The 57,671-nt window shown below is 61.8% G+C and carries 46 protein-coding genes (2 of these 46 cut by a window edge); 17 read left to right on the top strand and 29 right to left on the bottom strand.

Annotated elements, in window-relative coordinates; all coding sequences use genetic code 11:
* Together J2X24_RS13200 and J2X24_RS13195 are read left to right on the top strand one after the other, a co-directional pair.
* On the top strand, positions 1–1,069 hold the 3' portion of the coding sequence (locus tag J2X24_RS13200; protein ID WP_209722296.1) for a polyhydroxyalkanoate depolymerase. 182 nt of this gene lie to the left of the window's left edge; 1,069 of the gene's 1,251 nt are visible here — the last part of the coding sequence; its start codon lies off the left edge, out of view; it ends in the stop codon at positions 1,067–1,069.
* Positions 1,053–1,790, top strand: a complete 738-nt coding sequence (locus J2X24_RS13195; protein ID WP_209722294.1) for a M48 family metallopeptidase — start codon at positions 1,053–1,055, stop codon at positions 1,788–1,790. The genes J2X24_RS13200 and J2X24_RS13195 overlap by 17 nt, the downstream gene beginning before the upstream one ends.
* Before the next feature lie 28 nt (positions 1,791–1,818).
* On the opposite strand, the gene J2X24_RS13190 is transcribed toward J2X24_RS13195, so the two are convergent.
* Positions 1,819–3,873 (bottom strand): transglycosylase domain-containing protein, encoded by a 2,055-nt coding sequence (locus J2X24_RS13190; RefSeq protein WP_209722291.1) that lies wholly within the window; start codon positions 3,871–3,873, stop codon positions 1,819–1,821.
* A gap of 303 nt (positions 3,874–4,176) precedes the next feature.
* Here J2X24_RS13190 and J2X24_RS13185 point away from each other — a divergent pair, with 303 nt between their 5' ends.
* Entirely contained in the window at positions 4,177–5,745 is a 1,569-nt protein-coding gene (locus J2X24_RS13185) for a RecQ family ATP-dependent DNA helicase (protein ID WP_209722288.1), read from the top strand.
* Here the strand turns inward: J2X24_RS13185 and J2X24_RS13180 are convergent.
* Positions 5,717–6,547 carry a hypothetical protein gene (locus tag J2X24_RS13180; RefSeq protein ID WP_209722284.1) on the bottom strand — a complete coding sequence of 277 codons (831 nt, stop codon included), beginning with the start codon at positions 6,545–6,547 and terminating at the stop codon, positions 5,717–5,719. The genes J2X24_RS13185 and J2X24_RS13180 overlap by 29 nt on opposite strands.
* On the bottom strand, positions 6,544–7,077 hold the full coding sequence (locus tag J2X24_RS13175; protein WP_209722282.1) for a PadR family transcriptional regulator: 534 nt from the start codon (positions 7,075–7,077) through the stop codon (positions 6,544–6,546). The genes J2X24_RS13180 and J2X24_RS13175 overlap by 4 nt, the downstream gene beginning before the upstream one ends.
* A 204-nt stretch (positions 7,078–7,281) precedes the next feature.
* Here J2X24_RS13175 and J2X24_RS13170 point away from each other — a divergent pair, with 204 nt between their 5' ends.
* The 6 genes from J2X24_RS13170 to J2X24_RS13145 all read left to right on the top strand — a co-directional run bounded on the left by J2X24_RS13170 (position 7,282) and on the right by J2X24_RS13145 (position 19,555).
* The gene (locus J2X24_RS13170; protein ID WP_209722279.1) at positions 7,282–9,819 is read left to right on the top strand and encodes a family 20 glycosylhydrolase; all 2,538 of its coding nucleotides are present in this window, start codon (positions 7,282–7,284) and stop codon (positions 9,817–9,819) included.
* 535 nt (positions 9,820–10,354) lie between these two features.
* On the top strand, positions 10,355–13,309 hold the full coding sequence (locus tag J2X24_RS13165; RefSeq protein ID WP_209722275.1) for a TonB-dependent receptor: 2,955 nt from the start codon (positions 10,355–10,357) through the stop codon (positions 13,307–13,309).
* Positions 13,310–13,660: 351 nt separating this feature from the next.
* Complete coding sequence (locus tag J2X24_RS13160; protein WP_209722273.1) at positions 13,661–15,178, top strand: tryptophan halogenase family protein; 1,518 nt, start codon at positions 13,661–13,663, stop codon at positions 15,176–15,178.
* A complete protein-coding gene (locus J2X24_RS13155) occupies positions 15,175–16,692 on the top strand; it encodes a tryptophan halogenase family protein (protein WP_209722271.1) in 1,518 nt (505 codons plus the stop codon). The genes J2X24_RS13160 and J2X24_RS13155 overlap by 4 nt, the downstream gene beginning before the upstream one ends.
* Before the next feature lie 590 nt (positions 16,693–17,282).
* Positions 17,283–18,023 carry a VWA domain-containing protein gene (locus J2X24_RS13150; RefSeq protein WP_209722268.1) on the top strand — a complete coding sequence of 247 codons (741 nt, stop codon included), beginning with the start codon at positions 17,283–17,285 and terminating at the stop codon, positions 18,021–18,023.
* A gap of 200 nt (positions 18,024–18,223) precedes the next feature.
* The gene (locus tag J2X24_RS13145) at positions 18,224–19,555 is read left to right on the top strand and encodes an OmpA family protein (RefSeq protein ID WP_209722266.1); all 1,332 of its coding nucleotides are present in this window, start codon (positions 18,224–18,226) and stop codon (positions 19,553–19,555) included.
* On the opposite strand, the gene J2X24_RS13140 is transcribed toward J2X24_RS13145, so the two are convergent.
* The 12 genes from J2X24_RS13140 to J2X24_RS13085 all read right to left on the bottom strand — a co-directional run bounded on the left by J2X24_RS13140 (position 19,552) and on the right by J2X24_RS13085 (position 33,487).
* Positions 19,552–20,592, bottom strand: a complete 1,041-nt coding sequence (locus J2X24_RS13140; RefSeq protein WP_209722264.1) for an endonuclease/exonuclease/phosphatase family protein — start codon at positions 20,590–20,592, stop codon at positions 19,552–19,554. The genes J2X24_RS13145 and J2X24_RS13140 overlap by 4 nt on opposite strands.
* A 48-nt stretch (positions 20,593–20,640) precedes the next feature.
* Positions 20,641–21,189: an NUDIX hydrolase gene (locus J2X24_RS13135; protein ID WP_209722262.1), complete on the bottom strand. Its 549-nt coding sequence runs from the start codon at positions 21,187–21,189 to the stop codon at positions 20,641–20,643.
* Between the two features lie 102 nt (positions 21,190–21,291).
* The gene (gyrB, locus tag J2X24_RS13130; RefSeq protein WP_404977827.1) at positions 21,292–23,751 is read right to left on the bottom strand and encodes a DNA topoisomerase (ATP-hydrolyzing) subunit B; all 2,460 of its coding nucleotides are present in this window, start codon (positions 23,749–23,751) and stop codon (positions 21,292–21,294) included.
* 12 nt (positions 23,752–23,763) lie between these two features.
* Positions 23,764–24,876 (bottom strand): DNA replication/repair protein RecF, encoded by a 1,113-nt coding sequence (gene recF, locus J2X24_RS13125; RefSeq protein WP_209722255.1) that lies wholly within the window; start codon positions 24,874–24,876, stop codon positions 23,764–23,766.
* Positions 24,877–25,119: 243 nt separating this feature from the next.
* Positions 25,120–26,241, bottom strand: a complete 1,122-nt coding sequence (dnaN, locus tag J2X24_RS13120; protein ID WP_209722252.1) for a DNA polymerase III subunit beta — start codon at positions 26,239–26,241, stop codon at positions 25,120–25,122.
* Positions 26,242–26,459: 218 nt separating this feature from the next.
* Positions 26,460–27,908 (bottom strand): chromosomal replication initiator protein DnaA, encoded by a 1,449-nt coding sequence (gene dnaA / locus J2X24_RS13115; RefSeq protein WP_245344680.1) that lies wholly within the window; start codon positions 27,906–27,908, stop codon positions 26,460–26,462.
* A gap of 812 nt (positions 27,909–28,720) precedes the next feature.
* Positions 28,721–28,990 (bottom strand): 30S ribosomal protein S20, encoded by a 270-nt coding sequence (gene rpsT / locus J2X24_RS13110; protein ID WP_192620667.1) that lies wholly within the window; start codon positions 28,988–28,990, stop codon positions 28,721–28,723.
* A 171-nt stretch (positions 28,991–29,161) separates the two neighbouring features.
* Positions 29,162–30,175, bottom strand: coding sequence for an NAD-dependent epimerase/dehydratase family protein (locus J2X24_RS13105; protein WP_209722249.1), 1,014 nt, complete (start codon positions 30,173–30,175; stop codon positions 29,162–29,164).
* A gap of 111 nt (positions 30,176–30,286) precedes the next feature.
* Positions 30,287–31,153: a bifunctional DNA-formamidopyrimidine glycosylase/DNA-(apurinic or apyrimidinic site) lyase gene (gene mutM / locus J2X24_RS13100; RefSeq protein ID WP_209722246.1), complete on the bottom strand. Its 867-nt coding sequence runs from the start codon at positions 31,151–31,153 to the stop codon at positions 30,287–30,289.
* Between the two features lie 193 nt (positions 31,154–31,346).
* Positions 31,347–32,252 carry an aldo/keto reductase gene (locus J2X24_RS13095; protein ID WP_209722244.1) on the bottom strand — a complete coding sequence of 302 codons (906 nt, stop codon included), beginning with the start codon at positions 32,250–32,252 and terminating at the stop codon, positions 31,347–31,349.
* 274 nt (positions 32,253–32,526) lie between these two features.
* Positions 32,527–33,147, bottom strand: coding sequence for a carbonic anhydrase (locus J2X24_RS13090; protein ID WP_209722241.1), 621 nt, complete (start codon positions 33,145–33,147; stop codon positions 32,527–32,529).
* Positions 33,148–33,220: 73 nt separating this feature from the next.
* Positions 33,221–33,487, bottom strand: coding sequence for a hypothetical protein (locus tag J2X24_RS13085; protein WP_209722238.1), 267 nt, complete (start codon positions 33,485–33,487; stop codon positions 33,221–33,223).
* Positions 33,488–33,860: 373 nt separating this feature from the next.
* On the opposite strand from J2X24_RS13085, the gene J2X24_RS13080 reads away from it, so the two are divergent.
* Both J2X24_RS13080 and J2X24_RS13075 read left to right on the top strand, forming a co-directional pair.
* The gene (locus tag J2X24_RS13080) at positions 33,861–35,516 is read left to right on the top strand and encodes an MFS transporter (RefSeq protein WP_209722236.1); all 1,656 of its coding nucleotides are present in this window, start codon (positions 33,861–33,863) and stop codon (positions 35,514–35,516) included.
* A 2-nt stretch (positions 35,517–35,518) separates the two neighbouring features.
* Positions 35,519–36,289: a polysaccharide deacetylase family protein gene (locus J2X24_RS13075; RefSeq protein WP_209722233.1), complete on the top strand. Its 771-nt coding sequence runs from the start codon at positions 35,519–35,521 to the stop codon at positions 36,287–36,289.
* On the opposite strand, the gene pbpC is transcribed toward J2X24_RS13075, so the two are convergent.
* The gene (gene pbpC, locus J2X24_RS13070) at positions 36,290–38,314 is read right to left on the bottom strand and encodes a penicillin-binding protein 1C (RefSeq protein ID WP_310003716.1); all 2,025 of its coding nucleotides are present in this window, start codon (positions 38,312–38,314) and stop codon (positions 36,290–36,292) included. It lies immediately after the preceding gene.
* 305 nt (positions 38,315–38,619) lie between these two features.
* Here pbpC and J2X24_RS13065 point away from each other — a divergent pair, with 305 nt between their 5' ends.
* Positions 38,620–38,901, top strand: a complete 282-nt coding sequence (locus tag J2X24_RS13065) for a hypothetical protein (RefSeq protein ID WP_245344679.1) — start codon at positions 38,620–38,622, stop codon at positions 38,899–38,901.
* On the opposite strand, the gene J2X24_RS13060 is transcribed toward J2X24_RS13065, so the two are convergent.
* The 6 genes from J2X24_RS13060 to J2X24_RS13035 form a co-directional block, all read right to left on the bottom strand.
* Positions 38,902–39,567 (bottom strand): MarR family winged helix-turn-helix transcriptional regulator, encoded by a 666-nt coding sequence (locus J2X24_RS13060; protein WP_209722230.1) that lies wholly within the window; start codon positions 39,565–39,567, stop codon positions 38,902–38,904. It abuts the gene before it with no gap.
* A gap of 149 nt (positions 39,568–39,716) precedes the next feature.
* Positions 39,717–40,418, bottom strand: a complete 702-nt coding sequence (locus J2X24_RS13055) for an inner membrane-spanning protein YciB (RefSeq protein WP_209722227.1) — start codon at positions 40,416–40,418, stop codon at positions 39,717–39,719.
* Positions 40,415–41,368, bottom strand: coding sequence for a signal recognition particle-docking protein FtsY (ftsY, locus tag J2X24_RS13050; protein WP_209722224.1), 954 nt, complete (start codon positions 41,366–41,368; stop codon positions 40,415–40,417). Before ftsY ends, J2X24_RS13055 begins: the two co-directional genes overlap by 4 nt.
* A gap of 9 nt (positions 41,369–41,377) precedes the next feature.
* Entirely contained in the window at positions 41,378–42,655 is a 1,278-nt protein-coding gene (mtaB, locus tag J2X24_RS13045) for a tRNA (N(6)-L-threonylcarbamoyladenosine(37)-C(2))-methylthiotransferase MtaB (protein WP_209722221.1), read from the bottom strand.
* Positions 42,652–43,485 (bottom strand): diaminopimelate epimerase, encoded by an 834-nt coding sequence (dapF, locus tag J2X24_RS13040; protein ID WP_209722218.1) that lies wholly within the window; start codon positions 43,483–43,485, stop codon positions 42,652–42,654. Before dapF ends, mtaB begins: the two co-directional genes overlap by 4 nt.
* Positions 43,486–43,639: 154 nt before the next feature.
* Entirely contained in the window at positions 43,640–45,751 is a 2,112-nt protein-coding gene (locus tag J2X24_RS13035) for a M3 family metallopeptidase (protein ID WP_209722214.1), read from the bottom strand.
* A gap of 132 nt (positions 45,752–45,883) precedes the next feature.
* On the opposite strand from J2X24_RS13035, the gene J2X24_RS13030 reads away from it, so the two are divergent.
* The 3 genes from J2X24_RS13030 to J2X24_RS13020 are packed head-to-tail and all read left to right on the top strand — an operon-like array spanning position 45,884 to position 48,169.
* Complete coding sequence (locus tag J2X24_RS13030; RefSeq protein WP_209722210.1) at positions 45,884–46,753, top strand: glutamate racemase; 870 nt, start codon at positions 45,884–45,886, stop codon at positions 46,751–46,753.
* Complete coding sequence (locus tag J2X24_RS13025) at positions 46,753–47,217, top strand: GNAT family N-acetyltransferase (RefSeq protein ID WP_209722207.1); 465 nt, start codon at positions 46,753–46,755, stop codon at positions 47,215–47,217. Before J2X24_RS13030 ends, J2X24_RS13025 begins: the two co-directional genes overlap by 1 nt.
* Positions 47,218–47,251: 34 nt before the next feature.
* Positions 47,252–48,169: a TraB/GumN family protein gene (locus J2X24_RS13020; RefSeq protein ID WP_209722204.1), complete on the top strand. Its 918-nt coding sequence runs from the start codon at positions 47,252–47,254 to the stop codon at positions 48,167–48,169.
* Positions 48,170–48,352: 183 nt separating this feature from the next.
* Here the strand turns inward: J2X24_RS13020 and ahpF are convergent, their stop codons facing one another.
* The 3 genes from ahpF to ahpD form a co-directional block, all read right to left on the bottom strand.
* Positions 48,353–49,939 (bottom strand): alkyl hydroperoxide reductase subunit F, encoded by a 1,587-nt coding sequence (gene ahpF / locus J2X24_RS13015; protein ID WP_209722201.1) that lies wholly within the window; start codon positions 49,937–49,939, stop codon positions 48,353–48,355.
* 243 nt (positions 49,940–50,182) lie between these two features.
* Positions 50,183–50,746 (bottom strand): alkyl hydroperoxide reductase subunit C, encoded by a 564-nt coding sequence (gene ahpC / locus J2X24_RS13010; RefSeq protein ID WP_209722198.1) that lies wholly within the window; start codon positions 50,744–50,746, stop codon positions 50,183–50,185.
* Positions 50,747–50,850: 104 nt separating this feature from the next.
* Positions 50,851–51,387, bottom strand: a complete 537-nt coding sequence (ahpD, locus tag J2X24_RS13005) for an alkylhydroperoxidase, AhpD family (protein WP_209722196.1) — start codon at positions 51,385–51,387, stop codon at positions 50,851–50,853.
* A gap of 99 nt (positions 51,388–51,486) precedes the next feature.
* Here ahpD and J2X24_RS13000 point away from each other — a divergent pair, with 99 nt between their 5' ends.
* Positions 51,487–52,419, top strand: coding sequence for a hydrogen peroxide-inducible genes activator (locus tag J2X24_RS13000; protein ID WP_209722194.1), 933 nt, complete (start codon positions 51,487–51,489; stop codon positions 52,417–52,419).
* The gene (locus J2X24_RS12995) at positions 52,416–52,826 is read left to right on the top strand and encodes a hypothetical protein (RefSeq protein ID WP_209722192.1); all 411 of its coding nucleotides are present in this window, start codon (positions 52,416–52,418) and stop codon (positions 52,824–52,826) included. The genes J2X24_RS13000 and J2X24_RS12995 overlap by 4 nt, the downstream gene beginning before the upstream one ends.
* A 52-nt stretch (positions 52,827–52,878) precedes the next feature.
* On the opposite strand, the gene J2X24_RS12990 is transcribed toward J2X24_RS12995, so the two are convergent.
* From J2X24_RS12990 to J2X24_RS12975, 4 genes are all read right to left on the bottom strand, one after another.
* The gene (locus J2X24_RS12990) at positions 52,879–54,606 is read right to left on the bottom strand and encodes a methyl-accepting chemotaxis protein (RefSeq protein WP_209722190.1); all 1,728 of its coding nucleotides are present in this window, start codon (positions 54,604–54,606) and stop codon (positions 52,879–52,881) included.
* 76 nt (positions 54,607–54,682) lie between these two features.
* Positions 54,683–56,686 carry a TonB-dependent receptor plug domain-containing protein gene (locus J2X24_RS12985; protein WP_209722188.1) on the bottom strand — a complete coding sequence of 668 codons (2,004 nt, stop codon included), beginning with the start codon at positions 56,684–56,686 and terminating at the stop codon, positions 54,683–54,685.
* Between the two features lie 27 nt (positions 56,687–56,713).
* Positions 56,714–57,358: a hypothetical protein gene (locus tag J2X24_RS12980; protein WP_245344678.1), complete on the bottom strand. Its 645-nt coding sequence runs from the start codon at positions 57,356–57,358 to the stop codon at positions 56,714–56,716.
* Positions 57,359–57,629: 271 nt separating this feature from the next.
* A protein-coding gene (locus J2X24_RS12975; RefSeq protein ID WP_209722185.1) for an NAD(+) synthase crosses the window boundary here: on the bottom strand, positions 57,630–57,671 show its end. 2,001 nt of this gene lie beyond the right edge of the window; the window shows 42 of its 2,043 coding nt (coding positions 2,002–2,043); its start codon lies beyond the right edge, outside the window — the gene reads right to left on this strand; the stop codon is at positions 57,630–57,632.

Below are 57,671 nucleotides of genomic sequence, written 5' to 3'. Positions count from 1 at the left end.
ATGGGGCTTCGACAAGGTCGTCATCAACGACAAGGATGTCCGCGTCTCGATCATCCAGGACTGGGACAGCCCCTGGTGCCGCCTGCTGCGTTTCCAGCGCGACAATTCCGACCTGCGCCGCGCCGGCAAGCGCACCGCCGCGCCCGCCGTTCTGATCGTCGCGCCCCTGTCCGGCCACTATGCAACGCTTTTGCGCGGCACGGTCCAGCAGTTCCTGCTCGACCACGACGTCTACATCACCGACTGGGTCAATGCCCGCCAGGTGCCCGTGTTGGAAGGCCGTTTCGACTTTCACTCCTTCATCGACCACATCCGCGACATGCTGACCGTCATCGGCAGCCGCGTCCACGTCGTCGCCGTCTGCCAGCCGGGACCGCCGGTGCTGGCCGCCGCCTGTCTGATGGCTGAGGACAATGATCCCTGCCGGCCGGCCTCGATGACCTTCATGGGCTCGCCGATCGACGCGCGCTTCAACCCGACCGTGACCAACAACCTGGCCCAGGAAAAGCCGTTCACCTGGTTCCGGTCGAACATGATCCATACCGTGCCGCCCCCCTATCCGGGCGTCGGCCGCCGCGTCTATCCGGGCTTCGTCCAGCTCTATTCGTTCATGAGCATGAACGAGGAGCGCCACACCGACGCCCACTGGGAATATTTCAATTCTCTGGTCGAAAACGACGGTGACGGCACGCAGAAGCACCTGGAATTCTACGACGAATACCTGTCGGTGCTGGACCTGACCGAGGAATTCTATCTTCAGACCATCGACCTGGTGTTCCAGAAGTTCGCCTTGCCCAAGGGCGAGCTGATCCACGATGGCCGCGTCGTCGATCTCAAGGCCGTGACCGACGTCGCGCTGATGACGGTCGAAGGCGAGAAGGACGACATTTCCGGCGTCGGCCAGACCCAGGCGGCGCACGCCATGTGTCCGAACATTCCGGACGCCAAGAAGGAACTGTACGTCCAGAAGGGCGCCGGCCACTACGGTGTCTTCAACGGCCGCCGGTTCCGCGACGAGATCTATCCGCGTATCCGCGACTTCATCGCCAAGAATGATGTTCTCGCTTAAACCTAGCGAGACATATGAGCCTGGCCAAAGCCTCGATTTCGGCGACTATACGCTGCGTTTGCGGGTCAATGCCCGCGCGCGCCGCATCTCCCTGCGTATTGACAACAAGACCGGCGACGCCATCGTCACCGCGCCGCGTCCCAAGCATCTGAAGGATGCGGTCGAGTTCGCCCGCACGCGCCACGACTGGATCCTGCAGACTCGGCGCGGACAGGAGCGGCCTCAGCCGTTTGCACCGGGCACCGTGATTTCGATCAAAGGTCATGCCGTGACGCTGGCCGAGCGCAAGGGCGTTATCGCTCCCAAGGCCGAGCAGGCCGAGGACGGGTCGTGGTTGCTCGTCACCAGCGGCGAAGGCGCGACATACGCCAAACGGATCGAACGCTATCTGCGCCAGTTGGCGGCCAAGACGCTTCAGGCGGAAACCGACACGTATGCGGCGCGCTTGGGCGTGACAGGCGTGAAGGTGTCGCTGAATGACCCGAAAGGCCGCTGGGGATCCTGCACGCCCAGCCGCAAGACCATCCGCTACAGCTGGCGGATCGTCATGGCACCGCCGCAGGTGCGACAGTACCTGGTGGCGCATGAGGTGTCGCATCTTCGGCATCCTGACCACAGCCCGGCCTTCTGGAACTGCGTGACGGAAGTCTTTGGCGGGGCGTACAAGCCGCATCGCGACTGGCTGAAGAAGCGCGGACACGAGCTATTCAGGTTTCAGTGAAGTCTGCGGGGCCGCAGGCCCCACGACCTTACTGATTCCCCTGCTGCGCCCGTGAGAACACGTCATCCAGCGACGGGTCCTTCTTCTCGTCCTTGTCTTCCGGGTTCGGGATCGGCTTCATGGTGACGATCGGCGGCAGGCCATTGTCGTTCGCCGCCTGTGACGACTGGACCTGGCCGGCCTGCGTCCCCAAAAGCGCATCGAGCGCGTCCTGGGCGACAGTACCAAGCTGCGAATCCGCCGGACCGACCGGAATCGGGCTGACCTGGATACGGCGCAGCGCCGAACTCATATAGGTCTTCCAGATCGCCGCAGGCGTGCCTGCGCCCGTCACCTTACCCTTCATCACCGTGTTGTCGTCACGGCCGACCCAAACCACCGTGACGAAGCCGCCGGTATAGCCGGCGAACCAGGCGTCGCGATAGTCGCTGGTCGTACCCGTCTTACCGGCAATATCGTAGCCGGAAACATTGGCGCCCGACCCCGTGCCGTGCTGGACGACACCACGCAGCATCTGGTTCATGTAGACCAGCGGCGGGTTGTTGACGACCTGGACACGGCCGCCGTCCTGGTTGGCTTCACGGTACTGGTACAGCAGCTTGCCCTGGGCGGTGCGGATACGGATGATGCCGTGCGCCGTCGCCTTGAAGCCACCATTCGAGAACGGTACGTAAGCCTGAGCCAGCTCAATCGGCGAGACTTCCGACGTCCCCAGCGCCATGGCCGGATCGGTATTGATCTTCGAGGTGATGCCCATGCGGCGGGCGGCGGCGGCCACACGGTCACGGCCGACGTCATTGGCCAGGCGGGCGGCGACCGTATTGGTCGATTGCGCCAGCGCGGTCTGAAGATCGATCAGGCCCATATATTTCTTGGTGTAGTTTTCCGGCGCCCAGTCCCCGATGCTGTAGGGCTCATCGACCACCGGCGTCGTCGGCTGATAGCCGGCTTCCATGGCCGCCAGATAGACGAACGGCTTCCACGAAGACCCCGCCTGACGGAAGGCGTTGGTGGCGCGGTTGAACTGCGAGTCCGCATAGGACACGCCGCCGATCAGGGCGCGGATACGGCCTTCGCCGTCGACCGAGACGACCGCGGCCTGTTCGACACCCTTCTTGGCGTCACGGGCCATGATCTGCTGGACGGCGCGCTCGGCATCGGTCTGGATCGGCAGGTCGAGCGTGGTTTCGACGATCAGGTCTTCCTTGGGCTCGCCGACCAGGCCACGGATGTTCGAGTCAAGCCAGTCGATGAAATATTGGGCGTGCGAGGTCGCCAGCGTCTTTGAGACATTGATCGGCTTGGACAGGGCCGTTTCGTATTCCTCCTGCGTAATGACCTTGTCATCCAGCATTTCCTTGAGGACGATGGTGGCGCGCTTGCCGGCGCGCTCCTTGTCCGACAGCGGCGAATAGGAATTCGGCGCCTTCATCAGGCCGGCCAGCATGGCCGCTTCGCCGACGCTGAGGTCCTTGGCTTCCTTGTTGAAGTAGCGCTGGGCGGCCGCTTCGATGCCATAGGCGCCGCCGCCGAAATAGACGCGGTTGAGGTAGAGGCCGAGGATTTCCTTCTTGGTGAACTTGTGCTCCAGCCAAACGGCGAGCATCAGTTCCTGAACCTTGCGCTTGACGTTCTGGTTGGCGCTGAGGAACAGGTTGCGGGCCAGCTGCTGGGTGATGGTCGAGCCACCGGCCAGGTTGGCGCCCTTTTTCTTCCCCATGTTGCGCACGACGGCGCGGCCCATGCCCATTGGATCGAAGCCGATATGGTGGAAAAAGCGCTTGTCCTCGATGACCACGAAGGCCATGGGCACATAGTGCGGCAGTTCGGTGACGTCGACCGGCGGCGCATACTGGCTGCCGCGCACGGCGATCAGGGCGCCGGACCGGTCAAGATAAGTGATCGAGGGCTGGCGCTCGGTCTTGTAGAGCGACGACGTGTCAGGGAGATCAAGGGCCATGACCCCCAGGAAGACGACGCCGAACATGACCATCCAGATCAGTCCCACGGTTCCCCAGTACAACACGGCCTGCAGCGGTGAACGGCCGCCTTTTCCCGCACCCGGGAACTTGCCCATAGCCATAATTATGTATTCCTCACTGAAATGGCCGTCATCCGCTAGGCCAAACCATCGCCCCGATAACCAAAGCTTATAGCCAATGTCCACCCACCTGTCGCGTTAAACCTTTGCAACAGGACATAAGACAGCCATTAAGCTAAGCCGCAGGTTTTTGGCGAAATTAAGGGTTAATGTGGCCCTTGCGCTTTGCATCGACCGCGCTATTTTCAAGAGCGTCGGATTTACAACCATCAATATCCAACTTTTGGCGCCTACCCGCAAAACGCGGGAGTACACACTCTCCCAGTTCTTGCGTTTAAGGCTTTTATGTCCGCCGATCTGTTCACGATTGCCGATGCCCCTTCGCTCAGTGACGCGGAAGCGACGCTGAAATCCGTCTTCGGCTACGACGCCTTTCGCGGCCAGCAATCCAGTGTCATCACCGCCGTGCTCCAGGGCCACGATGTCCTGGCCGTGCTGCCGACCGGCGGCGGCAAAAGTCTGTGCTACCAGATCCCCGCCATCCTGCGCCCCGGCCTTGGCATCGTCATCTCGCCGCTGATCGCCCTGATGAGCGACCAGGTCCAGGCACTGGAAGCGCGCGGCGTGCGCGCCGCCAAGCTGGATTCGACCCAGAATCTCGGTGAGCGCAACGACATCTGGGACGCGGCGCGCGGCGGCCAGCTTGACCTGCTCTACCTATCGCCCGAAGCCTTCAACCAGCCCTTCGTGCTCGACCGCCTTCGCCGCATGAAGGTCAATCTGGTCGCCATCGACGAAGCGCACTGTATCAGCCAGTGGGGCCACGATTTCCGCCCGGAATATCGCACCCTGGGCCAGGTCAAGGCCCTGTTTCCCAGCGTGCCGACCCTGGCTTTGACGGCCACCGCCGACGCCCATACCCGCGCCGATATCAAGGCGGCGCTGCACATCGATGACGCTGTCGAAATCGTCTCGACCTTCGACCGGCCAAACCTGTCCTTACGCTTCGTACGCCGCAAGGGTACCGTCGCCAAGTCGATTATCGAGCTGATCGCCAAGCAGAAAGGCGCGTCCGGCATCATCTATTGCGGATCGCGCGACGGTACTGAGAAACTGGCCGAAACCCTGAGGAAGGAAGGCTTTTCCGCTGCCGCCTACCATGCCGGCCTGCCGGCAAAAATGCGCGAGGAACGGCTGACGGCATTCCTTGGCGGCAAGTCAAAGATCATGGTCGCGACCATCGCGTTCGGGATGGGCATCAACAAAGCCGATGTCCGCTTCGTCATCCACGCCGATCCGCCCTCCTCGATGGAGGCTTACTGGCAGGAAGTCGGCCGCGCCGGCCGTGACGGCAATCCGGCCTCGGGCGTCTGCTTCTACAATTCCGGCGATCTCGGCTGGGCGCTGCGCCGGATGACCTTACGCGAAAACGAAGGGACGCCTGACCAGTCGATCCAGAAGCAGAAGGCGCGTGACTTCTTCCAGATGGTGCTGGGTCAGGACTGCCGCAAACAGGCGGTGCGCAGCTATTTCGGCGAAGAGGGCATCAACCCGTGCGGCACCTGTGACAACTGCCTGACGCGCGGCAAGTCGAGCGACGTTACCGAACCCGCCCAGATGCTGATGTCCGCGCTCTATCGCCTCAACGGCCCGCGCGGCCGCAAGAAGCTGATCGACCACGTGCTGGGCAAGGCCAATGGCCCGGACTTTACGACGCGGGTGCAGACCTTCGGCATCGCTAAGGCCTATACGCCCAATGTCCTGACCCACGCGCTCGACCTGTGCGAAGCCTACGGCGTCATCGAGGAAACCCTGTGGCAGGAGAAGATGCCAATCGTCGGTCTGCGCGATCCAGCGCTTCTAAAATCGCTGTTTCGTGGCGACCTCAGGCTGATCGCGCCCGCCCTCCGTTGAGCAATATTGCTGCGGCAAGCAGGCCGAAGACGAAGTTGGACACGCCGACTTCGATCAGGTGCGGAAAGCGCACTGGCCACGGCATGACGGGGTTGGGATAGAGCAGTTGCAGGTCCATCAGCAGACTCAGCGCCAGACCTGACAACAAGGCCTTAGACCATGTGCCGCCACGTAAGGCCTGAACCAGCATCAATATGATACCGGCCCACATCAGGCCACGCACCCACTGCACGGCAATCAGATAGGGTCGCGATATCTCGCCGACTGTCGCATAGAAGGCGCGGACATCGGGGCTTTGCCAGGCGATGAACTGGCCTGCCGCGAAGTAGCAGATGACATAAAGGACGCCGATCACCGGGAACTTCCATGCCAGAGCTTTGGGAGCCGGCTGGCCATTTGCAGAACGGCCGCGCCACATCAGGGCGACGACAACACCTGCCAAGGCAGCTCGCAGCAGGCCTGCAAAGCAAACGTTCAATATCGTTGCAGGCGACATCTGGATGTCATTATTGAATACCAGGGTCTCAACCTGGGCCATGAAGGTTTCGATGCCGAACAGCGCCCCGCCGAGCACCAGCCCCAACATCCAGCCGCGCAGGCGCATCCGCGCGGCCAACAGCGCCAGAACCGCTGCGACGCCGGCGTTTACGACGAGCAAGGCCTGACCGGCATCGAGCGGACCGGTATCCGGCACTGCCGTCACATCGCGCAGAAACAACATGCCGCCGGCCACTGAGCCAAGCAACAGCACGATCCACAGCCCTATGGCCTTTGCGCCCCATATCATCGCCGACTTCATCATAGCTCCCCTTCCGCTTCCAGTGTCCGCCGCGCCCAGGCCGCCCAGGCGGCCGAGGCTTCAACCTGTCTGCGCCCGTGTTCGACCGCGACCCGTGCCTGCACCGGCAGGACTTGGCCGGCCTCCCCGGCGATAAACGCCGCCAATGCCGCCGCCTGGCCCGCCGCCGCCGCCTCGAACGAGTCGAGAAAGGCGTGCGTCAGCGACCGGTCGGAATGGCTGTGCAGGAAGGCGAAGCGCAGCATGGCCTGCGACAGGTCGCTTGCCTCCACCGGCGCCCGCAGCCAGGCCTGAAACGCCTCGACGCCTTGCGCCGTCAGATGAAACAGGCCCTTTCCGCGTCCTTCCCCTGAAGCCACCACCAACCCCGCCTTCCTGAGCGATTCCAGCGCCGGATAGATGCTGCCTGGACTGCTGGAATAGCTTCCCATCGGCGTCGTTTCGAACACCTTGCGCAGGGCATAACCCGAGCGAGGCTCATCATTGATCAGGCCGAGAAGGGCAAAACCGAGAGGGGTAACAGACTTGGTCATTTAGTACGTTTCGTATTAATGCCACGATAGTACGAATCGTATTATTGTAAAGCGGAATTATTTTGATACCTAAAGCGATATTTTGGCCAATTGGATATATATTGGTATCTCAATGATATCATACTGGCCTGCTCGGGTGGATTGACAAGCTGCTGGGCCTGGGTCACCTTGGCGAAAAAGCTTATTACAAGATCGAGGGACGAAATGTCGAAATTGCTGCGTGGCCTTCTGCTTGGTGCAACCCTGCTGGCCGCTCCTTCCGTCCTCCATGCCAGGCCTGCGGCGACGCAAAGCCAGATCGACGCATTTGCCGGCAAGCTCGGCTATCATCTGACCCTGGCCGAGACACGCAGCTCGGCGGGTTGTCCGACGCCGAAAGGCTGTCTCCGGCTCGATCTCGACCTGACCATGCCGAAGTCCCTGCCGCCGGCGATCGCGTCGGGCGACTTCGCCATATATGCAAGCTTTGTCACCTCGCTGCTGCCGCTGAAAAGCGATGTCTTCGACATGGAAATCCTCAACGGTGACCTGGTGCGGTTTACGCCCAAGCCCGGCGTGAAGCTCACCGCCGGCACAAAGTACACCCTGCGCCTGATTTCGCCGGGTAATGTAAACTCGCCCTACTTCCTGCTGCCCAACGCCTATGTTGTCGCCGATGGCATAAAGCCGCGCGTCATCGCCTCGGCGCGTACCGGCGTTGATGCGGTGACCGGAGAAGAAACCCTTCCGTTCGTCACCTCTTATAGCGACGAAGCGCGTCAGAACGGCCATCCCGAGACGCCGTGGCTGACGCCTGAGCGCCTATTCGAACAGACCGCCTCACGTCAGGCTGCGACGGCTTCCGCCGCGGACATCATTATCCTGCCAACGCCTGTGAAAGCCGAACGCCTCGGCGGCCCGACGCTCGATCTCACCAAGGGCGTCGCCGTCAAGCTGAGCGGTGTCGCCGCTGCCGATCTCGCGCCCGCCCTCGCGGGGCTCAGGCAGGCAGATGGCGGCGTGCCGCTGACCGTGACCATCGTTGCGGGCACGCCGGAATCCTACAGGCTGACGGCTGAGAATGACGCCATTACCATTACCGCCGCCGATGCGGCCGGAGCGTCCTACGCCCTGCGCTCGCTGACCCAACAGGCCGCCCATGACAAATATCTGCTCAAGCCGCTGCGCATCGAGGATGCTCCGCGCTTCGGCTTCCGCGGCCTGCACCTGGACGTGGCGCGCAACTTCCACCCCAAGGCACAGATCTTCAAGGTTGTCGAGCAGATGGCCGCCTATAAGCTCAACAAGTTGCACCTGCACCTGGGTGAAGACGAAGCCTGGCGCCTTGAAATCGCCAGCCTGCCCGAGCTGACGGACATCGGCTCCAAGCGCTGCCACGACCTTGCCGAAGACACCTGTCTGCTGCCGCAGCTGGGCGCCGGTCCGGACGCCGATGCCGCCGTCAACGGCTATCTGACGCGCGCCGACTATATCGAGCTCCTCAAGTTCGCCAAGGCCCGTCAGATCGAGGTTATTCCCTCTTTCGACATGCCAGGTCACAGCCGTTCGTCCGTCCGTTCGATGGAGGCCCGCGCCCGTCGCCTGATTGCCGAGGGTAAGCCAGAGGAGGCCGCGCGCTTCCGTCTGGTCGATCCAAACGACAAGACGGTCTACGACTCGATCCAGAGCTATAATGACAATACGCTCGATGTCTGCCTGGACTCGACCTACGCCTTTATCGACACCGTGCTGACCGACATCCAGGGCATGCATGCCGAAGCCGGCGCGCCTCTGCACATCTATCATTTGGGCCTCGATGAAACCGCCGGCGCGTGGAAGGAGTCGCCGGCCTGCAAGAAGCTGATGGCCGAGCAGGGCCTGAAGTATGAGCAGCTGGGCCCGCAGTTCGTTACCCGCGTCACGAAACTGCTCACCGACAAGGGCATCGCGCCGGCCGGCTGGAGCGATGGCATGGGCCATGTCGATCCGGCCAAGATGCCAAAAAACACCCAGTCGAACACCTGGGGCGGCCTGTTCAGCGGCGGTGTCGCCGAGATCCACAAACAAGCCAACCAGGGCTGGAACATCGTCCTGTCCAATCCCGATGTCCTGTATCTCGACATGCCGAATGCCGCGGACGGCCATGAACGCGGCTATGACTGGGCGTCGCGCGCCACCGATCTCTACAAGATCTTCGCCTTCATGCCGGAAAACCTGCCGGCCAACGGCGCCATCATGACCACGCCGGCCAACCAGCCCGGCAAGATCAGCGATACCGTACCCCTTACGCCTGGCCACACCATTACCGGCATGCAGGGTCAGCTGTGGAGCGAGGTCGTGCGCACGCCGCAGATCGCCGATTACATGCTGTTCCCGCGCACTCTGGCGGTCGCGGAGCGCGCCTGGCACAAGGCGTCGTGGGAGCCCGCTTACGTTCCTGGCAAGGCCTATGCCTATGACGACGGCAGCATCGACAAGGCGGCGGTCCAAGCCGACTGGCAGGACTTCCAAGCGCGTGTCTCGGCGCAGCTGCCGGCGCTCGACCAGGCCGGGGTCAGGTATCGCCTGCCCATTCCAGGCGCACGTGTTCAGAATGGCAAGCTAGAAGCCAATGCCGTCCCGGCCAGCCTGAAGATCCAGTACCGCGCCCAGGGGGGCAACTGGACACCCTATTCTGGTCCCGCCGCCGTCAAGGGCGAAGTCCGCGTTCGCACTGTTTCGCCCGATGGCAAGCGCTTCAGTCGCGAAGCTGTGGTGAAGTAAAGCGCGACCTCGACGCCGAGGCTACGTGCTGGTAATGGCCTATGGTTACCTCGAGGCAGTCCTGACCCACGATATGCCTCAAGAGGGATGAGACCGGTAAGGTTGTACTTTAAGCCTGAGTCGGGCATCCGCCGGGCCTCGTTCGCCATGTCCGGTAAGCCTTACATTTATTATTTTATATATACTAATCTTTTCATAGCCGAAATTTTTGTGCTGCGAAATTCTTATATCTAAAAATTATATCTTAAAAAACAGATACTTGTGTGGCTTTTTAGCTATAATCATACAAATAGTACCACATGACAAAAATAACATTGGTTCCTTCGTTCGTTTTCTGACAGCGTTGGTCATCGCTGATTGCCGTCCACTCAAAAGCGGCAACACGCAGGGGAAGTAAAAACCGTAGACAACCTCCACTGGCGCATTGTCACGTCCGTGGATTTTCATATTTGAACACTTTTTTACACACGCTTTCAGGCGTGGTGTTCGCAAACATCGCCATTCCTTGGTGATGCCGGGTTCACAGGGAGACACTATGAAACACCCAAGTTCCAGATTTAAAGTCCTCATGGGCGGCGCTTCGATGGCCGTTCTCGGCCTTATGGCCTATGCCTTGCCGGTCGCGGCTCAGGATGCGGCCGCCGGAACCGATGGCGATGTCGTCGTCGTCACCGGCCAGCGCGGCCAGATCAAGTCGGCGCAGAAACTGAAGCGCGACTCCGACGTCGTCCAGGATTCGATCACCGCCGTCGACATCGGCGCCCTGCCCGACCGTTCGGTCGCAGAAGCCCTGCAGCGCATCTCCGGCCTGCAAATCCAGCGCGCCAACGAAGCCCGCGACCCGATCCGCATGACGGCGGAAGGCGGCGGCGTCAACATCCGCGGCCTGAGCTGGGTCCGTTCCGAAACCAATGGCCGCGACATCTTCTCGGCCAAGAACGGCCGCTCCTTGAGCTGGGATGACATATCCGCCGACCTGCTGGCCGGCGTCGACGTCTTCAAGAACCCGTCGGCCGACATGATCGAAGGCGGCATCGGCGGCACGGTCAACCTGCGCACCCGCCTGCCGTTCGACACGAAGAACCGCCTCCTGGCCTTCACGCTCGACAACACGACGGGCGACCTGCAGGAAAAGGGCCACTGGTCCGGCTCGGCCATCTGGGCTGACCGCTTCGACACCAGCATCGGCGAACTCGGCCTGATGCTGAACTATTCGCAGGCCAATGTCGGCAACGAGACCCACGTCGTCGGCACCGACCGCTACGTGACCTCCGGCACCGGCGCCAATACGCGCTACATCCCGAACGTCATGGGCTGGCGGACCATCGACTGGAACCAGAAGCGCGAAGCCCTGGCCGGCGCCGTGCAATGGCGCCCGACGGATCGCCTGGAATTCACCCTGCAGGCCTTCAACTCGGTCGCGACGCCCAAGAACACCGAATACAATGTCGGCTTCTATGACGGCGCCATCACCACGCCGAATTCCAGCTATGTCTATGACGACAACGGCGTCTTCCTGGCCGGCACGGTTCCGAACTCGGGCATCGACGCCAACACGCGTTACGGCGAGGACCGCAAGGAAACGACCGATATCTCGCTCGGCTTCAAGTGGAATGCGTCCGACAAGCTGACGCTGACCGGCGACCTGCAATTCGTCAAGTCCACGGCCGACATCCTGTCCAATACCGTCTTCGTGCAATACTGCGACACAAAGGTCCGCACGACCGGCTGCGACGGCGCGGACAAGGTCACGGCCCAGGTCGACCTGCGCGGCGATCTGCCCAGCATCGTCATCCAGTCGCCGAACGCGACTGGCAGCAAGAGCAGCTACTACTGGTCGGCCGCCATGGACCACGTCGAAAAGAACGAGGGCAAGCAGCTTGCCGGCCGTCTCGACGCCCAGTACGACTTTGACGACGGCAGCTGGCTGAAGAGCTTCCGCTTCGGTGTCCGCTCGACAGACCGCGATTACATCACGCGCGCGACCAACTGGAACTGGAACTATCTCAGCCACCAGTACTGGGGTTCGGGCGGCGGCGCGGGCGCTGTCTATCTGGACGAAACCGGCGGTGTCGGCGCCACCCTGACCAATTCGAACCTGCCGAATCAGTCCGAAATACGGACCTTCGACGGCTTCATGCACGGCGATATCCCTGTGCCGGGCAATATCTGGTTCCCGGCCGCCGGCCTGGTCAACCAGGGCACCCAGTATACCTACGATCAGCTGAAGGCGACCGAAACCGCCGGCTGGGGCTGGGCGCCGGCTGACGAAAACTACTACTTCAACGATGCCACCTCGGGCGGCCTGAATATCCAGAACGAAAAAACGCAGGCCATCTATGGTTTGCTGAAGTTCGGCAAGGACGGGGTGTTTGGTGGCGAAGGCACGCTCGACGGCAATGTCGGCGTCCGCGTTGTCAAGACGACGGTCGATACCACCGGTTATGTCGTTTCTGCTTCGGACGCCAATTTCGGCACCGCGGCTTGCGCCCCGTCAACCTCGGCGCAGTGTGTCGCCTGGGAAAACGCCAAGGCATTCAAGGCGACGACCATGACGCCGAAGGCCCTGGGTGGCGAGACCGAGTACACCAATACCATCCCCAGCCTGAACCTGCGCTATCGCCTCAACAACGAACTGCAGTTCCGCTTCGCCGCGTCCAAGGGCATCGTCCGTCCGGAAATGGCCTGGCTCAGCGCCTACACGACGCTCAGCGCCGGCCAGAACACGGGTGACTTTACCCTCAACCCGACCGGCCAGGGCGGCACGCCCGACCTGAAGCCGATCGAAGCCAATCAGTACGACCTGACGGCGGAATGGTATTTCGCTCCGACCTCGAGCCTGACCCTGGCCGTGTTCAAGAAGGACCTGGAAAACTACATCTACGCCCAGTCGATCCCGGAAACCTATACCAACAACGGCGCGACCATGACGTTCAACGTCAACCGCTACGTCAACGGTACGGAAACGGGCAAGGTCACGGGCTTCGAACTCGCCTATTCGCAGTTCTATGACTTCCTGCCTGCGCCGTTCGACGGTTTCGGCGTCCAGGCCAACTATACGAAGATCGACTCTTCTGGCGGCCGCAATCCGGTGGCGTCGATCAGCGACGGCAACCAGATCACCAATGCCAACCTGAACGTCCTGCCGCTGGAAGGCATGTCGCCGGAAAGCTATAACTTCGCGCTGATGTACGAAAAGTACGGTGTCTCCGCCCGCCTGGCCTACAACTGGCGTTCGGACTACCTGCTGACGACCTCGGCCGCCAACGTCAACCGTCCCATGTGGGCGGAAGCCTACGGCCAGTGGGACGGCTCGGCCTTCTACACCATCAACAAGACCTACAAGGTCGGTGTCCAGGTTACCAATATGGGTCGCGACATCAACTATGTCCGCGTCTCCAGCGACATCACCAAGCCGCTGGAAACCCACTACTACTCGGCGACCAAGACCGATCGCCGCATCTCGCTTGTCCTGCGCGCCAGCTACTAAGGCGCCGCAAAAGCCTGGCCGCCCGGACCATATCCGGGCGGTCATTCCTGCTTGTCGCGACATTCGCCGAACTTCGTTTCGACATATCGCGATGTGCCGCCGTCCTGGTCCAGCGGCCGGCACTGTCTCCACCCGGACTTTGTTCTCTGAAACTTCCAGCCCCTTCCGGTTTCGTCCGGAAGGGGCTTTTTTATGAAGGGGACGCCATTTAGACTTTGGCGTGCCCCCTGGAGCATGACGCGTTTAAGTCAAACCGCCATCGTGCTTTAGGTTGTTAGTTTATCGCGATATTTAGCCAAAAACCGCTGCACACTTTTTGGCATATCGCTCTGGAAAAATGTTAGGCAGGATATGGCTGAACCCATCCGGAAAATCATCATTGCCGGCGGCGGCACGGCGGGATGGATGTCGGCGGCGGCGCTGGCCGCGGGCCTGCCGAAGTCGGTCGAAATCCTGCTGATCGAATCCGAGGACATCGGCATCATCGGCGTTGGCGAAGCGACTATCCCCAGCATGCGCGCCTTCAACGAGCACGTCGGCATCAATGAAGCCGACTTCATTCGCGCCACTGAAGCGACCTTCAAGCTGGGCATCGAGTTCGTCGATTGGGGCTGGACCGGCAACCGCTACTTCCACGGCTTCGGCGATTTCGGCGCCCTGTTCGAAGGCCTGGCGCCACACCAGATCTGGCGGCGGCTGCATGCGGAAGGCGACGCATCCGTCCTGGAGGACTATTCGCTGCCGACGCAGCTGGCCTACGCCAACAAGTTCTTTCCGCCCAACCCTGATCCGCGCTCACCCATGCGCGACTACACCTATGCCTACCATTTCGACGCATCGCTCTATGCCCGTTTCCTGCGCACCCACTGCGAGGCGAAAGGCGTCAAGCGGCGTAACGCCAAAATCACCAGGGTCAATCTGCGCGGCGAGGACGGCTTTATCGACAGCCTGACTTTGGACGACGGCAGCGTCGAGACGGCCGACTTCTTCATCGATTGCACGGGCTTCCGTGGTCTCCTGATCGAGGGCGCGCTGAAGGCCGGCTATACCGACTGGAGCGACTACCTGCCCGTCGATGGCGCCTGGGCCGTGCCATGCGCGCGCACCGAACCGCTGACGCCCTACACCCGGTCCATCGCCCATGAGGCCGGCTGGCAGTGGCGCATCGCGCTCCAGCACCGGACGGGCAACGGCCATGTCTTCTCGTCACGCTTCATGGACGCCGAGCGGGCGCGGGATATCCTGCTCGACAATCTCGATGGCGAGGTTCTTAAGGACCCGATGCTGATCCGCTTCCAGACCGGCCACCGCAACCGCTTCTGGGATAAGAACTGCATCTGCGCCGGCCTGGCGTCGGGCTTCATCGAGCCGCTGGAATCGACCTCGATCAACTTTATCCAGATCGCCGTCATCCGCCTGCTGGAGCTGTTCCCGTCGCGCGCCTGCGAGCCGGCGCTCGTCCGCGAATACAATTTCAGGATGCTCGAGTCGTTCCAGCAAGTACGCGACTTCATCATCCTGCACTATCGGCTGAACCGGCGCGAGGAACCTTTGTGGCGTTATTGCGCCGACATGCCGATCCCCGACGACCTGGCGCGCAAGATCGAGCTCTATGCCCTGCGCGGCGAGGCGGTCATCCGCCAGTACGACCACTTCGCCGAGCCTTCCTGGATCTCGATCTATAACGGCCAGGGCATGCTGCCCGAGACCTATGACCCGCTGGCCGACCGGGTGCCGCTGGAGCGGCTGCGCGCCCTGATGCACGAGCGGCGCGATATTATCCAAAAGGTCGTCGCCCGGCTGCCCGACCACAGCGATTTCATCGCCCAGCACTGCGCCTCGCCGAACTTCCTGAAGGCATCGGCATGACCTCGCCGAGCCGGCGTCCAATCCGAAACATCGTCATCGCCGGCGGCGGCACGGCCGGCTGGATGACCGCGGCGGGCTTAAGCCGCTTCCTGCGCGAACAGCCCACGACCGTCACCCTGGTCGAATCCGACGAGATCGGCACCATCGGCGTCGGCGAGGCCAGCCTGACCCTTCTGGCCCACTTCAACCACATGCTGGGGATCGACGAGGCCGATTTCATCCGCAAGACCCAGGCGACCTTTAAGCTCGGCATCCAGTTCAACGACTGGCGGCACAAAGGCCACAGCTGCTTTCACCCCTTCGGCCGCTACGGCCAGAACATCGACCTGTGCGAATTCCATCACCATTGGCTGCGCTTGCGCGCCGCCGGCCAGGGCGGTAGTCTCGACGATTATAATCTCAACACGGTCCTGGCGCTCGGCAACCGCTTCAGCCCGCCGGTCAAGGACTTAGGCTCGCCCCTGTCAGGCCTGGCCCACGCCTATCATTTCGACGCTTCGCTCTATGCCCGATACCTGCGTGACTATGCCGAGGCGCGCGGCATCACCCGCGTCGAAGGCCGCATCGTCGAGGTCCACCAGCAGCCAGAAAGCGGCTTCGTCACCGGCCTGTCGCTCAAGGACGGCCAGAGGATTGACGGCGACCTGTTTATCGACTGTTCAGGCTTTCGCGGCCTGCTGATCGAGGAGACGTTGAAGACCGGCTATGTCGACTGGACGGGGCTTCTGCCATGCGACCGCGCCGTCGCCGTGCCCTCCCGCCGCGGCGATAGCCCACTGACGCCCTATACGCGGGCGACGGCGCGCGAGGCCGGCTGGCAGTGGCGCATCCCTTTGCAGCACCGCACCGGCAATGGCTACATCTATGCCAGCGGCCATATCTCCGACGATCAGGCGGCACAGGCCCTGCTCGACACGCTCGATGGTGAGGCTCTGGCCGATCCGAGGGTCATCCGCTTTTTCACCGGCCGGCGCGCGAAAGCGTGGAATCGCAATGTCGTCGCCATCGGCCTCGCGGCGGGTTTTCTGGAACCGCTGGAATCGACCTCGATTCACCTGATTCAGAAGGGGGTGGTCAAGCTGCTGCAATGCCTGCCGGACATGGATTTCGCGCCATCGCTGGCGGACGAATTCAATCGCCAGACGGCCTTCGACTATGAGGATGTGCGCGACTTTCTGGTCCTGCATTACAAGCTGACGCAGCGCGAGGACACGGAATTCTGGCGCTACAACCGGCACGACACGGTGTCGGACTCTTTGCGCGACCGGATGGAGCTGTTCGCCGCCACCGGCCGCCTGTTCATCAACGAGCATGAGCTGTTCAAGACGGCGAGCTGGCTGGCGATCCTGACCGGCTTCGGAATAGAACCGCGCGGCTACGATCCGATGGCGGATGCCCTGCCCTTCGCCGACGTCAGCCACGCCCTGATCCGCATGCGCACCATGATCGCCCAGGCCGCCGTCCAGCAGCCGGATCACGCGGCCTTTATCGCCCGGCACTGTGCGGCGCACTAGATCGGAATGATTTTAGATGGAAGCAATCATCCCGATCTAAGTTTTTGCTTTGTCGCGATATTTATGGCGAAAACCGCTTCACACTTTTCGTCATATCGCTCTAAGCGGCTTTCGGGAAAAAGCGCGACAAAATAGGTACCCTGAATGACGAAGACCCTCCGAATAAATCGGAGGGTCTTTCATAGTGGCGCTTTAGCCTGACGTTTTCTCCATACCCTTTGATGATATGGCCGTCTGCTCTGACGCCGTGTCGCCCTTTGACAAGAGTCCAGGGAGTTAATACGGGCCATTTCCCGTGCATTTACTATAGCAAATTCTTCATTCACACGAAATTCACAAACGCGCACGAAGCCGTGCACGCATGCTTGGAACCAAAGTAAGTCATACTTCGCCCTCACCGTGAAGCAGGGAGGGCGAGGTACAATCTCCTTAATCCTTCTGCGCCCTAACCATCCATCTCAACACAATTCCGCCCGCAAAATGTATTCGGAACGCCGTTATTTCGACATGCGCCGGACGAAAACGACGTGCTCTTCTGTAGACGGCGGGGCAGGGAACACAGATGGACCTCGCCACAACAGGAGGTCGTCATGCCCAAATTCCTTTGGCTGTCCTTAGCCCTGGCGGCAATGCCGCTCGCGGTCAGCCCGGTGCTCGCCCACGCCGAAGCCACCACGCGCATTGCCCCGAACGCCAGCGTCAACACCTATATCCTGCTCGACCGCACCGGCTCGATGCAGGACATCTGGGACGAGGCCCTGACCTCAGTCAATGCCTATGCCGAAGCCCTGGGCGAGGGTGACGGCGCCTTGCGCACCAATGTCACGCTGGCTGTCTTTGACGCCCAGAACGGCCTGCAGTTCGACGTGCTGCGCAAAAAAGTGCCCGCGACCGGCTGGCGCAATGTCACGACGGCCGAGGCCAGCCCGCGCGGTATGACGCCGCTTTACGACGCCATCGGCCGCATAGTTTCGATCGCCGAGCAGGACAACCCGAAGAAGACCATCCTGGTTATCATGACCGACGGCGAGGAGAATTCCAGCCGCGAGGTCACTCAAGGAGGAGCACGCGCCGCGCTCGACCGCGCCCGCGCCAGGGGCTGGGAGGTCGTCTTCCTGGGCGCCGAATTCGCCAGGTTCACCGATGCCGGCGCCATGGGTGTTTCGACCGAAAAAACCATGGCGGTCGGCAAGGACGGCATGACATCGACCATGCGGCGCCTGGCGAAAAAGAGCCGCGACTATGGTTCCAGTGCCGCGTCCGCGCCCGTGACCTTTAATGCCGAAGACCGCGCCGTCGCCAAGGAAGACGACGTCAAGAAGAAGCAATAACTTCAAAGTGAGACGGATTCGGCTGGACGGTGAAAACCGGCCAGCCACTTTACCCGCCTGTGGCGTCGAGCGACGTATATTTGCCGCGCCTGGCCGGAATCTTCGGCTGTTGCGTGTCCAGCCGTGTCTATTGACAGGACTGTGATATCTTGCCCGCTCATTTTCTGAATGAGTAGACGGACTTAGGCGGCATGGTGGGGATGAAACTGAAACTTCTGGCAGGCACGGCCATGACCTTGGCCGGGGCCGCACTGGCGCACACCGCCTCCGCCGACACCCATATCGGCTGGTATGCCGCCGTCGAAGCCGGCCAGACACCCGGCGCGACACAGACGCTCGACATCACTGACGTCACCTTGCAAGGCACCGCCTCGTCGTCTTCCGTCACGCCGCTCGGCGACGAAGCGTCGCTGAAGATCGACCGCGGCGCCGCCGGCTTCGCCCGCCTCGGCTACCAGTTCACGCCCAATCTCCGCGCCGAAGCCGAGTTCGGCACGCGCCCGGGCGCCATTACCGATGGCCTGTCGGGCGAAAGCAATCCCGGCATCGGCAAGGTCGACAAGGCCTCGGCCATGGTCAACCTCATCTACGATATCCGGCCCGACTTGCCGCTGCATCCCTTCGTCGGCATCGGCGCCGGCGTCGTGCAGGCCAAGACGACCTATTCGGGGCCATCGAGCACCAACGGCCACGCCCGCACCTACAGCGTGTCGTCCGAGCAGACCGTGCCCGCCGCCCAGGTCCTTGCCGGCGCCAGTTGGCGCCTGACCAAGCGCCTGAACTTCGATATGATCTACCGCTTCATGCGGACCGGCAACACATCCTACGATGTCGCCGTGACGGACACACATACACCGCCGAACGCCTCGGGCCCGGTGATCGACACCTACACCGCCAAGGCCGCCGGCCATTTCAGCGACCACAGCTTAAGCGTCGGCCTGCGCTGGAGCTTCGGCGCGCCAGTCAAGTCACGCCCGTCGTCCGTGGCCTCGGCGCCAGCTGCGCCCCTCAGCCAAGCCAATGCCGGCGTGCCCAATGCCTTGTCGGTCAACCCTGCCCCGGTGGCGCAGGCCTCCAGCCCGGCGCCGGTTCCGTCCGCGCCCGTCGCAGTCGCCGCCCTGCCTGCGCCGGCCGGACCCGCCGCACCGACAAACTCCGCCGCGTCCGACGCGCAACCGCCGGTGATGGCGATTCCGGCGCCCAGTCAGTACACGGTCTATTTCCCGCTCAACAGCCTGCGCCTCAACGCCGCCGCGCAGTCGGTCATCACCACCGCCGCGCAGTACGCAAAGTCGGCGCCGGCGCCCAAGCTGACGGTTACCGGACATGCCGATACCTCAGGCTCGGCCGCCTACAACATGGCCCTGTCGCGCAAACGCGCCAATGTCGTGGCCGGGGGCCTCAAGGCGGAAGGCATACCCTCGTCCGCCATCACCGTCCGCTGGAAGGGCGAGAAGGACCTGGCCGTAAAGACCCGCGACGGCGTCGCCAACGCCAAGAACCGCCGCACCACGATCGACGTCAGCTTCTAGATCAGCGTATCGATATAGGCGTCGCTGTCGTCGATGCCGAATTCGATCCACATTGGCAGGTGGTCGCTCATGCGGTAGGTGCGCCAATCCTTGAAGCTGCGGCCGGGCTTGGTCTTGCGCGCTTCGGCATAATCGGTCTCGTCCTCGAGCCGGTAGACGTGCTCATAAAAGTCGAACACGCCGGCGCGGCCGGTCGGCTTCAGGCGCTTGAGCTTGTCGAGATAGGCGATCTGGTCGTAGTGCTTCGACTTGTCGACATTGCTCCCCGGGATGGCCTGCAAGGCTTCCGGCACTTCGAATCCGGCCTTGGTGATCGCCTCCATGGTCACGTCCTTGCGATTGAAGATATTGAAATCGCCAAGGATGATCAGGTCGCTGCCAACGGGGTCTTCGCCGGGCCGATATTGCGGGGCGCCGGAAAAGCGCGGGGCGTATTTGGCGAGCGTCGCCGCGAGATCAGTGATTTCCTGGACGCGGCGTGGATCGTCCTTGACGCTGTCACCGTAATAGATGTGGACGGTGACGAGCGTAAAATACGCCCAGCCGGCGTGGAAACCGGCAATATAGGGCGAGCGCGCCAGTTGCACCGGCGGAACATCGACGCCCTTCTGGTTCGGCAGGACGAATTCGGCCGCCAGCCCGGTGCAGTTCACCTTGCGCTTGTCGAACAGATAGGCCATGCGCTCGGAATTGCCGGATGTGCCCAGCGTCACGTCCGTGACGATGTAGTCCCACCAGCTGCCCAACAGCGTCTTCAGGTGTTGCAGCGGATAGAGGCCCTCGCGCAGTTCCTGGACGGCGATGATGTCGAACCGGCTGAGGATCTCAGCGATATAGTAGTAGCATTCCTCTTCGCGGAAGCCGTATTTGCCGGAGTCGAATTCGCGGATGTTCCACGTCGCCATCAGCAGAGAGTCGCTCATGCTGCGCGCCGGAATCTCGGCGTTCAGCGCTTTGCGTAAGCTCTTGATGCCCTTGATGGTCCGAGCCCGTTCGGCCGGATCGTTGATTGTCTTGATGCCGGAATAGTAGATCATGTCAGCCTCCCGCGACACCCGGAAGGTAACACGCGGGCAATGACAGGCCTATGAATTTATCGCGTCAAAGGCGAGTGACCGATTCACCTTCAGGTGCTTTTCCATCTTGATGGCCAACCGCGCCAGGGACGGCGACATATCGCCAAGATGGCGGAATGGAATACAGGCGGTCGGCAGTTCCGGCTCGCCGACTTCAGCCACCGGCCGCATCAGGTAGCGGAAATCGATATGCCAGTGCTCGGGCTCACCCTTCTTGGCATTGGCCGGCACCAGCAGGCAGTCGATATCGAAAGGCTCGTCTTCGATCAGCTCGCAGTCGAGACCGGTTTCTTCGCGCGCCTCACGCAGGGCGGCCTCGACAACCGTTTCGCCGGGATCGACGTGGCCGCCGGGCTGTATCCATGCCTTCAGAAACGGATGCCAGATGGTCAGCAATGCATCGCCCTGGACGATCAGCACCGACGCCGTCACATGGGCCGGAAAGCTCGATCGCGCCAGCATATCCGGCACGTTTCCAAGTACCTCCCGACTGCGCAGGACGGTATCGCGCTCATCGGCAAAGCGCGACGCATAACGGGCAAGAAGGTCGATTGTCATAGCGTCACACCATCATGAGTCGCGCCCACAAAGCAAACACCCCGCCAGATGCCTGACGGGGTGAAAGAACAAAACTTATGGGTCCAGGGTCCGAGACCCTGGCTAGGCATCGACCTCGGCGTCGAGCGCATTGTCCTGGATGAATTCGCGGCGCGGTTCGACCAGGTCGCCCATCAGCTTCGAGAACATGTCGTCGGCTTCGTCGGCGTGGTTGACCTTGACCTGCAGGAGCGTGCGCACGTCCTTATCGAGCGTGGTTTCCCACAGCTGCTCGGCGTTCATTTCGCCCAGGCCTTTGTAGCGCTGGATGGTCAGGCCCTTGCGGCCGGCGTCGAGCACCGCCGCGACCAGGTCGAGCGGTCCACGGATGTCGGTCGACTTGTCCTTGCGCGTGAAGAAGGCCACCTGGGCATAGACGTCACCCAGGGCATCGGCGCGTTCCGACAGGCGGCGCGCGTCGAGCGAATGCATCATGGCTTCGTCGAGGACGATCTTTTCGGTCACGCCGCGACGGATGCGCTCAAAGACATAGCCACCGCCGACGCCGGCTTCGACGCTCCACGGGCCATCGCCTTCCTGGTTGAGGCGGGTGAGCGATGCCGCGACCTTTTCCAGGTCCGGATGTGTGCCGAACAGGCCGCCCAACGCCGCCTGTTCGATGGCGAAGGCCGGCGCGCGGGTCGACAGGCGGTCGACGCTCGACTTAAAGGACTTGGCGGCGCGGACCTGGGCGTCGAGGTCGTTGCCGACAATGCGCTCACCGGTGCGCAGTTCCAGCACCGCGTCGCTGATGCCTTCCTCGATGAGGTAGGCGTCGAGTTCGCTGTCGTCCTTGAGATAGCGCGACGACTTGCCCTTGGCGACCTTGTAGAGCGGCGGCTGGGCGATGTAGAGGTAGCCCTTGTCGATGATCTCCGGCATCTGACGGTAGAAGAAGGTCAGGAGCAGGGTGCGAATATGCGCGCCGTCGACGTCGGCGTCGGTCATGATGATGATCTTGTGGTAGCGCAGCTTCTCGATGTTGAAGTCGTCGCGGCCGATACCGGCGCCCAGCGCCGTGATCAGCGTGCCAATCTGTTCCGACGACAGCATCTTGTCGAAGCGGGCGCGTTCGACGTTCAGCACCTTGCCGCGCAGCGGCAGGATGGCCTGGTTTTCGCGGTTACGCGCCTGCTTGGCCGAGCCGCCGGCCGAGTCACCCTCGACGATGAAGATTTCGGACTTGGCCGGGTCGCGTTCCTGGCAGTCTGCCAGCTTGCCCGGCAGCGAGGAGATATCGAGCGCCGACTTGCGCCGCGTCAGTTCGCGCGCCTTGCGGGCGGCTTCGCGGGCGGCGGCGGCTTCGACAATCTTGGAGACGATCGTCTTGGCTTCGGCCGGATTTTCCTCAAACCACTGGGCCAGCTTGTCGTAGACCAGGCCTTCGACGGCCGGGCGGACTTCGGAGGAGACCAGCTTGTCCTTGGTCTGCGACGAGAACTTCGGGTCGGGCACCTTAACCGACAGGACGCAGGTCAAGCCTTCGCGCGCGTCTTCGCCCGAGACCGAAACCTTCTCGCGCTTGGCGGCGCCCGAGGACTCCATGTACTGCGACATCACCCGCGTCAGCGCACCGCGGAAGGCCGCCAGGTGCGTGCCGCCGTCGCGTTGCGGGATGTTGTTGGTGAAGCACAACATGGTCTCGTGGTAGCTGTCGTTCCACTGCAGGGCCAGGTCGACCTCGATCTTGTCGCGCACGCCGCGCACCGACACAGGCGCCTTCATGACCGAAGTCTTGGCCTTGTCGAGGTGCTTGACGAATTCGACCACGCCGCCGTCGTAGTGCAGGATGATTTCGTAGGGCTCGGCCTCGCGGAAGTCAGCAAAGCGGATATGGACGCCGGAATTGAGGAAGGCCAGCTCACGCAGGCGGTGTTCCAGTGTCTTGCGGTCGAAGTCGATGAAGCTGAATGTACCCTGGTCGGGGCCGGTCTTCAGCGACGGCATGAAAGTCACGGTCGTGCCGGTCAGCACCTCGCCGGCTTTGGGACCTTCGTCACGGATGGGCGCATCGCCGGTGATGTGTACTGGCGTGACCGTCTCACCCAGCTCGAAGCGAGCCTCGTGGCACTTGCCGTTGCGATAGATCTTCAGTTCGACATAGTCGGACAGGGCGTTAACGACCGAAACGCCGACGCCGTGCAGGCCGCCTGAGACCTTGTAGCTGTTCTGGTCGAACTTACCGCCGGCGTGGAGCTGGGTCATGATGACTTCCGCGGCCGACACGCCTTCACCAGCGTGGATGTCGACCGGCATGCCGCGGCCATCATCCGACACTGAGCACGAACCGTCGGCATTCAGGATGACGCCGACGCGCGTGGCGTGGCCGGCTAGGGCTTCATCGATAGCGTTATCGACGACTTCGTAGACCATGTGGTGCAGGCCCGAGCCGTCATCAGTGTCGCCGATATACATGCCAGGGCGCTTGCGAACGGCGTCCAGACCTTTCAGAACCTTGATCGAATCAGCACCATACGCGTTGGTTACGATCTCGGGGTGGTCTTCGGAATTTTCATCGCTCATTCGCGGGTCCATTTACTCAGTAAAATCAACAAATTGACCGCCTTCTACGCGCACACCCAGCGCGCGGTTCGAAAGGCCGTCGAACAGGCCCAAATCGGTCCCTGTAAAGAAGGTTTGTAGGCCCAAAGCATGGGTCTCGTCAAACAGAGCGTGCCGGCGCGCAGGGTCGAGATGCGCCGCCACTTCGTCCAGCAGCAATATCGGTCTTGCCGAGGTTTTGTCCTTCGCCAGACGCGCGCCCTGCGCCAGGATGATATTGAGCAGGAGCGCCTTTTGCTCTCCCGTGGACCCTTCGGCGGCGGGACGGTTCTTGTCCCGGTGGATGACCGAAAAGTCCATGCGGTGTGGCCCGAACAGCGACCGGCCGGCCGCGCTATCGCGGCTGCGCGATTGCCGGAAGCCATTGATAATATAGGTATTGAGGTCGGGATCTTCAATATCACCGGCGAGAAGGAGATCGGCCTTGGGGAACGGCCCCTGGTGCTGTTCGATCTCGGCCTGGAGCGCGATGGTGGCGCGACGGCGCGCTTCGATCATCTGCGTGCCGGTTTCGGCCAGCTTCTGTTCCAGCAGGGACAGCCAGGCGTCGTCGGCGGGGCCATCGGTCAGGAGCTTCAGGCGTTCGCGTAGAGCCTTCTCGTAGGCGGTGACGACAGCGGCATGGCGGTGTTCCGCGGCAAAGGTCAGGCGGTCGAAAAAACGCAGGCGTTCGGAGCGCGATTCGATGAACAGGCGGTCCTGCGCCGGAGTCAGCCAGATCAGCCGGACGTGCTCAAGGAGGCGCGCGGCGGTGACGTTCTGGCCGTCGAGCCTGACCACTCGCTTGTTCAGATCGCGCGGGTCGGAGCCGGTGCCGAGATGGGTTTCGTCCTCGCCCTCGCCGAACTTCGCGGCAACACCCCAGGCGCGGCCATGCGCTTCGTGGGGGAGACGGCGGCCGAGATCGCTGAAGCCCGCGCCACGCAGGCCCTTGCCGGGATTGAGGACGCTGATGGCTTCGAGCAGGTTGGTCTTGCCGGCGCCGTTTTGTCCATAGAGGTAGACGCTGCGGCCATCGACGGCGAAGTCGAGCCGTTCATAGGAGCGGAACTCGGTCAGGGACAGGGACTGGAGGGCGCTAGACACGAATTGGTCTTCCTTCGCCCAATTTCAGAACGCGTTGCCTAGAAGCAGTAACGTCTTCGCCCTCCCCATTCATGGGGAGGAGGGACCATCCGAAGAATGGTGGGCGGGGCCTAATGGAAGAAATAGCCAGACTCAGAGCGCATTGAATATGAAGAAAGCCCCGCCCACCGTCGCAAGCGACGGTCCCCCCTCCCCATAAATGGGGAGGGCGAAAAGAGCTTAAGCCTGCCATCTGATATCTTTTTAGACGCGCAGCGGCATCAGCACGTACTGGACGCCATTGTCCGCCGGGTCGAGCACCAGGGTCGGCGACGAGGCATCCGAGAAGCGCAGTTCGACCGTATCACCGCCGATCTGCCCCATGACGTCCAGGATATAGCGGGCGTTAAAGCCGATATCGAGCGACTCGTTGTCATAGTCGATCTCGGCTTCTTCGACGGCCTGACCGGCTTCGATATTGCGCACGCTGAGGGTCAGGCGGCCACTTTCGATCGCCATCTTCACTGAACGCGACTTTTCCGCCGAGATGGTCGAGACGCGGTCCACGGCCTTGGCCAGCACGCCGGTATCGACCAGCATGACCTTGTCATTGCCGCGCGGAATGACGCGGCCATAGTCCGGGAAGGAGCCATCGATGATCTTTGACGTCAGCGAGGCATTGCCGAACTGGAAGCGGATCTTGGCCGGACTGACGGTCAGGTCGACATAGCCGGTGCCATCATCGAGCAGGCGGCGCGCCTGATCGACCGTTTTCCGCGGGACGATGATGCCGGCGCCGCCCATGGCGCCTTCGGGCGCGGGCATTTCGGCCAGGGCCAGGCGGTGACCATCGGTCGCCACGGCGCGCAGGTAGCTGGAGCCTTCCTCGGCCAGGGTGTGCAGGTACATGCCGTTGAGATAATAGCGGGTTTCTTCGGTCGAGACGGCGAAGCGCGTCTTGTCGATCAGGCGCTTCAGGTCATCACGCAGGATCTGGTAGGTGACGCCTTCGTGGTCGCTCGACATGATCGGGAAATCGCCGGCCGGCAGGACCGGCAGGGCAAAGCGCGAACGGCCGGCGGAAACGGCCAGGCGGGGATCGTCACCGGCGGCATAGCGCAGTTCGACGTCGGCGCCTTCGGGCAGTTTGCGGACGATTTCGTAGAGGGTGTGGGCGGGCGCGGTGATCTGGCCCGGCACCTGGACGGTGGCATCGGCCGTATCGACGATTTCCATGTCAAGGTCGGTCGCTGAAAAGGACACGGTGCCCGGTTCGGCCGACAACAGGACGTTCGACAGTATGGGGATGGTGTTGCGGCGTTCGACGACGCTTTGGACATGGCCCAGCGCTTTCAGAAGCGCGCCACGTTCGATCGTGAATTGCATCTCTACGGAGTCCTGTTTTGCTCGATTCGCCCGAGGGTATTCTGCCGTCGGGGGGCGGACATTAGAGGATTTTGCGCGAATATCAAATGGGGTGTGGGGTCCGTGACCCCACAAACATTGTCTTATCTTTTTTCGCCCCTGCCCCTTCGGGGCAAGGGGCGGAAAAAGATAGGGAAAGGCTTGGGGCCCCAAGAAACGTTACTTGGCCCCAAACCCCATTAGTTACTCCGCAATTTCCTCGTCAGCGCCTCAACATCGCGCGCGATCTGGTCATCCGACGTCAGTAGTTCCTCGACCTTCTTCACGGCATGCAGAACCGTCGTGTGGTCACGGCCACCGAACCGGCGGCCGATGTCCGGATAGGACCGTGTCGTATGCTGCTTGCACAGCCACATGGCCACCTGACGCGGACGCGCCACGCTGCGGGTCCGGCGCTCCGACAGAAGGTCCGCCTGCTTCAGGCCGAAATGATCGGCGGTCAGCTTCTGGATTTCATCGACGGTTACGCGCCGCTCCACCGATACTTTCAGGTTCGGTTGCAGCAAAGCCATGGCTTCTTCCAAAGTCAAACTCCCAAGACGAGGGCCGGCGGACGCCACCAGGGTATTCACCGCGCCTTCAAGCTCGCGGATCGACCCCGGCACACGCTCGGCCAGAAATTGCATTACATCCCCCCGCGGATTCTGCCCCGACGCCTGACCCCTCTGGACCAGTTGCGCCAGCTTGCGCTCGATAATGCCGATACGCAGCGACTGATCGGCCACGTCCAGCGCACAGACCAGGCCCGACGACAGGTGCGAACGCAGGCGCGCCTCAATCTCGGTCAGCTGCGATGGCGGACGGTCGGCAGTGAAGACCACGCGGCGATTGTTTTCGATCAGCGAGGTCAGGGTATGGAACAGCTCTTCCTGCGACGACGTCTTGCCGCCGATGAAGTGGACATCGTCCACCAGCAGCAGGTCAGCGCCACGGATTTCATCCTTGAACGCCGCCGTCGACTTGTCCATCAAGGCCTTGACGAAGGTCGAGGTGAACTTTTCAGCCGTCAGATAGACGATACGGGCGTCGGGTCGGCGCGCATGCGCTTCCCAGCCGATGGCGTTCAGCAGGTGGGTCTTGCCGTAGCCATAGGGGCCGTGAAAAAACACCGGATTGAAGTGCCCGTCGGCCCACGACGCCACCTGACGCGACATGGTGTAGGCAAATTCGTTGCCGCGGCCCGAGACGAAGCTTTCGAAGGTCAGGCGGTCCTGCAGGCCATTGATGCGCGATACCGGTGTCGGCACGGCCGGACGGATGTCCTGAACGACAGCGGGCATCTGGATCGGCGCACTGACGACCTGAGCGGTTGCCGCCGGCACAGGCTGGCCGGTCGTGCGGGCCTGGTCTTCGTATTCGACGCGCGATTTGACATCGAGAATCCGCGAATCCGGGTCGTGTTGCGACCACAGCTCCTGCGCCCGGCGAATGGCATTGCGCGAAATCCAGTCGCGCGCATAGGCCGTCGGCGTCACCAGAACCGGATCGCCGTAAAGGCCCGGCCGCACACTCGACGGTGCGACATAGGAGTTATAAGCGCCTTCGCCCAACTCGCGGCGAAGAACGGGCGCCACTTTAGACCATACCGTCTCAGGTAGGATCGGCGACCAGCTTGTCATGCTTGGCATTTTTTTATCGCCCCAACCATTTGCCCTATACCCTGTACTCGACACATACCCAGACCTCCCTGACGGACAGGAGTTCTCCTGACGTCAGCCGCAAATAAAGCCCCCGCGCAAACCCTAGCCCAGGTGTTGGGCGCAAGCTCTGGATGCGCATCCCAACAAAGGATCGGCATCCTGCCTTCGTACACCGGCACTTCTGTGCCGTTTACACAAAGACCAAACTCTTACAGATACTCCCCAGGCCGCTAGTCCTGAGTGCGAAATCCCCTTTTCTTCGCGCGTGGGGCGAACCCATGCACGATGTAACAGCCTTCCAGACGCTTATGAGGTCAAGAAACCCCAGAAGCGGCGGCCTCAGGACGAAGTGGCCAGACCGGCCGATCCATCCAAAAAAACGGCTGGAGCCCCCCGGCGCGCGCAAGTTGCGGGCGCCTCCCGAATTCATCCGTATTGTGATGAAACCCGGTGAGGCAATATCGCCAAATTAGCTACCTTGAAGCCAGCGTCAATCCCGTTATTTTCGTCTCGGCGCTGATAAATTAGTTGACTCTCACAACCTCTTCGCAGGCAAAGAGAAATAGTTAAAAATTAGCGTTTCATTAACCATTTCGTGAACGACCATAAGTCACTTACAAGCTATTTATTCAAAGAAAATAACAGCTTATTGGAAACTTACTTGTCAGACAAACTGTCACAAAAGTGCAATTCAGGCAAAAAAAAGGCAATGCGATACGGCATTGCCTCCGGTCTTGCCGGCGTCAGGCAAACAAAAAAGGGCCGGGAGCGACCAGCCCTTTTGTGCTGAATTTAGGAGATTAGGCGGTCGCGAGCTTTTTCAGCTGAGCGGCCAGGCGCGAGACCTTGCGCGAACCGGTATTCTTGTGCACCACGCCCTTGGAGACGGCGCGCATCAGTTCGGACTGCGCCTCGACAAAGGCCGACTTGGCGACCGTGGCATCACCGGCAGCGATCGCTTCTTCAAACTTGCGCAGGAAGGTACGGACGCGCGAGCGGCGCGCCTTGTTGACTTCGGTACGGCGAGCGATCTTGCGGATTGCCTTGCGGGCGCCGGGATTATTGGCCATTCATCACCTGACTGGACGAGAAGATTGTTACAAAAGGCCCATGCCCATCAGGCAGAGCGCTAAATTCAAGGCGGCGGGATATAACTGATAGACTTCCCCCGGTCAACGCCCGGACTGCGCTTTTCGCAAGCCAAGTGCAAATTTTATGCACAGGGCTTGAAAAATAAGAGGTCAGACCAGGTTTGCGGCGATCAGGCTGTGCGCCGTCGCCCGTACGGCGTCCAGGGCCGGCTGGGGCTGCCAGCCCAGGTCACTGCACGCCTTGGCCGTCGAACACGGCGTATAGAGCCCCAGTTCGGTCGCGGTGCGAGACGCCTTACGGTCGAACAAGGCCCCTACGCGCACGGCGATATCGGACAGGTCGCGCGTCGGCACCTTGTCGGCATGATCGCTGAACTCGCCGCGCAGGACTTCGGCCACGTCACGCAGCCACAGGAAGCCGGCGGTGCACAGGTAACGGTTGCCGATGCTGAGATCGTTGGTCAGCGCCCGCTCATGCAGTTCGGCGACATCACGGACGTCCACGCCTTCGAAGCCGACGCGCGGCAGGCCGCTATATTCCCCCGTCAGCAGGTCACGCACGATATTGGAAGTAAAGGCGACATCCTCGCCCAGCAGAGGCCCGAAGACCTCGCCCGGATTGATGGTGGTGATCTCCATCTCGGGATAGTCCATGGCGAAGTCCCACACCGCCAGCTCGGCGCGCGTCATGGCTTCGTGGTGGGTGGAGACGTGGCCGTTGTGCAGGTTAGACCAGTCGCTCTCACTGAACGGGTCGATCCGCGTCTTGGAGCCATGGCCATAGACGACCGCGGCGACCGATGAGGTGACGATGACGCGCGTCACGCCGGCATCACGCGCCGCCTTGAGCACGCGCAGGACGCTTTCCAGCGCCGGCCGCACCGGATTGAGCCTGTCGGGGATGTCGTCCGAGGTGGCCAGGTAGAAGACGGCGTCGACGCCGCGCACGGCATCCGCCCATCCCGCCGACGACATAGGATCGGCCGCGACAAATGACAGGGTCTTTACCGGCGCGTAGGACGCCAGGGTCGTTTTCAGGGCGGCCGCGCGGTCTATATCGCGCAGGGTTCCACGGACACCGTAGCCCTTGCCAAGCAGATTAACGATCAACTGACGAGCGATAAAACCGTCAGCCCCTGTCACCAGTACCGTGCGATTAGTCATTCACGATCCCCGCTGCCCTGTCCCAGAGCTTTCCCGAACAGTATAGGCCCAAAAAACGCGGTTATCAAATTAGTGGTTAATCCTTTGTTAACACAGCATTTTTCGTTTCCATCATATTTGACAGGTAGGGCAATAAAAAGTCGATCGTCCTTGATGCACCTTGCGTGTGATTGTGCCGCCGTCGTCGCGCGGGCATGGCTTGCCCTTGCGGTCGTACACACAGAAGCGATGCTGGAAGTAGCCAAGTTCGCCGGATGCCGCGGCGAAGTCACTGATCGATGAGCCACCCGAAGCAATCGCATCGCTGAGCACCGTCTTGATGGCGTCGGTGAGGGCCTCGGCTTCTTTTGGCTTGAGATCAGCAGCCTTGCGGTCGGGGCTGAGCCGGGCCCGCCACAGCGCTTCACAGACATAGATGTTGCCGAGGCCGACAATGCCCGCCTGCGCCATCAGCAGCGCCTTGAGATTGAGCGCGCGCCCCTGGGCTTTCGACAGCAGGTAATCACCGTTGAGATCGTCCGACAAAGGCTCGACGCCGAGGCCGGCATACCATTTGCTCTCATACAGCTCGGCCGGGCTCATCAGCAGCATGAAGCCGAAACGGCGCGGGTCGTAAAAGTCGATGCGCGCCTTGCTTCCGTCCGCTTGCGTGGCGACGGTCTGGAAGTGCAGATGTTTTTCGGCCGGCGCGACCTGGTGATAGTAGGCGCCGAGCCCTTCGTCGCTGTCATCGATCTGGAACCGGCCGGTCATGCCGAGATGCGTCACCCACACCTCCTGGGTATCCATATAGGCCAGCAGGTACTTGGCGCGCCGTTCGAGCCGCATTACGGTTGCACCATTGAGCCTGTCGGCGAAGTGGTCCGGAAATGGGTACCGCAGATTGGCGCGGTTCAGCCGGGTGTCGGACAGCCTGGCGCCGCTGAGATAGGGCTCCAGCCCCCGTCGGACGGTTTCGACTTCGGGAAGTTCAGGCATCGGTGGTCCAGGTGATTAAGGTTTGCAGGAGGCATGGCCTCCTGCACCTCGATACGCGACGGTGTTTAGTCATTTCAATAACAAATAGCCGGACCTTTAAGGGACCCGGCTATTTGTTGTTGAGATAAGTAATCGCTACCGAGTATCGGGGTGCAGGGGTCAAAGAACGTTTCCTGGGACCCCTGCAAAACCTTTAAGCCACCCGGATCAACCGGCGGCTGACATCCCCCAGATCGGCGTACCACTGCGCCGGATCCAGCGCGATATCGTCATTCAGCGCCATCGCATCCCAGTTCAGCTTCGGCGCCTTGCGTTCCGACGCCGCGACAATCGCGCGCAGCTCCGCGGCCGAGGTCACGCCGACCACGACGGTCGACACCCCGCTCAGGTTCAGCGCGAAACTTAAGGCCGCGTGCAACGGATCGGCCCCCTGCTCCATCATGATGCGGCGGACTTTCGACAGATGCGGCCCGATGGCCACCAGGTTGCCCGGCAGCGACTCGCGCGGCAGGAACAGCAGGCCCTGCAGGAAGACGGAGCGGATCTGGACCTCGATACCCATCTCGGCCATTGCGGCGATATCGCCATTGTGCACCAGGCGCTGGTCCAGGATCGAGCACGGCACCTGGACAACATCCGGTTTGAACCGGCGGGCCAGCAGCAACGGCTGGTCCTTATAGGTCGCGGAAATCCCGATCTTGCTGATCAGCCCCTCGGCCTTGAGTTTCTCCAGACGCTCCCACAGGGCATCACCCTCAGGCCCCGTTAAATCTTCCGCCGAATCGACCAGGGCCGAGTGCACCCGCACCAGGCCCATATGATCGACTGAACGGCGCAGCCGCGACTCAAGCCAGTCCAGCCCCTTTTCGAGGCGCAGCGTCCGGACCTGCGGTTTGAAAGGTGATGGAAACGGCCAGCAGCGGCCCAGGATGCGTTCGATATCACCGTCATAATGGGCGGCATCTATATGCTTGATCTTGCAGTCGCCGGCCAGGCTCAGGATCTGGCGCACCTCCTCCTCGCTCACACGACCCCGTGTGTTCGAGATGCCGTAATCCCGGCCGAACTGTGCTGTACCAAGACCTAAAGTCGCAACCATGAAGGGCGTAGCCTTAACCAAAAGCCTTAACCATAAGGCGGCTTCAGTTTGACGGCTAAGTCTTAACGAACCTCTGACAGGAAATAAAAAACCTGTATATGAGGCCGTTAATTTTTATTAAAATGCCATTAGGAAGTGTAAATATCAGGACGGAATTAGCCCTTCTACCTCAGCTTGCCAACGGCGCGAAGTGCATAATTCGCCCAAAATGTGGATAAGTCTTTAACAGGCCAAACCGGCCGAACATCGCTGCACACTTTTCGGTATCTCGACCCTAAATACCGAAAAGCGATTCGCGTTCTTCGACATTGCCGACGCTGATCCCCAGATCGTTCACAAGCCCGGTGCTCAGCTCATAAACCCAGCCGTGGATGGTCAGGGACTGGCCCGCCCGCCATGCCGCCACCGTGATCGGGTTGGTGGCGACATTGCGCACCTGCGCCGTCACGTTCAGCTCGCACAGCCGGTCGACCTTGGCCGACAGGCTGGGGCAGGCGTCCAGTTCGTGCTTGTGCGTATGAGCGACATCGCGGATCGGCGTCAGCCAGTGATCGATCAGGCCGTGATCCTCGGACTCGATCGCCGTGCGCACGCCGCCGCAACCATAGTGGCCGACGACCAACACATGCTTCACCTTCAGGACGTGAACCGCGTATTGCAGCGTGCTGAGATAATTGGCGTCCTGCGGCGGCGCCAGGTTGGCGACATTGCGATGGACGAACATTTCGCCGGGGTCGAGATTGACGATTTCATTGGCCGGCACACGGCTGTCCGCGCAACCGATCCAGAAATATTCCGGCGATTGCTGACGCACCAGACGCTTGAAGAAATCAGGATCGACCTGGGTCTTTTCCCGGGCCCAACGGCGATTGTTCTCGATCAGATCGTCCAGCATGTCAAAACCCCGCACAAAATCGGGGCCGCTTATGGACCGGGAGAGGAGGCCAATCAAGCCCTTTAACCGAAGGTCAGATAGAATGCGTATCCTTGGCCGGATCGCCCTTCCCGCCCAACAGCTTGGTCACGTGGCCATGAACGCAGCCCACAGCACCGTCAATGGCGCGGCCGGCGGCTTCGAACGAGCCGTAACGGACCAGCAGCACCAGAACGATAACGCCCAAGAGCGCCAGCAGCGCCTCGAAGACCGTTATCAGCATGTGCACCGGGCGCACGCGATTGACCTTGGCGTAGGTGTTCAGCCCTTCAGGGGCATGGACCGGTTGAGAAAATTTCATGGCAACCCCCTGAAGCGATATGCCGAACCTGCCGGCCGTCTTCGGCGCGACTATCGCGGCAAAACAGACTTAACGCAACGCTTTCCCTCACCTTACGCCAAAAGCGCGATATTCGCCAAGCCGCTTCGCCTTATTGTTGATTTGTTTACGAACACACGTCATGATGAAAACGATTGCATGATTCGGGTTGTATCCCCCCTCACCACCCGCGAATGCAGTCTGGCTTGTCCTGCTGCTCTTCGTCCGTCGATTGTCCCGGACGGAGGGCGGCCTTTTTCTCCTTACATCATCAAGAGTCTTGTCAATCCTTCGGCATTGGGTCAAATGCCGTAACAGGGTAATGCCCGAACATAAGAACACAGGGGGCCAGTGCATGGCTGAGACGCAAAAGGGCGCGACCGGCGGCCTCAAGACCATTGTGGCGGCTTCGGCAGCCGGCACGACGTTCGAATGGTACGACTTCTTCATCTTCGGCGCCCTGACGACCATCATCGCCCAGAACTTCTATGCCGGCGTCTCGGGCACGCTCGGGACCATACTGACGCTCCTGACCTTTGCCGTCGGTTTCATTGCCCGCCCGGTCGGCGCCCTGGTCTTTGGCCATATCGGCGACAAGAAGGGCCGCAAGGGCACCTTCCTCTGGACCATCCTCGTCATGGGGATCGCCACCATACTGATCGGCTGCCTGCCGACCTACGCCCAGGCCGGGCCGGTGGCCCCTATTCTCCTTGTGGCATTACGTGTCGTTCAGGGCTTTGCGTTGGGCGGTGAGTACGGTGGCGCGGCTATCTATGTCGCCGAGCACGCACCGCCCGACAAGCGCGGCGCCTACACAAGCTGGATCCAGTCGAGCGCGGCCTTTGGCCTGATCGCGGCCCTGGCCGTTATTCTGGCCACCCGCAAGGTCGTGGGCGAACCCGCCTTTGCCGACTGGGGCTGGCGCATTCCCTTCCTGATTTCGACCGGTCTGCTGATCGTCAGCGTCTATATTCGCGCCAAGACCGCGGAAAGTCCGGCCTTCAAGGCGCTGCATGACCAGGGCCAGATCGCCAAATCGCCGCTGTCGGAAATCTTTACGAAGTGGTCGAACCTGAAGGGCATGCTGATCGCGCTCTTCGGTTTCATGACGGCCCAGGGCGTCGTCTGGTACACCAGCTTCTTCTATACCCAGGTCTTCCTGGAAAAGATGGTCCGCCTCGATCCTCAGCAGAAAGACACGCTGATCATCGGCATGACGCTGGTGTCGGCGCCCCTCTATATCCTGTTCGCGCGCCTCTCGGACAGGTGGGGCCGCAAGCCGGTGATGATCTTCGGTATTGCGCTCGCCTGCCTGACCTTCTTCCCGGGTTTCCAGGCGCTGCTGAAATTCGGCAATCCTGACCTCGATGCCGCCTACCGCACCGCGCCGGTGCGCATTATCGCCGACCCGGCGCAATGCACCTTTCAATTCGACCTGACCGGTACCGCACAGTTTTCGACCGCCTGCGACCTGGCCAAGAGCGTCGTGTCCAATATCGGCGTCCCCTATGAAAGCCAGGCGGCATCGGCCGGTACATCGACCGCCGTCGCCGAAATCGGCGGCCGGCGCATAGAGATTGCTTCGGGGGCGGGGCTGGACAAGGCTGGCGTCAAAGCCCTGCGCGGCAAGGCGACGACAGAGATCAAGGCGGCCCTGACTGCCGCGGGATATCCGGAAAAAGCCGATCCGAAAAAGGCCAATCTGTGGGCCATGTTCGCGATCCTGTGCGTCTTCGCCTTTGCCGCCACCGCGCTCTACGGCCCGATGGCGTCCGCCCTTGTCGAGATGTTCCCGACGCGCGTACGCTATACCGCCATGAGCCTGCCCTACAATATCGGCACCGGGTGGTTCGGCGGCCTGCAACCGGCCTTGAGCTTCGCCATGGTCGCCGCCGCCGGCAATATCTATTACGGCCTGTGGTATCCGGTCATCACCGGCGCCCTGGCCGTTCTGGTGGCGCTGATCTTCATGAAGGAAACCAGGGGCCGCGACCTGCACACGGTGGAATGATCATGCTTAAGCCTGCCCTCTTCGTCTCCGCTCTTGCCCTGCTGGCCTTGCCGGCGGCCGCTGAACCCATCCAATGGCCGGCCGGCAAAAAAGCCGCCATTGTGCTCACCTATGACGACGCCATGACGTCGCAACTGGACAACGCCATCCCGCAGCTCGACAAGGCGGGCCTGAAAGGCACCTTCTTTCTGAATATGAAGGCGCCCACAGACCTGCTGCGCTGGCGGACCGTCAGCCGCAATGGCCACGAGCTGGGCAACCATACCGAAACCCATCCCTGTCCGCTGTCGATCCTGCCGGGCCGGCCGAATGCCACCGACACCTATACGGAAGCACGGATTCTCGGCGAAATCGCCATCATGAACAGCGCGCTGAACGCCATCGACGGCCCAAAGCCGCGCACCCTGGCCTATCCGTGCGCCCAGACGCTTGTCGGCGGCCAGGACTACCGGGACGCCCTGCGCCGTTCAGGCCTGGTGAAATACGCCCGTAACGGCGGCAATCTGGACGCTTCCATCATCACGGACGCCACCGCGATCGATCTGCTCAGCATCCCCGCCTCCGGCTCAACCGACAGCGCCGAACTGATAGCCCATGTCAAACGCGTCGAGGAAGCCGGCGGTCTGAGCATACTGGTGTTCCACGGCGTCGGCGGCGAATATCTGTCCGTATCCGCGCAGGCGCACCAGGAACTGGTCGACTATCTGCGTAATGATCCGGATATCTGGGTCGGGACGTTCCAGGACGTGATGGACTACGTCACCAAGCGCTGATTACTCTGGCCGGGCGCCATCAATCGCGACGATCCGCACCTTGCTGCGGTCGCTCTGTCCCGACGCATCGACCACGGTCACGTCGTAAAAGCCTTCGGCGGCCGGCGACCAGCTGAATTCGCCATTGGCGTCCTCCAGGACCGGCTTGCCATCGACATACCAATTGACCGGTCTTTGTCCGTGCGCCGACAATTTCAGCGGCCGCGCCAGTTTCAGTCCATCCTTTCCGCCGCCGACGCGCTCGACATAGACGGTCGCCCCCTTGGGCGGAAACAGGATCGAGGCCCTGGTGTCCTGCGCGTTCAGGACCTTCAGCGCCTGAGGCGCGCCATTGGGCGTCAGCGCCCGGGGCAGTTGCGACGGCGCGTAGATCTGGTCGAAGACATCGAACAGCAAGGGCGCCGCGGCTTCGCGACCGGTCTGGTCGGCGCGCGCGCCGCCATCGGGTCGGCCGGTCCACACCATCACCGCATACCCACCAGCGATACCGACCGCCAGGGCATCGCGGAAGCCATAAGAAGTCCCCGTCTTGAAGGCCGGACGATTGCCGGCGCGCATCAATGGTCCCGGCAGGCGGCCCGACGGCGGCGGTGTTTCGCGCAGGATGTCGATGACCTTGTCGGCCGCCTCGGCACGCATCAGGCGGCTGCCGCCTTCGCGTATCCGGCCGCGCTCTTCCGCCAAAGTGTAGGCCAGCGGCTTGGCGACGCCATGGTCGCCAAGCGCCGCGTAGAGCAACGCCAGGTCATCCAAGCGGATGCCGTTGCCGCCCAGGGCGAGGGCGAGGCCCGCCTGTTTCAGCCGTGACTTCGGCCGCACCAGCTTGACGCCCGCCGCTTCCAGCCGACCTTCGAAGGCTTCCGGCCCGACGCGGTTAAGCACGGCCACCGCCGGGACATTGAGCGAATTGATCAACGCCTCCTTGACCGACACCTCGCCGTGAAAGACGCGCTCGAAATCCTCCGGCTGATAGTCGCCGAAACGCGTCGGCACATCCATCAGCCGCGTGTCGGGCGCAATAACGCCGTCTTCGAAACCGAAGCCATAGACGAAGGGCTTCAGCGCCGAGCCCGGCGAGCGCAGGGCCCGCGTCATGTCGACCCAGCCGCCCGGACGATCCAGCCCGCCCGAACCGACGCTGGCGCGTACGCCGCGCGTCCTGATGTCGATCACCAGAATAGCGACCGAACTGTTCGGTCCCTGTTGGCGCGCGGTTGCCGCCGCCATCAGCTCCAGGCGCTTCTGCAGGTCGGCATCGATCGACGTCAGGACCGTCGGTTGCAGGCCTTTGGCGTCGTGCGCCAGCCGTCCGGCGGCGTGCCAGGCAACAGCCGGAAAAGCAAAGCGACGCGACGGCAGGGGCTCATTGATCGCTTCGTCGATCAGTGCGCTGCCGGCGGCATTGGCGCGTTCCAGGCGGCGCAGGACATCGTCGCGGCCGTTGCGCGCCGCCACCGGCCGGCGATCGGGACGGCGGGCTTCCGGCGCCTGTGGAAGCGAAATCAGCAGGGCCTGTTCGCCGAGTGTCAGGCTTTCCGGCTCATGGCCGAAATAGCTGAGCGAGGCGGCGCGCACGCCTTCGAGATTACCGCCATAGGGTGCCAGCGACAGATAGATCGACAGGATTTCGCGCTTCGAGTAACGCAGCTCCAGTTGAAGGGCGCGCAAAGCCTCCAGCGCCTTATTGCCATAGTCGCGCGGATGCGGCGACAAGAGGCGCGCCGTCTGCATGGTGATGGTCGATCCACCGGAAACGATATTCCCGGCGTGAATGTTGGACAAAAACGCCCGGACGATCGCCGCGCCATCGACGCCGGGATGAAGATAGAAGCGTTCGTCCTCGACGCTCAGCAGGTTGCGCACAAAGACCGGGTCAGTGCGTGTGAGGTCGGCGCGGATGCGCCAGCGGCCGTCTTCGACAGGTAGGGCCCTGAGCCATGTGCCATTTCGATCGAGGGCGACGGCGGAGGCTTCCCTAGCCCGCGTCATGTCCGGCGGCAGAGCGACGTTGACAAGGGCAAGCACGACCTGAAACGCCAAAAAAACGATCAGGGTTTTGACGAGTGGCTTTATCAAATTGTCGGCTTGAATCTTCACCGTCGGACGGTCTCGTTTTTTGGCGGGCTATGTCAAGGGCCATCACTGCGTCCCCTCTCCCCGCTTGCGGGGAGAGGGTTAGGGTGAGGGGCGACAAGCGGTTGTGCACGCGCAACCCGCGTAATTGCCCCTCATCCGGTCCTTCGGACCACCTTCTCCCCGCAAGCAGGGAGAAGGAAAGCACTTAATCGCCGTTAACCATTTAAATACCTGATTTGGTGCAGTGTGCGGCCATGGCCACAGAGATTCGTCCGTCCCTCGCCCAACTGCTCAACACGCCGCAAGCGACACCTCGCCCGGCGGCGCAGGCGCCTGCGCAACAAAACAGCTTTACCAGCGTCCTGCAAGCGCAACGCGCCTTCTTCCAGCAGGTGACGGAACCCAAGATCACGCCGGCCACCTATACGGCAGCCGATATCGCCCGCGCCACGCCGGTTTCCAATCCAGCGCCGACCAGCGTGGACCCCAACCAGCCACTGCGCCGGCCGGGCTCTTTCCTGAATATCGTGGTGTAACTACTCGGCGACAGCGACAGGCGCCGTAACCGGATCGCTTTCGACCTGACCGCTGGCGCCTTCGGACATGGCCGGCATGGGCAGCTTCTTGATCTTCTTGGCCAGCTTGCGGCCATCGTCCTTCTTGTGCGCCTTCTTGCGCGCCTTCTTCTCGGCCTTCTGCTCTTCGGACTTTTCCTTGCGGACGACCGGTTCGCCGTTCAGTTCGGCCTCGCGCGCCGAGGTGATCTTGCGCAGCAACTTGACGAAGCTTTCGCGCTTGGGCGGCGACAGGAGGGCCAGGATCTTGCCGTCGGCGGCCAGGACGCGCGGCTCCATGTCGGCCAGGGCGGCGGCACCACCTTCATCGATCTGAACCAGGTTGGCGCGGGCGTCGGTGGTCGAGCGTTCGCGCTTCAGGAGGCCTTTGGTCAGCATGCGCGCGACCAGGTCGGCCAAGGTCGAGCGGTCGATGCCGGTCAGGCGAACCAGGTCGGTCTGCGACAGGCCTTCGGTGCCGCCGAGCGCCTTGAGCACGGCGTACTGACGCTGGGTCAGCGCGCCCTCTCCGGCTTCGGCATTATAGATATCAAGCGCGATTTGCAGAACGCGGTGCAGGAGGTGCGAGGGTGAATCCTCGAATAATGCGCGGGAAGACGACGCATCGGCGTGTTTTGACTTCTTCATGTGACGCCCTGTCATGGCTGGGTCAAACGCGATAAGCGATACGCCAAAAAGTGTGCAGCGGTTTTTGGCAAAGTATCGCGCAAACAAAACCTACATACACTTTGCCAGACAAATACAACAATTTTGCGACATTTCCATCCGGGTACGGATTATTTCGTCACCGAGCTTTCCGCAGACACCATGTTTTTCATCAGGAAAGGCAGGAGCGCTATGGAAAAGACGACCGGTCCGCCGATCATCGACGCCATCTTCCACGTCACCCAGACGTCGTCGGTCTGGGTGCGCCAGACGGCTTCGTTGATCGCCGCCATCGCCAGATAGAAGAGCGCATAGTAGACGGTCAGCTTGGGCCAGGCCTCATCACGCAGCTTCAGCGCCTCACCCAGCAGCGCCTTAAGCGGCTGCTTCTTCAGCGCGACACCACCCAAAAGGACGCCGGCGATGATGATATTGACGATGGTCATCTTGATCTTGACGAAGATGCCGTCGTGAAAAACCACCGTCAGGATGGCGAACGGAATGCCGATGGCCGCGGCCGCCAGAGGGATCCAGGCGATACGCTTTTCGGCAACAAAGCCGACGATCAGGGCGATGACTGATGCCACGGCCAGGGCGCCGCTGGCGTAGACCAGCGGCATCGAGCCTTCCTGCTTGGTCAGCCGGGCGATCAGAAAGCCCGCGCCAAAAGCGATCAGCGGGCCGTAGTCAACGCCGGTCTTGATCCAGTTCTGCTTGGGCTGTGCCGGATTAATGGCCAGTTCCGGATCGGCCTTCAGCGCCGTTTCCATCAGCTTTTCCGTCGCCTTGTCCGTGGCGTCGACCAGTTGTTCCTCAGTCGGCTTATCGGTCATTGACTGTCTCCAACGGGCTCTAGTCCGACCATGGAACGGGCGAAGTCGCGCGCCTTGAAATCGTGAAGGTCCTCGATATCCTCACCGACCCCGATCAGCTTGATCGGGGCGTCGGAGGCCTTGGCGATGGGGATCAGGATACCACCACGCGCCGTGCCGTCCAGCTTAGTCATGACCAGCCCCGAGACGAACGCCTGACGGCCGAAGATCTGTTCCTGGCTGAGCGCATTGCGGCCGACCGTGGCGTCGAGCACCAGCAGGGTCTCATGCGGGGCATCCGAATCAATGCGTTTGATGACCCGGACGATCTTCAACAGCTCATCCATCAGTTGCTGCTTGTTCTGCAGGCGGCCGGCGGTGTCGATCAGGACGACGTCGTAGCCTTCTTCCTTGGCTTTGGTCACCGAGTCAAAGGCGAGGCCCGCCGCATCGGCGCCGGTCTTGCGGCCCATGAAGTCGGCGCCGGCGCGCTGTGACCAGACCTTGAGCTGTTCAACGGCAGCGGCGCGGAAGGTGTCGCCGGCGACGATCAGCACCTTGGCGCCCTTGCGCGTCAGCGAGGCAGCGATCTTGCCGAGTGTCGTCGTCTTGCCCGACCCGTTCACACCGACGAACAGGACAATATAGGGCTTGGGGCCGGACAAAGGATCGAAGGTGCCTTCGTGGCCGACCAGCTCATCGGCCAGGGCGTCGGCCAGAACGGCGCGCACGGCGGTCGAATCCTTGGCGGAGGTAAAGCGCGCCTGCGACATCTTTTCTGCGATCGTGGCGGCGACCGCCGGGCCCAGATCGCTTTCGATCAAAAGGTCTTCGAGCTCTTCCAGGTCGGCGTCAGTCAGCGCCTCCTTCTGAACAAAGACCTGGGTGACCTGCTCGGTCAGGTTCTGCGAGGTCTTCGACAGACCTTCGGTCAGGCGCTGGAACCAGCCTTTTTTCTTTTCTTCAGCCATGATCGGCGTTTAGCCCAGTTTGTCCAAGTTTCCAATGGCGTGCTTGCCGTCGTGGCCTGTAATGAAGATGTCGGCCAATTGTCCGGGCACGGCATGTCCTTCAAAAACGACCTCGGTAAAGTCGGCGGCGCGGGCAAAGCCCGGCTTTTCGACGACGCAACTGAGTGTACGGCCGGTCTGGCGGTTGAGATGGCGGGTCAGCGCCTCCGTCCCCTTGGCGCGCAGGCGTTCAGCGCGCTCCTTGATAGTGGTGCGCGGCAGTTGCGGCATCTTGGCCGCCGGGGTCTGCGGGCGTGGGCTGTACGGAAAAACGTGCAGGAAGCTGAGGTCGCAATCGTCCACCAGGGCAACGGCATTGGCGAAATGCTCTTCGGTCTCGGTCGGGAAACCGGCGATCATATCGGCGCCGAAAGAAATGTCCGGACGGATGGCGCGGACGGTTTCGACCAGCTTTATGGCATCGGCGCGCAGGTGGCGGCGCTTCATGCGCTTGAGGATCAGGTCGTCACCGTGTTGCAGCGACAGGTGCAGATAAGGCGCCAGGCGCTCTTCCTCGGCAAAGGCGCGCAGCAGGGTGTCGTCGATTTCGGCGGCGTCGATCGACGACAGGCGCAGACGCTTCAGCTCGGGCACCAGCTTGAGGATACGCGCCACCAAGTTGCCTAGCTGCGGCGTGCCCGGCAGGTCGGCGCCCCATGAGGTCAGGTCGACACCGGTCAGGACGATTTCGTTATAGCCCTGCGTCACCAGCTTTTGCGTCTGGCTGATGACATCGCCGGCGGCAGCCGAGCGCGAATTGCCACGGCCATAGGGGATGATGCAGAAGGTGCAGCGGTGATCGCAGCCATTCTGCACCTCGACAAAGGCGCGCGCGCGATCCTTGAGGCCATCGATCAGGTGACCGGCGGTTTCCTTGACCGAAAAGACGTCATTGACGACGACGCGGGCGCTGTCGGCCGTCAGGGCATAGGCGCCCTTTGTCTGCTTGTCGGCATTGCCGATGACGAAATCGACCTCGGTCATTTCGGCGAACATGCCAGGATCGGTTTGCGCCGCGCAGCCGGTGACGATCAGCTTGCGGTTGGGGTTTTCCTTGCGCGCACGGCGAATGGCCTGACGTGCCTGGCGCACGGCTTCGCCGGTGACGGCGCACGTGTTGAAGATGATAGCGTCTTTCAGGCCGTCGTCGGCAGCGGTCTTGCGGATGACCTCGCTCTCATAAGAGTTCAGGCGACAACCAAAGGTCACCACGTCTACGCTAGATAGAGGCCGGCTGTCGTCGCTCACAGCTCACCCGTGAATTCGAGCTCGACCGGGCCGGTCATGATGACGTGGTCGTTGTCGGCCCAGGCGATATGCAGCGGCCCGCCGTCCATGATAACGGTGCCCGAGCGTTCGGTCAGGCCACGGCGGGCGGCAGCGACGAGCGTGGCACAGGCGCCTGTGCCGCAGGCCTGGGTGATGCCAGAGCCGCGTTCCCAGACGCGCATGCGGATGGTTCCGCGGTCAAGGATTTGCGCGAACTCGACATTGACGCCTTCGGGGAAGAGCGGATGGTTTTCGATCAGCGAGCCGGTGGCGGCGACATCGACCTTATTGATATCATCGACAAAGAAGACGACGTGCGGATTGCCCATCGAGACGGCGCAGGGCGTGTGATAGAGCGGATCATCAATCGGCCCGACCTGAAGCTCCAGGCGCAGGGTGTCCATTTCCTCGGACAGCGGAATCTCCTGCCACTCGAGACGCGGTGTGCCCATATCGACACTGGCCGTGCCGGTCTTATCGTCGGCGCGCAGGATATTCGCCCGGGTCAGCCCGCCCAGGGTGTTGATCTTGAGCATCTTGTCCGGCATGTCGCGGTTCAGTACCCAGGCGACGCAACGCAAGGCGTTGCCGCAGGTTTCGACAGTGCCGCCATCGGCGTTCCAGACACGCATGAAGGCATCACCGTCTGTGCTGTCCTCGATGGCGATCAGCTGGTCGAAGCCGACGCCGGACGCACGATCGGACCACTGCCGGATCTGATCGGGCGCGGGGGCGAAGGCGTTCTGGCGGGCATCGACGACGATAAAGTCGTTACCGAGCCCGTTCATCTTAAGAAACGGACGGTTCATGGGGGCTATATAGTGCGGAAATCCCGTAAAAGATACGGGGTGTGGGGTCCGTGACCCCACAAAACCTTCTGATATCAAAAGAAATGCCTGGCCTTTTGGGGCCAGACATTTCTTTTGATCTTAAAAGTCTTGGGGCCTCAGGCCCCACACCCCGTTACTTTACCGGGAAACCCCGCTTGCGCATCAGGGCATCGCGGTTCGGATCGCGGCCACGGAAAGCCCGATAACCATCCGCCGGATCGATCGTATTGCCAACGCTCAGCACGTGTTTCTGCAGGCGATCGGCAACCGCCTTGTCATAGAAACCGCCCGCCTCGGTAAAGGCTTCGGCGCAGTCGGCGGTCAGCGTGTCCGACCACAGATAGCTGTAATAACCCGCCGAATAACCGTCCGATGAGAAGACATGCCCGAACTGCGGTGAGCGGTGGCGCATGACGATTTCTTTTGGCATACCCAGCTTGGTCAGCTCCTCGCGCTCGAACGCATCCGGATCGATATCCGCGCCGCCAGCCAGGTGATACTTCATGTCGATCAGGGCCGACGACAGATACTCGACCGTCGCAAAACCCTGGTTGAACGTATCGGCCTTCTTGATCTTGTCGAGCAAGGCCTGCGGCATGGCTTCGCCTGTCTTGTAGTGCGTGGCAAATCGCGACAGCACCTCATTAGTCGGCAACCAGTGCTCATTGAGCTGTGACGGGAATTCAACATAGTCGCGCGCCACGGACGTACCCGAAAGCGTCGGATAGGTGACGTTCGACGACAGGCCGTGGATGGCGTGACCGAATTCGTGGAACAGCGTCGTCGCGTCATCCCACGAGATCAGGATCGGCTCGCCCGGCGCCGCCTTCACGAAATTCGAATTGTTCGACACCAGCGGCAGGATGTCCTTGCCGTCCATGCGCTGCTGGCTGCGATAGGCGTTCATCCAGGCGCCGGAACGCTTGCCAGGACGGGCATAGGGGTCGAAGTAGAACAGGCCGTTCGGCTTGCCGTTGCGCGTCACCTTCCACACGCGAACGTCCGGATGGAAAACCGGCACATCGGTCACCGGCGTAAACTCGAAACCATAGATCTGGCCGGCCGCCCACATCATGCCTTCGCTGAGCTTTTCCAGCTGCATGTATGGCTTGATCTCGTTTTCATCGAGGTCGTACTTCGCCTTGCGGACCTTCTCGGCATAGAAGCGATAGTCCCACGGCTCGATCGTGATATTTGCGCCTTCCTTGTCGGCGATGGCCTGCATGTCGGCCACCTCTTCCCTGACGCGCGCCACGGCCGGGGTCCACACGGCCTCCATCAGCGCCATGGCGTTTTCGGGCGTCTTGGCCATGGCGTTTTCGAGACGCCAGTGCGCGTGGGTCTCATAGCCACGCAAGCGCGCGCGCTCATAACGCAGCTTCAGGATCTTGCCGATGATCGCGTTATTGTCCCACTGATCGCCATTGTCGCCGCGGTTGACGAAGGCGCGCCACACCTTTTCCCGCAGGGCGCGGGAGGTAGCGAACGTCGTCACCGGCTCCATGACCGAGCGCGTATTGGCGATACCATAGCTGCCGTCCGCGCGCTTCAGCGACGCCTTGAAGCCGTCCGGCACACCGGCCAGTTCGGCTTCGCTCACGACCAGGACCTGCTCTTCGTCGTGAAGCAGGTTGTCGGAGAACTGCTTGAACAGCAGCGACAGTTCCTGGTTGATGGCGGCGACGCGCTTCTTGTCCTTGGCCGACAAGGCGGCGCCGGCGCGGACAAACCCCGTATAGTTCAGCCACAGCAGGCGGTCCTGTTCCGGCGTCAGGTTGAATTGCGCCTTGTTGTCGTAAACCGCCTTAATGCGCTTGAAGAGCTTCTGGTTCTGGCTGATCTCATCGGAGAATGCCGCAAGCTTGGGCTGGATCACCTTGCCCATGGCCTGAAGTTCCGGATTGTTCAGCCCGCCCGTCCAGATGCCATAGATGGTCGATACGCGGCCCAGCGCCTTGCCAGAGCGCTCGTAGGGCACGATCGTGTTGTCGAAAGTCGCCGGCTCTGTATTAGCGGTGATGGCGTTGATTTCCTGGCGTTGGGAGGCGATCGCTTGATCGAAGGACGCCTCGAACGTCTTGATATCGACCTTGTCGAACGGCGGGATGCCGCCATAAGGCCCCTGCCATTCCGCAGTCAGCAAAAGCGCCGCGCCGTCCTCCGCGGATATGGCCGCGGCGGGGGTCAAAGCGGTCGCGGCCATCAGGCCCATAACGGTGCGGCGGTCGAGGGAATGATCGGACATCGGGACTCCGGATTTTGTCGCAAACGTTACAGGATCGGCGTTTACGGCACAGGACAAACAGCGTAATTGGTCAGGTTAGGCGCATATTCGCGTCCACCTAATTAACAATTGTTCATTCTGGAACGACTTTCAATGGCCATCGGCGTTTTCGATTCCGGCGTAGGCGGATTGAGTATCCACCACGCGCTTGTCAACCGCTTGCCACAGGCCGATTTCATCTATCTTGCCGACCAGGCCAACACCCCGTACGGCGACAAGTCCGGCGAAGCGATCGTCGAAATGACGCGCGAAGGCTGCGAGACCCTGTTCGACGCCGGCGCGTCTCTGGTCGTCCTGGCGTGCAATACGGCATCGGCCGTGGCGCTGCGCCGTCTGCAATCGAGCTGGCTGGCGCAATACCGCAAGACCTATAAGCGCCCGGTCAATGTGCTGGGCATCATCGTGCCGACCATCGAAGCCGCCACTGGCCTGCCTTGGGAACACGAAGCTGAGCGCCGTGGCGAAAAGATCGAGAAGCTCGATGTCGTCGGCGTCTTCGCCACCGTCGCCACCGCCCGGTCGCGCGTCTACGAAATCGAAATCGACAAGCGCCGCCAGGACATCGCCGTCTTTACCGAAGCCTGTTCCGGCCTGGCCGACATGATTGAGCAGGCGGCATCGCGGGAAGCCCTGGCCGCCAAGATCAAGGGCCATGTCGAGAGTTTGCGGCTGCGCATCGGCCGCTTCCCCGACCGCGCCATCCTTGGCTGCACGCACTATGAGCTGGTCGCCGATCTGTTCCGCGAAGCTTTGCCTGAGGGTACGCCCATCATCCATCAGCCGCCATCGGTCGCCCAGGCGCTGGGGCAATATGTCGAGCGCCATCCAGAATACGATGTCGGCACCTCGGCCGGCCGAATCTTCCTGACCACCGGCGAGCCGCGCAGCCAATCGGCCCTGATCGAAGCCTTCTGGGGCGCGCCCCTGACCTTTGGCGCCGTCAGCAAGGGCCAAGCGGCGTGATGGACGGCTCAGACGACTTGAGCTTCGCCTTCGGCGATGCGAAGCGCGACGACGTGATCGCGCTTCTGGAAGCCAGCGACGCCTATATGGCCGGGCTCTATCCGGCCGAAAGCAACCACATGCTGGACGTCGACACCTTCTGCCAACCCGATATCCGCTTCCTGATCGTTGAACGCGCCGGCGTGGCCGTCGGCTGCGGCGCGATCCGTATTGCCACTGGCTATGGCGAACTGAAGCGCATGTGGGTTGATCCGGCCTTACGCGGCCGCAAACTGGGCGTGCGCATTCTCGAAGCCCTGATTACCGAAGCGACGCGGCTGAACCTGCCCACCCTGCGGCTGGAAACCGGTATTTCGCAACCCGAAGCGCTCGGGCTTTACCGCCGCTTCGGCTTTGAAGATATCCCACCGTTCGGCGACTACCAGCCCGATCCGCTGTCCGTATTCATGGAACGACGCCTGTAAAAAAGGCGTCACAGACACAGCCTATGCTGGTCTTATGCTCCGTTGTCTGATTACCGCGCTTGCGCTTGTCTTCGCCATGCCCGCCGCCGCCCGGGAGGTCTGGAGCGGCGAGGTCGTCATCTCGGCCAAGGCGTCGGGCCCGGCCCTGTGGCGCCTCCGCCGCGGACAGTCTGAAGTCATTGTCATCGGCGTCCTGCCGACCTTCCCCAAGACACAGGCCTGGCGCACCCGTCGTATTGAGAACGCGCTGAAAGGCGCCAACGGCCTGCTGATCCCGCAGGCCGCCAAGGCCAGCGCCGGCGATATGCTCAGCCTGATGTCGAACAAGAGCCTTCCCGAAAAGCGCACTTTGAAGGAGGTCCTGCCGCCTGACCTTTACGCTCGTTATGCGGCTACGGCCTCGCGCGCCGGAGTGTCGGTGAAGGACTTCGAGCGCGACAAACCCGTCTGGGCCGGTGCTCGCCTGCGCCGCGAAGTGCTGGAAAAGCGCGGCGTCACTGCCGATGAACCGACCGACACCATAACACGCCTGGCCCGCCGCCAGAACGTTTCAGTCAAACCATTCGGCCGTTACAAACTCAAGGCCGTCCTGAAAGACGTCAACGCCATGAACCTGGCCGCGCAGACCAACTGCATGCGCCGGACGCTCGACAATATCGACTTCGTGCTCGACAAGCTGCCGGCATCGGCCAATGCCTGGTCAACCGGCGACATGAGCACCGTCCTTGGCAGTTATCGCGGCTCAGCCTTGGCGGATTGCCTGGAAGGTTCCGGCAAGGGTTCGGCTCTGATCGAACAGTCGGTCAGCGATACGGCCTCCGCCATCGATACCGCGCTCAACCGTCCCGGCAAAACCGTCGCCGTCGTTCCGCTGTCGCCATGGCTGCGTAAGGGCGGCGCACTGGATCGCCTGCGCGGACGTGGGGTGAGTGTCACCAGTCCAGAGGATTAGGTTAAGGCCAGGGGTCGCAGACTCCGGGGACGCCTAGTCTGGACCCCGTAACTCGGTAGAGTCTAACCCATTGAATAACAGATAGCCGGGCGCCCCCTAAAGGGTGCCCGGCTATCTGTTATATAAGCGACTAAACACTGTCGTGTTAAGGGGTCAAGGGGCCGGTGGCCCCTTGCCTTAACCTTACTCCGCGGCGATATCCACCGGCGCCGTGACGCGGATCAGATAATCAAACGCCGATAGCGCCGCTTTCGAGCCTTCGCCCATGGCGATGACGATCTGCTTGTACGGCACGGTCGTGCAGTCGCCGGCCGCGAACACACCCGGCAACGACGTTTCGCCCCTGGCATTGACCTCGATTTCACCGTGCTTCGACAAGGCAATGCTGCCCTTCAGGAACTCGGTGTTCGGGATCAGGCCGATCTGGACGAAAATGCCTTCCAGGTCGATCGTGTGCACCGTATCGTGGATACGGTCCTTGTAGGTCAGGCCGACGACCTTGTTGCCATCGCCCAGAACTTCGGTCGTCTGCGCATTTGTCAGCACACGGACATTCGGCAGGCTATAGAGCTTGCGTTGCAGGACCGCATCGGCGCGCAGCTCGGCCGCGAACTCCAGCAACGTGACTTCAGACGCCAGGCCGGCCAGGTCGATCGCCGCTTCCACGCCAGAGTTGCCGCCGCCAACGACCGACACGCGCTTGCCCTTGAACAGCGGGCCGTCGCAGTGCGGGCAATAGGCCACGCCTTTGTTGCGGTACTCGGCTTCACCCGGCACACCCATCTGGCGCCAGCGGGCGCCGGTCGAAAGCACCACCGTGCGTGCCTTGACCGAAGCGCCGCTTTCCAGCTTGACCTCGGTCAGGCCGTCGGGCGTCGTAGCCGGGATCAGTTGCACGGCCTTTTGCAGGTTCATGATGTCGACTTCGTAGTCCTTGACGTGCTGCTCAAGGGCGGTCGCCAGCTTCGGACCTTCGGTGTGCTTGACCGAAATGAAATTCTCGATGTCCATCGTGTCCAGCACCTGGCCGCCAAAGCGTTCAGCGACAACACCTGTACGGATGCCCTTGCGCGCGGCATAGATGGCAGCCGAAGCACCAGCGGGACCACCACCGACGATCAGGACGTCGAACTCCGACTTGGCGCTGATCTTGGCGGCTTCGCGCGCCTGCGCCCCAGTGTCGATCTTGGCCAAGATTTCTTCCACGCCCATACGGCCCTGCGCGAAAACCTCGCCATTGAGCAGGACGGTTGGCACGGCCATGACCTGACGCTTCTCGACCTCGTCCTTGAACAGGGCGCCGTCGATGGCAACGTGCTTGATCCTGGGATTGAGCACGCTCATCAGGTTCAGCGCCTGGACGACATCCGGGCAGTTCTGGCACGACAGCGAGAAGTAGGTTTCGAACCGCAGTTCTCCGTCGATCTCCAGCGCCTTGACCTGTTCGATGACGTCGGCTTCGACGCGCGGCGGATGACCGCCGACCTGCAGCAGGGCCAGGACCAGCGAGGTGAACTCATGGCCCATCGGCAGACCGGCGAAGGTCACGGAAATGTCCGTGCCAGGACGCACGATAGCAAAGGACGGCTTGCGCGCATCGGAACCATCCGTCCTGAGCGACACCTTGTCCGATGCCTCGACGATATCGTTCAGCAGCTCGACCAGTTCGCGCGACTTAGGGCTGTCGTCAACCGACGCCACCAGTTCGATCGGCATGCGCAGGTTTTCGAGATAGGCTTTCAGTTGAGTCTTCATACCCGCGTCAAGCATGGCTGTACTCCTTTGAAACTTTGGGGAAAATCATTGTCCATATTCGGGCTCTTGTTTATTTAGCAGCAGCGACGCCGCGAAAGCCCGGATAAGGAGAATGACCACTTCTCCTCCCTAGCGCGAAGCGGTGGGGAGGTGGCAGCGAGCGTAAGCGAAGCTGACGGAGGGGTATTCTTCCATCGGAGTCATACCCCTCCACGCTACGCGGTCCCCCTCCCCATCACGATGGGGAGGAGAAGGTCTTTAAATCTTGCCAACCAGATCGAGCGACGGGGCCAGGGTCTTTTCACCCTCTTCCCACTTGGCCGGGCAGACTTCGCCGGGGTGCGAAGCAACGTATTGCGCGGCCTTGACCTTGCGCAGCAGTTCGGCGGCGTTACGGCCGATACCTTCGGCGGTGACTTCGCAGAACTGGATGACGCCGTCCGGATCGACCAGGAAGGTGCCGCGATCGGCCAGGCCAACGCCTTCGCGCATGACGTCGAAGTTGTTGGTAATGACGCCCGACGGATCGCCCAGCATGGTGTACTTGATCTTGCCGATGGCCGGCGACGTGTCGTGCCAGGCCTTGTGCGAGAAGTGCGTGTCGGTCGAGACGCTGTAGATTTCGACGCCCATCTTCTGGAAGGTATCGTAATTGTCAGCCAGGTCTTCCAGCTCGGTCGGGCAGACGAAGGTGAAGTCGGCCGGGTAGAAGAAGAAGATCGACCACTTGCCCTTCAGGTCCGTGTCCGAAACGTCGACAAACTTGCCTTCCTTGAAGCCCGTGGCTTTGAACGGCTTGATGGTGGTGTTGATGAGGCCCATGAATTTTCTCCTTAGCAAGTTGAGTCGGATCCGACGCGGCGGACATTCGCCTAAGACGCGCAATAAGGCAAATCTGTTTTATTTTATTTTTGTATAGATTTTTCTTATAGCGCGATCAGCGCGTTTTCGGCACGTATAACGGCCGATATGGCGTTGACGGTTGCCGCTATACGCAATGCGGTCTGGACCTGGACATCCGAAATGCCGTGATCGCGCAACACCTTTTCGTGACTGTCCATGCACACCGCGCAGCCATTGATCGCCGACACGGCCAGCGACCACAGCTCGAAGTCCAGCTTGTCGACGCCAGGATTGGTCAAAAGGTTCATGCGCAGGCCCGAGCGCAGCGTCTGATACTCACGGTTCTCCATCAGGTGCAGGGCGCGGTAATAGACATTGTTCATCGCCATGATCGCCGAAGCCGTCCTGGCGGCAGTGATCGCGTCCGGTGACAGGACGGTCGATGCCGCTGCTTCGATGTTGCGCACGACTTGCGGCACGCCGACCGCGTGGGCCGAGGCCAGGAAGGTGCCCCACTTCTGCTGCGGGCTGAGCCAGGTCTCACCAAGCAGAACGGTCAGATTGCGCGACAGGTCCTGGCCATAGGCAGGAATAAGTGATTGCAAGGCATCGATCGACATGCGGACTCCTAAACCAATATATCGCGACAAAAAGTGGAATTGATGGCTTTAACCAGATTGATAAATTGAATTTATGCAGCATCGGCCTATATTCAAGCCATGCTGCCGACCCTACGCCAACTGCAATACCTAAAGCTGCTTGCCGAGCATAAGAGCTTCATGGCCGCGGCCGAAAAGGCCTTCGTGTCGCAACCGGCCCTGTCCTCGGGCATAGCCGAACTGGAAAAGACGCTGGGCGCGCGGCTGGTTGATCGCTCGCGCGGACAGGTCATTTTGACAGCGGTCGGTGAAGAAACGCTGAAGCGCGCCGAGGATATCCTGGCGCGCACCGAAGACCTGGTCGAAGCGGCGCGCGGCGCCAACCGCCCCCTGACGGGGCGATTCCGCCTGGGTGTCATACCGACCGTCGCGCCGTTTCTGCTGCCCAAGGCGCTGCTGAAGATCCGCGACGCCTTCCCGGACCTGCGGCTTTTCCTGCGCGAAGACCAGACGGCGCGGCTGATCGCGGCGCTAAAATCCGGTGGGCTTGATGCCGCCGTCATCGCCCTGCCCTACGACCTTCAGGGGCTCGACTGCGCCTTTATCTGCAAGGACGAAATCGTCGCCGCCACGCCGCTCAACCATCCCTTGGCGCACGAAGAGCGTATCGCGCCGGAAGCGTTGAAGAACGAAGAGCTGATCCTGCTCGAGGACGGCCATTGCCTGCGCGACCACGCCCTTGCCGCCTGTACCTGGAACAATCCCGCCGGTGGTATTGAAACCCTGGGCTCACAGAATGGCGGGTTTGCCGCGACGTCGTTGAATACCCTGGTTCAGATGGTCGGATCGGGCCTTGGCGTATCGCTTCTGCCAGCCATGGCGGTCGAGGCGGGCCTGGCGCGCAGCGAAGACATCTCGGTGCGGCCATTGAAATCCGACCACGCCTATCGCGATATCGTCGTCGTCTGGCGCGCCGGCTCCAGCCGCGCCGCCGAAGCGCGCCTCCTGGCGCAACATCTCAAGAAAGCCGAACCGGAAGAGGCCGCCGCATGAAACGTTTAGCCCTTCTGTCGCTTTGTCTTCTGGCGGCCTGTTCGAAACCGAAGGAGGCCCCAGCGCCGGAACCCTCCGCCATGGCCCCGCCGCCCGTCCAGGACACATGGCCGGGCAAATATTCCGGCGACCTGATCGTCCGCATCGACGCAGCCCACAAGGTGACGCTGATCGAAGCCGCCACGGACGGCTGCGCCGGTGATCTCGGCGTCGTCGAAGGTGGGCTGGTGAGCACCCCCTTGTCGGAAAACGAATTGCAACTGATCCTGCACCCGGAACCGGCGCTGACCTGTACGATCAATATCCGCAAGTCAGGCGACACCCTGACGGTCGTCGAAGCCGGCGACTGCGACGCTTATCACGGCAAGACCTGCAGCTTCAACGGTACGGTTACGCGCACAAAATAGCCCTCCCTGCCGGTGACAGAGAGGGCTTGGTTCTGTCCGCAATAGTCGTGTCTTACATCGTCGCGGCGCGCTTCAGGAAGGTCTCGACAACCCCCTTCATCTGGTCGGCCTGCTGCGACAGGCTGTGCGACGCTTCCGTCACCGCGCCCGACACGACGCCGGCCTCTTCCGCCGACTGGTTCAGCTGTTCGATCGTCGCCGAGGCCTCGCCAGCCCCTTGCAGGGCCGTGGACAGGCTTTGAGTGATCTCGCGCGTCGCCTGGACCTGCTGACGGACGGATTCCGACGTGTTTTCGGAAATGCCCTGCATCTGGGTGATGACGCCGGCGATATTGCCGATTTCGATCGTCGTGCGGTCGGCGGCGCGGCGCACATCGCCGATCCGGTTGCGGATTTCCTCCGTCGCCTTCGACGTCTGGTCGGCCAGGCTCTTGACCTCGTGCGCGACCACCGCGAAGCCCCGACCGGCATCACCGGCGCGGGCGGCTTCGATGGTGGCGTTGAGCGCCAGGAGGTTGGTCTGCTTGGCGACCGACGAAATCAGATCGACGATCTCGTTGATGCGCGCCACGGCCTGGGTCAGCTCGCCGACGGCGGACTGGGTCTGCTGGGCGCGGTCGGTGGCATCGCGGGCGACATCAGCCGAAGCGGCCGCCTGGCGATCGACTTCCGAGATGGTGGCGCCCAGCTCTTCCGAGGCGGCGGCGACCGTGCTCATCGAATCGCGCACCGAGAAGATCGAACTGACCGCCGAATGGGCGCGGCCGGCGTTTTCCGACGAGGTCGAGGTCAGGATGGCAGCGGACTGTTCGAGGTGGCTCGACGCCTTTTCGACGCCACGAATCAGGCCTGCGAAGTCGCGATTGAAGTCACCGATAAGGCGCTCCATTTCGGCGGCGCGTTCCAGGCGGGCGCGCGCGGCCTCTTCCTGCTCGGCGCTGAGCGCGCGACTCTGGCCGGTCACGTCCTTGAAGACCTGGAGCGCTTCGACGACCTGGCCCAGTTCGTCGCCCCGCTGGAGCTTGACCGGATCGACGCTCATGTCGGCGGCAGCCAGGCGGCGCGTGGCGTCGGCGATGCCGTTGATCGACTTGGAGGTCGAACGGCCGATGAAGACGCCCAAGGCACCGGCGCCCAGGGCAGCGATGGCGGCGATGATGATGATCAGCGTGGTGTCGCCCTGCGCGCCCCTGACGCTTTCGGCGGCCATCGCCTTGGCGCGTTCGTCGGTGCGCTTCAGCACCTTCTGCACGATGGCGTCGGTGTTCTGCTCGGACGCCGCGTAGGGCCCGAGGAAGGAAATGGCGGCGTTCAGGTCGATTTCCAGCATGGACGAGACGAATTCGATGGCGCCCTTCTGGCCTTCGATCTCCTTGGACAATTCGTCATAGGCCTTCTTGTCCTCAGGGTCAGTCGCCTTGGCGGCACGCGCCTTGACCTTGTCCTGCAGCACTTTCAGGCGTTCGGCGATCTTGGCCGTGTAGGCCGCGCTGCCGGTCGTCGTGTCGCCACCGGCGCGGGCGGCCAGGGCGTTATAAAGGTCACGGGCATCGCCACGCAGCTCGGCGCGGACCTCACCCAGGAACAGGGCGTTTTCCATGGCGCCGTTGACGACGGCGTCCATGCGTTTGGTCTGCGAATGCAGGGCCAGGGTCGCGGCAACGGCCAGGACGGCGATCAGGGCCATCGCCACCAGCGACGGGACGAGGAACTTCCAGATGAACGGCCAGTCCGACGGACGGGCCCAGTTCGGCTTTTGGCTGTGTGACGGGGAGGTCATTACGTGCTCGCGATCGGAAATATAACGGATGGAGGCCTGTCGCCAGAGCCCTGAGGCTCCGGCGACAGGAGAAAATTTACCAACGCTTGCTGAGCGAGAGGTAAACGGTCGACGGCACCTTCAGGCCGGCGGTCTGGACCTTGGCATTGCCGAGGTTCTTGCCGCTCAGCGACAGGGTCATGGCGTGACCGAGGTCGTAGTTGACATTGGCCGCCAGCGTGGTGTGCGCCGGAACGGTCGTCAGGGCGTAGGTCAGCGGCGCGAAGGACTTGAACTTGTCCGTGTGGTGCACGAAGGCATCAACCGTCCACTTGCCGCCGGCCCAGCCTATATTCAGGTTGCCGCGGCTCTTCGGCGTCATGTCAGCAAAGTTGGCGCGCAGATCCACGAGATTCTGGCCGGCATCCGCCGTGTCTTTGATATCGGTCGCCGTGTAGTCGCCATTCCAGTGAAAGCCCGCACCGAATGTGCCCGAGGCGGACAGCTCGAAGCCGGTCATTTCCGAGGCGGCGACATTGGTCCAGCTGATCGCCGGATAGGTCGTAAGCGTCGGCATCTGGAACAAAGCGGCGGCGCCCGGCTGTCCCTTGACGCCATCAGTCGTCTGGCTGAACAGCTTGATGCCGGCCTTCACCTTGCCGAAGGTGCGGTCATAGGAGACTTCGGTGTTCTTGACGATGCTGGGTTCGATGAACGGATTGCCCATGACGACCAGCGTGAAGCCCGGTTGCGGCACGGCCAGCTGGAAGCCGCCCAGTTCGATCAGGGTCGGGGCCTGGACGCCACGCGCCGTCATCAGGCGCACCGTGTCCTTGTCGCTCAGCCGCCAGACCGCGCCGGCGTTGAAGCTGAGTTCGCTGATGTCGCGATCCCAGTTGCTGTTGCTGGCCAGCGGGAAACCAGCCGGGAAGGTGCCCGTGCGCTTCAGCGACAGATTGTCCGAACGGACGGCGATGGCGGTCGAGACCGTGTCAGACACCGCCCAGTTCCACATGGCCGAGGGGGCGAGGACGGTGTAGCTGACTTCGCCGCCGGTCATCGGCGCGGTGGCCATTTCGTTGTTGCGTGATTCCAGGCCGAAGCGGAAGGTGTGCGGGCCGACCTTGATCAGGTCCTGGACGCTGACGACCGAGATGGTGTTGCGCAGGGAGACCATACCGGCGACATTGCTGGTGCTGCGCATGGTGTTGCGATAGGCCGTCGCGGTGATCAGGCCCAGCTTGGTATCCGAGGTCAGGTCGGCCTTGACCGAACCGGTGATGTACTTGCTGGCGGCCGGGTCGTAGTTCGACACGGCGTCATTGACCTGGACGTTGGACAGCGACGATTCGAACCGTAGCTCGGTCTTTTCGGTCAGAGAGGCCACGGCGTCGATATTGATATTGGCGCGCGACGGTTCGGCGCGATATTGCACGGCCGGCAGGCCGACGCTGTCGGCCCATTCGTCGGCCTTGGAGATACCACCCGAGACACGGGCGGCGAACTTCGGCGACAGGCGGATGCTCTGGACGATCGAGGCTTCCTTGCCGTTGCGCGAGGCAACCGAGACCGAACCGTTGCTGACCGAGTCGTACCTAGGGTTATAGGTGATGATATTAACGACGCCCGACACGGCGTTGAAGCCGAAAAGCGCGGCGTTCGGGCCCTTGACCACTTCGATCTGGCGGATTTCCGACAGCTGGACGGGGATGGTCGACCAGGCGGTATAGCCATAGTGGTCGAGATAAACCTGGCGGCCGTTGACCAGCACCAGCAAGCGCGGCGACATCGGCTGGTTATAGCCGCGCACGCCGACATCGGCGCCATAGGTCGACCAGTTAAGCACGTCGATGCCCGGGACGCGGCCCAAGAGGGTCGGCAGGTCATGGGCGCCCGAGCGCTTGATGTCATCGGCCGAAATGATCGTCATATCGACCGGAACCTCGGTCGAACGCTGCGGCGACCCGGTGGCCGAGGTGGTGACGGCTTCGCCGAACAGGCTTTCCAGCGAGCCATAGTCGATGGACTGGGCACCGGCGGCGCCGGCGACGAACGGCAGGGCGGCGAGCGCCGCCGACAGGAGGGATTTGAACTTATGCATGTGGATGTACTCCAAAGCGCCGGGCGCTTAAATTTCCTTGATCATCATTTTGAAGGCGGCCTTGAACTTGGCGCCGATAGCGGCCGCAGCGGCCGAGTTGACGACGATTTCGACCTTTGGGGTCGCGGCCACGCCCATGACGCAGGCGCCGGACTTGACGCAGGCCATGTCGGAGCTGATGCTCAGGGTCTTCTTAGCCTTGGCAGCCGCGCCAGCCGCGGCGTAGTTGACGCCGCGCGTCATGTAGAAGGCGCCTACATCCCCGGCCGATCCTATGGCGCCGGCATCAACCGGCTTGCCGACGACGGTTGCGCCGCCGGCGGCCATGCCGGAACCGAGCGCGGCCATGATCTGGTCTTTCTCAGCAACAGAAGCAGGCTTTGAGGAATCATAGACAATGGCGAAGACCACCTTGCCCGTGGGGCCACCGTCCAGGAAGGTCAGGGTTCGCCCTGCTACCTGTATTTCCCGCGCGCCGTCGGCGAAGGCGGGTGTTGCGACCAAAGATGACAGGGATAAAAAAAGCGCTCCGGAAACGGCTATCAGGGCCCCGGAACGCGGATGACGTTTTGTCATGGTGTAAGCCTCACTCAACTGAACTGAGGCCATCAGTAAAACGAAAGGGTTAATCAGACATAAATTGTAAAAACGATTGCATGAAGGTGATTTCATCTTGCGGACCCCGTTTTCCCCGCCCCCTGGGCAATTAGGCCGCAGAGTCGGAAAATATCGTTGTTTTACCGGTAGTTCCGGGTATTACCGCCGGGGCTACCAAAGTCATACTCCCCGCAATACCGTCCTATACTGTACCAGTATGACGCTGATTGCGCGGTATGCCGCCGCCCCTTTTCACTGTGAAATCATGACATTATCAAATTAACAATCCATTAAAGGCGAGTGCTTAAAGATATTCACGTAAAAATACTCATAATATTCGATACTTTTACTCTCCGTCCGGTACACCTATACGCAGCTCCTCAAGCCA

Source organism: Asticcacaulis solisilvae, assembly GCF_017875235.1.
Lineage (GTDB): Bacteria > Pseudomonadota > Alphaproteobacteria > Caulobacterales > Caulobacteraceae > Asticcacaulis > Asticcacaulis solisilvae_A.
This window is presented reverse-complemented; position numbering and strand designations above follow the sequence as displayed.

Bases quoted from the DNA above. Each gene is read 5' to 3' on its own strand.
- J2X24_RS13195 (WP_209722294.1), top strand. From the start codon at position 1,053: ATGATGTTCTCGCTTAAACCTAGCGAGACATATGAGCCTGGCCAAAGC.
- J2X24_RS13190 (WP_209722291.1), bottom strand. From the start codon at position 3,873: ATGGCTATGGGCAAGTTCCCGGGTGCGGGAAAAGGCGGCCGTTCACCG.
- J2X24_RS13185 (WP_209722288.1), top strand. From the start codon at position 4,177: ATGTCCGCCGATCTGTTCACGATTGCCGATGCCCCTTCGCTCAGTGAC.
- J2X24_RS13180 (WP_209722284.1), bottom strand. From the start codon at position 6,547: ATGATGAAGTCGGCGATGATATGGGGCGCAAAGGCCATAGGGCTGTGG.
- J2X24_RS13175 (WP_209722282.1), bottom strand. From the start codon at position 7,077: ATGACCAAGTCTGTTACCCCTCTCGGTTTTGCCCTTCTCGGCCTGATC.
- J2X24_RS13170 (WP_209722279.1), top strand. From the start codon at position 7,282: ATGTCGAAATTGCTGCGTGGCCTTCTGCTTGGTGCAACCCTGCTGGCC.
- J2X24_RS13165 (WP_209722275.1), top strand. From the start codon at position 10,355: ATGAAACACCCAAGTTCCAGATTTAAAGTCCTCATGGGCGGCGCTTCG.
- J2X24_RS13160 (WP_209722273.1), top strand. From the start codon at position 13,661: ATGGCTGAACCCATCCGGAAAATCATCATTGCCGGCGGCGGCACGGCG.
- J2X24_RS13155 (WP_209722271.1), top strand. From the start codon at position 15,175: ATGACCTCGCCGAGCCGGCGTCCAATCCGAAACATCGTCATCGCCGGC.
- J2X24_RS13150 (WP_209722268.1), top strand. From the start codon at position 17,283: ATGCCCAAATTCCTTTGGCTGTCCTTAGCCCTGGCGGCAATGCCGCTC.
- J2X24_RS13145 (WP_209722266.1), top strand. From the start codon at position 18,224: ATGAAACTGAAACTTCTGGCAGGCACGGCCATGACCTTGGCCGGGGCC.
- J2X24_RS13140 (WP_209722264.1), bottom strand. From the start codon at position 20,592: ATGATCTACTATTCCGGCATCAAGACAATCAACGATCCGGCCGAACGG.
- J2X24_RS13135 (WP_209722262.1), bottom strand. From the start codon at position 21,189: ATGACAATCGACCTTCTTGCCCGTTATGCGTCGCGCTTTGCCGATGAG.
- gyrB (WP_404977827.1), bottom strand. From the start codon at position 23,751: ATGAGCGATGAAAATTCCGAAGACCACCCCGAGATCGTAACCAACGCG.
- dnaN (WP_209722252.1), bottom strand. From the start codon at position 26,241: ATGCAATTCACGATCGAACGTGGCGCGCTTCTGAAAGCGCTGGGCCAT.
- dnaA (WP_245344680.1), bottom strand. From the start codon at position 27,908: ATGCCAAGCATGACAAGCTGGTCGCCGATCCTACCTGAGACGGTATGG.
- rpsT (WP_192620667.1), bottom strand. From the start codon at position 28,990: ATGGCCAATAATCCCGGCGCCCGCAAGGCAATCCGCAAGATCGCTCGC.
- J2X24_RS13105 (WP_209722249.1), bottom strand. From the start codon at position 30,175: ATGACTAATCGCACGGTACTGGTGACAGGGGCTGACGGTTTTATCGCT.
- mutM (WP_209722246.1), bottom strand. From the start codon at position 31,153: ATGCCTGAACTTCCCGAAGTCGAAACCGTCCGACGGGGGCTGGAGCCC.
- J2X24_RS13095 (WP_209722244.1), bottom strand. From the start codon at position 32,252: ATGGTTGCGACTTTAGGTCTTGGTACAGCACAGTTCGGCCGGGATTAC.
- J2X24_RS13090 (WP_209722241.1), bottom strand. From the start codon at position 33,147: ATGCTGGACGATCTGATCGAGAACAATCGCCGTTGGGCCCGGGAAAAG.
- J2X24_RS13085 (WP_209722238.1), bottom strand. From the start codon at position 33,487: ATGAAATTTTCTCAACCGGTCCATGCCCCTGAAGGGCTGAACACCTAC.
- J2X24_RS13080 (WP_209722236.1), top strand. From the start codon at position 33,861: ATGGCTGAGACGCAAAAGGGCGCGACCGGCGGCCTCAAGACCATTGTG.
- J2X24_RS13075 (WP_209722233.1), top strand. From the start codon at position 35,519: ATGCTTAAGCCTGCCCTCTTCGTCTCCGCTCTTGCCCTGCTGGCCTTG.
- J2X24_RS13065 (WP_245344679.1), top strand. From the start codon at position 38,620: ATGGCCACAGAGATTCGTCCGTCCCTCGCCCAACTGCTCAACACGCCG.
- J2X24_RS13060 (WP_209722230.1), bottom strand. From the start codon at position 39,567: ATGAAGAAGTCAAAACACGCCGATGCGTCGTCTTCCCGCGCATTATTC.
- J2X24_RS13055 (WP_209722227.1), bottom strand. From the start codon at position 40,418: ATGACCGATAAGCCGACTGAGGAACAACTGGTCGACGCCACGGACAAG.
- ftsY (WP_209722224.1), bottom strand. From the start codon at position 41,368: ATGGCTGAAGAAAAGAAAAAAGGCTGGTTCCAGCGCCTGACCGAAGGT.
- dapF (WP_209722218.1), bottom strand. From the start codon at position 43,485: ATGAACCGTCCGTTTCTTAAGATGAACGGGCTCGGTAACGACTTTATC.
- J2X24_RS13035 (WP_209722214.1), bottom strand. From the start codon at position 45,751: ATGTCCGATCATTCCCTCGACCGCCGCACCGTTATGGGCCTGATGGCC.
- J2X24_RS13030 (WP_209722210.1), top strand. From the start codon at position 45,884: ATGGCCATCGGCGTTTTCGATTCCGGCGTAGGCGGATTGAGTATCCAC.
- J2X24_RS13025 (WP_209722207.1), top strand. From the start codon at position 46,753: ATGGACGGCTCAGACGACTTGAGCTTCGCCTTCGGCGATGCGAAGCGC.
- J2X24_RS13020 (WP_209722204.1), top strand. From the start codon at position 47,252: ATGCTCCGTTGTCTGATTACCGCGCTTGCGCTTGTCTTCGCCATGCCC.
- ahpF (WP_209722201.1), bottom strand. From the start codon at position 49,939: ATGCTTGACGCGGGTATGAAGACTCAACTGAAAGCCTATCTCGAAAAC.
- ahpC (WP_209722198.1), bottom strand. From the start codon at position 50,746: ATGGGCCTCATCAACACCACCATCAAGCCGTTCAAAGCCACGGGCTTC.
- ahpD (WP_209722196.1), bottom strand. From the start codon at position 51,387: ATGTCGATCGATGCCTTGCAATCACTTATTCCTGCCTATGGCCAGGAC.
- J2X24_RS13000 (WP_209722194.1), top strand. From the start codon at position 51,487: ATGCTGCCGACCCTACGCCAACTGCAATACCTAAAGCTGCTTGCCGAG.
- J2X24_RS12995 (WP_209722192.1), top strand. From the start codon at position 52,416: ATGAAACGTTTAGCCCTTCTGTCGCTTTGTCTTCTGGCGGCCTGTTCG.
- J2X24_RS12990 (WP_209722190.1), bottom strand. From the start codon at position 54,606: ATGACCTCCCCGTCACACAGCCAAAAGCCGAACTGGGCCCGTCCGTCG.
- J2X24_RS12985 (WP_209722188.1), bottom strand. From the start codon at position 56,686: ATGCATAAGTTCAAATCCCTCCTGTCGGCGGCGCTCGCCGCCCTGCCG.
- J2X24_RS12980 (WP_245344678.1), bottom strand. From the start codon at position 57,358: ATGAAATCACCTTCATGCAATCGTTTTTACAATTTATGTCTGATTAAC.